Here is a 56,172-nt window from a genome sequence, read left to right as displayed (position 1 = left end):
GACCCAGACTGTCGATAGCCCAGGCATTGAACGCCTCGGCTAACTCAGTAAAGTTGAGACGCACCATGATCCGGCGCAAGGTGGACAGGCTGGGCAACCGCTCATGAGGCAACTCCATCACGCGCAATAGCTCTGCTTGATGACGTTGTACGAAAGTGGCCAAGGGGCGATAGCCATAGCACCCACTCATGGTCCCCATCACCACCAAGACTAAAATGATCCACAAGGGATACACCGGTTTAGTTCGATAGTCACGGACCTGCTGAAAGTGGCGAATTAAGCTCATGGAGAGAACACGGGGGCGATAGAGCACACCCCCATTATCTTTTTTCTACCACCGATAGATCAGCCCTGCCCCCTGGACGGGATAGGTGAGCAATGCCCACCCGACGGGCCATTAGCCGACTAACACTTCCATGCGTTCTGCGATCACGGCATAAAACGGATCGCTGCTGGCAAAGCCCATCATTTGCAAGAGCGGATTGGTCATGGGCGGTTGGTTGGCGATGACTTCTGGGGTGCTGAATCCTTTCACTGATTCAAAATAGCGTTTGACTAGGGCGATATGGCTGGCATCGCTGCTGTCACGCCAGGCTGCGATCGCCTTTTGATAAAACATGCGATTGGAAAAGCTAACAATGGCAATACCACCGGGTTTGAGGACACGATAGATTTCAGCAAAGATGGCTTCTGGATGTTGCAAATACTGCACAGATACAGTGTTGAGGACGGCATCAAAGGTGCGATCCTCATAGGGCAGTGTCTGGTTTTCGTTGAGATTTTGTACAAAATAGTGATCTAACCTGGGATTCTTTGCCATTTCATCGGCATTCATCCCGTGGCCTTCCACCCGAGCAAACTCCATATCGGCAGGCAGGTGGGATACCCAACTGCTCATCAGGTCTAGGATGCAGCTGTTGGGTTGGAGTCGTTCCTGATATAACTCAGTCAGCTGCTCAATAAACCGTTCATCGACATGGGTGACAAAACGGGGATGTTCATAGAACAAAGCATCGTTAGATTCGTCAAGTTTCTGACGCTGACTAGCGGCAAGCATAAATTGTGAAGTCGTATTTTGAACAGCGGACACACATCCACTCTGCATTTTTCTAGGAGAAGTCAGCGTTCTGGATGTGTAAGCAGGGTACATTTACGTTCTAACCTACTTCCGGGTTTCTATGGATTCTTTACCGCTACTGCTGCTGATCTTTGTCGTTGGTTTGGCCACGTTGGTTAAAGCCTCTGACTTTTTTACTGATGCTGCTGAAAAGCTGGGGCTAGCTGTGGGGCTACCACCATTCATTGTGGGAGTCACCATTGTGTCCATGGGGACGTCGCTACCGGAACTGCTGTCATCATTGTTTGGAATTTTTCAAGGGGCTGAGGAAGTCGTTGCCAGTAATGTGATTGGTTCTAACATTGCCAATATTTGTTTGGTAGTAGGCACGGCGGCAATTCTGAGCACCAAGATTCTACGGGTGATGTACAACCTGATCAGTGTTGATCTGCCCTTGTTTGTAGGTTCGGCTTTTCTATTTGCGCTGATGGCGTCATCGGATCAGCGTTTTAGTCGAGGAGAATCTTTAATTCTACTGATTGGCTATATTGTCTATCTGTTTTATATCCTGAAAAGCAGTGATGAAGAGGATTCCAGCTCTGCTGAGGAGGCTGATATTGAATCTCTTCCCCAGACGTTGAGTGCCGCGCAAGCCACGCGAGAAAGCCTGGTGCTGCTGCTGAGTGGAATTTTTATATTTCTGGGAGCTAACTATACGATTGACTCGCTGATTCAAATTTCTGAGCGGCTCAACATTGGCAAAGATATTATTGCCATCAGTGCTGTTGCGCTGGGAACATCCTTGCCGGAGCTAATGGTGACTATCAATGCGGCACTCAAGGGTAAGGCTGAGTTGGCCGTTGGCAATGTGATTGGTTCTAATATTTTTAATATCTTTGTGGTGGTTGGGATTCCAGGTTTAATTCAGCCGTTGCCGGTTTCTGATTCGATCTTGACTCATAGTGTGCCAACGTTGCTAGCGGCTTCACTACTCATGTTTTTTATCGTTCAAGATAACAAGATTACGATCTGGGAAGGGTGGCTGTTTATCATGCTGTATGTCTGGTTCATTGCGACTACGTTTCAAGTGGTTTAGCAAACAGATGAGTCCGTTTGCTCGCGGCTGGCAGATTTGAACTTGGTCTGAGTTGAGAAACGTTTGTTTAAGATAGAGTGATATCTCTCCGACGTATCTTGAGCTGCTATGGCGACTGTGCAAGACCGGCCCATTCTACGAAAAGCGACTGGCGTCTATTGGCCTTGGGTGCTAATTGCGATCGCACTCCTCCTCAGTCTGGATATCCTTACCTACTTTGTTGCAGAGGGGTTGTGGTTTCGCTCAGTGGACTATCTGGGGGTTTTCTGGCTCAGGTTACGGACCCAGATGGGTTTGGGCATAGTGGCAGTGCTGTGTAGCTTACTGTTCGCTGGTATTAACCTGCGCCTGGCCTGGCAGCTGAGCTTTGATGATTATTGCATTGTGCCCAATGCTGAGAATCGACGGCGGGGGATTGGTTTGGGACGGCTGTTACCCCTGGTTACCGGGTTAGCACTGCTGCTGTCAGTCTTATTGCTATACAGTGGTCAGCTGGCCCTGACTCGCTGGCATGCTAGCGCGGCTGACCCGCTACCGACATTGCCCCTGTGGCTGAGTATAGATAAAGGGGGGCAGATTGTTCAGCAAATAATCGCTCAGCCCTGGCAGGCCGGGCTGCTGCTGGTTATCACCCTGGGGGTGTTGCTGTATCCAGAGGTAGGAAGTGCGATCGCAACCGTACTGCTCAGCCTGAGCTTTGGTCTGGTCATCTCCTCTCAATGGTCGCGGATCTTACCCGCCCTCAACCCCACCAGTTTTGACCATATCGATCCCCTGTTTAAGCAAGACATTAGCTTTTATATCTTTCGGTTGCCCGTTTTAGAGCTAGCCGAGTTTTGGCTGTCCGGATTATTTCTGTATACGTTAATTGTCGTTGCTCTAGTCTATTTACTGGCAGGCAAAAGTCTCAGCCAGGGGCGGTTTTTAGGGTTTTCAGCCCCACAAAAGCGACATCTCTACTTGCTGGCAGGCATGCTCCTATTGACCACCAGCGTGAGCCATTGGCTCAATCGGTATGAGTTACTGTATTCCAGGCAGGGCGTTACCTACGGGGCTAGCTACACCGATGTGCTGGTGGATTTACCTGTGCAGACAGCCTTGAGCATTATCACGCTGACGTTGGTCGTTGTTGCCTTAGGACGTGCTCTGTTTGGGTTTAGCAAACATCAATCAAGGCTGAGACTGCCCGCTTTTATTATTCTCATTGCCACATATATGACCGTGGCCCTGATTGGTGAGACTCTGGCTCCCTGGCTGGTGCAACGGTTGATGGTACAACCCAACGAATTTCAACGAGAGCGCCCCTACATTGAACGCTCGATTGCCTTTACCCGTGATGCCTTTAACCTGACCGATATCCAAGAAGAGAGTTTTGACCCCCAAAGCAACCTGACGGCAGAAAAGTTAAACAATAACGATCTGACGGTGCGTAATATTCGCGTCTGGGATACACGACCGCTGCTGGAAAGTAATCGACAGCTGCAACAGATTCGTTTGTATTATGAATTTGTAGATGCCGATGTTGACCGCTATACCCTGATCAAAAGTGACGGCACCATTGAGCGGCGTCAGGTACTGATTTCGGCCCGTGAACTTAACTATGAGCGGCTGGAGGATACGGCTCAAACCTGGGTCAACAAACACCTGAGCTATACCCATGGCTATGGCTTTACCATGAGCCCGGTGAATACGGCGGCTATTGGTGGTCTGCCCGATTATTTCATCAAAGACATTGCCCATGTCCCTAGCAATGAAGATGTGGCTCGCAGTATTCCCATTGGACAGCCCCGTATTTATTTTGGAGAGCTGACCGACAACTACGTGATGACGGGAACACGGGTGCTCGAACTAGACTACCCAGGAGAAGAGGATAACGTGTATACCACCTACGCTGGGGAGGATGGGGTTAGTCTAGGAGCACTGTGGCGACGACTGATATATGCTAAACATCTCGGCGATTGGCAAATGTTGTTTACCAATGACTTTACCGCTGAGACAAAACTGTTGTTTCGCCGCAATATTCAAGACCGAGTTAAACAAATTGCGCCATTTCTGCAGTTTGACGGCGATCCTTATTTAGTGGTGGCCGATGCGAATGCTCAAGCTGCTTCTGATGTGTCTAACCCCATTGATCCCGAGGGTAGCTATCTCTACTGGATAATCGATGCCTATACCACTAGCGATCGCTACCCTTACTCAGACCCAGGGGGACAGCCGTTTAACTATATTCGCAACTCCGTTAAGGTGGTGGTCGATGCTTATCATGGCTCAGTCTCATTTTATATAGCTGATGCCACTGACCCCATCATTCAAACCTGGGCTCGACTGTTTCCTAAGCTTTTTCAGCCGCTAGAAGCGATGCCTCCTGCTCTGGCTGCCCATATTCGCTATCCCGAAGATTATTTTCTGGTGCAGTCAAATCAGCTGTTGGTCTATCACATGACCGACCCACGTATTTTCTATAACCGAGAAGATACATGGCGAGCTCCCAATGAAATTTACGCTAACGAGTCTCAGGTGGTAGAGCCCTATTATTTGATTATGAGACTGCCGGAGGAAGCAGAGGAAGAATTTGTTCTCCTGCGTCCGTTTACCCCCTCTCAGCGGAATAATCTGATCGCCTGGTTAGCGGCACGTTCAGATGGTAATCAATATGGTCGTAAATTGCTCTATCGCTTCCCCAAGCAAGAACTGGTCTATGGTCCGGAACAAATTGAAGCCCGGATTAATCAAGACCCGGAGATCTCACAGCGTATTTCTTTGTGGAATACCCAGGGGTCGCGGGCTAACCAGGGAAATCTGCTGGTGATACCCATTGAAGAATCACTGCTTTATGTGGAACCGCTATACCTGGAAGCAGAACAAAATCGGCTACCAATTTTGGCGCGTGTGATCGTGGCGTATCAAAATCGGATTGCTATGGGAGAAACTCTGGAACAATCTCTAAAGGCCATTTTTAACCCGCAGCAGTCGAATGGTTCAACCATTTTGCGAGACTTGGAGGCGGAAATATTGAATGAATAGTTAGGGGAGACCCTACCCATGTGCCTACTTTAAGGCGGTTGTTATTGGTGTGGCGACGGTTTGCGAACGAGTGAGCCGGAGTTGAATAATTCAGTATCTCAATCAACTGTGTCTGCAAATATTTGTTCCCTGGTTTCAGCAAGAATATGATACAGCCGCTGGGATCTGGCCTGCTCTGAAGGGTTTACAGAGTATCTGGGAACTCGTGGGCGGCAGCGGTGTGACGCTCGGGGCAAAACGGATAGTGTTACTGCTAGGGGATATGTCAGATGTTGATGGCTTTGAGCTCCCTCAAGCATGGGTTGACATTCCAGCTTGGGCTGTCGATTACTATTTGGCGATTCAGATTGACCCAGAGAATCAGTGATTTAGGGTTTGGGGATATACAACCCATCAATATCTCAAACAAAATGCTGATTATGATTGTTGCGATCGCACCTACTGTTACACCATCATCAGCTACAGCACGATCTCAACGCCTTTTGGACCATATGCCAGCACTGTCCAGACGCCATGACGCAAGCTGCGATCGCGCCACTGTCCACCTGATCCAACACGCAACTACAGCACGCGATGCATCACCTCAGCCAACCTGATGTCGTTTTGCCCAGACTAGCCCCGCCATTTGAGCAATGGGCTCAAACCCTTTTCGCAGACGAATGGCAGCCCCTGGAATCCTGGGCAACTCAATATCCGGCTGTAGTCTATAACATCAGACAGACCAAGCCGGCTAAAGGATTTTGTGCCCTCTGTGTTAAATTCATTACCTTAAATGCTAGATCCGCTCCTCAGACGATAGCCTTATTACTGGTACTCAATTCAGGTGTGGACGGTCGTATGGGTGTGCGAGTGCAGGTGCATTCTGCCATGGAGGATCACTATGTGCCCGCAGGTCTGATCCTCTCTATTTATTCAAATAATGATAAGGCTCTGCAGCCCGTTCAAGCTCGTGATTATGAAGACTATATGCGATTGCCCTATTTTCGGTGTTTACCAGGTGCTCAATTTCGACTACAGATTACTCTAGATGATGATGCCTTTAGCGAAACCTTTTCGGTATGACTGTTGTCTGAGCTGTTCCCATGAACCCACTTGTCGTCTTAAATTTAGGTCCAGGAAACTGTCAACAGGGATTAGCTAACGTTGATGCTCAGCTGTGGTTAGAGGATAATCAGATACCCGTCAAATATCGCGGTAGCCTACCCCCTGCAGCACATTTGCCTGAGCTTTATCAGCAATGGAAAGTCCGCTATGAAGCCCTAAATAATCCATTTGGGTATCGTGCATCGTTAACGGATGATATCGAATTTGATCCCGAACCGGTGACCAATGTTTCCAGTGCAGAGTTTAGGGGATTGTGTGGACAGCTAAAAACTGAAATAGATGACTGGCTAAACTCAGCTGGTTTTCGTAATATTGACCAGCAACTCAGGACGAAACTGAACGCTGGGGAAAATATTCGAGTCATTATTGAAACTGAAGATCCTTTTCTGCAAAAACTACCCTGGCATCTTTGGCGATTTTTTGAGCATTATCCTAAGGCTGAGATGGCCCTGAGCCTTCAGGAATATGAGCGGGTCCCGGCATCGCTGGCTAGAAAGAATCGGCCCATGCGGATCTTGGTGGTGTTGGGGCATAGCGATGGCATTAATATTCAGCCAGACCGCTTGATGTTCGAGAATGCAGATGCTGAAACCTTTGTTCTCAAAGAACCTAAACGTTCAGAACTCAATGAATGTTTATGGGATGAAAACGGTTGGGATATTCTCTTTTTTGCTGGCCACAGCACAAGTCAGGCATTAGACCCAACCGGAAAGCCGACAGGACAGATTTTTCTAAATCCCGAAGAACAGCTGTCAGTGGAGCAGTTGAGAAATGCACTCAAGGCATCGATTAGTTATGGCTTAAAGCTAGCAATTTTTAATTCATGCGATGGCATGGAATTGGCTCGATCCTTGGCCGATCTGAATCTGCCGCAGATGATTGTGATGCGAGAGCCGGTCATTGATCCGGTGGCGCATACCTTTTTGCAAAATTTTTTACGGTTGTTTTCCCAGGGCGAGGCCTTTTATACGGCAGTTCGACAGGCGAGAGAGCAATTACAGGGCCTAGAGGGAGAATATCCGGGGGCTACCTGGCTGCCGGTAATTTTTCAAAATCCAACTCAAACTCCTCTCATTTGGCCCGTTCAGCCGTCCAGACGATTTGTCAGGCAATCGATAAAACCACTGCAGCCGCCTGAGCCAGTGAGTATCAGACCGACAAACTCGATTAATGGGCGCAAGCTGGCTATTGCCAGTCTGGCGATGACTGTGTCTGTTGCACTGATTAGAGCCGTAGGGCTGTTACAATCCCTAGAGCTGTCGGCGTATGATCACTTAATGCGTGCCCGTTCGGCGGGATTTAGACAGCCGATTGATTCGCGTCTGCTAGTGGTAGAAATTCGTGAAGATGACACGGATAAATATGGTTATCCTATCACCGATGAAAAACTGGCCACAGCCATAGAAGAACTGCAACAGTTCCAGCCCAGGGTGATTGGTGTGGATATGCATCGCTATCAGGTCAATGAGCCTGGACGAGAAGATTTATTGGCTCAGTTTGACCAATTTCCTAATCTTGTTACGGTTTGTTCTTTTGGCCAAAAAGATCGAGAGATTATGGGACATCCTCCTGAGTTATCTTCTGCGCAAGGAAGAGTTCAGGTAGGGTTTAGTGATTTAGAAATTGATGATATCTATCAGCGTGGTCATTCTGTAGTACGGCGTCAGCTGCTATCCTATGACCCCAGGTTAGGCCCTGTTTCCCCTGTGTGCTCTACTCCCTATAGTTTGAGTCTAAACCTGGCGCTGAGATATCTGCAGGCAGAAGGTGTGCAGCCATTAGAGGTTAATGAGTCGCAAAATTGGCAGTTGGGGCCAGTGGTATTGGAGCGACTGGCTCAGCGAACGGTTGGCTATCAACGGTTGGATGGTCAGAGTAGCCAAATTTTGTTGAACTATCGATTGAACCCGAGACCCGCACGCCGAATTAGTCTCACCGACCTGTTGGCAGGGACAATAGATGAGGATCTAATTCGCGATCGCGTTGTGCTTATTGGCATGACCGATCCTGTCGGTCATGATTATCGTCAGACACCCTATGGTGAACTACCGGGGGTTTGGGTCCATGGCCACAGTGTGAGCCAAATACTGGCGGCTGTCTTGGATGAACGTCCGCTAATCTGGGCATTGCCTCAATGGGGACAGTGGCAGTGGGGCGATATGCTCTGGATTTGGGGTTGGGCCATCATCGGTGGTGTGTTAGTCTGGCGGGCCAGTTCAATCCTTATCCTGTCGGGGGCTGGAGTGGTGGTAATTCTGGGTTTGCGTCAAGCCTGCTTATTGCTGTTGGTTCAGGGGGGATGGGTTCCTCTCGTACCAGCACTATTAGCCTTAGGTAGTACTGCTGGAGTTTTGTTAGCGTATAAGCATGGCTATTTACGAGCTATTACGGAACCATTATTAAACAAGTCTATTAAGTAAAGTCTATTCAGTTAAGTCGGCCTGAAAACGTTCTTTTTGAGGAATTGATCAATGCGATCGCGAAATCATTCAGCTCTCATCAGTTTTACGTTGACAGCACTGTTGAGTCAGTTAGGTTCCATACCTGTTGCATCAGCTATCCCCACCCATCCGATTGATCATGATCATGATCAAAAATCTGACGACCTACCCAACCCTCCGACGACGCCGATTCCTGATGGCAATCGCACCCCTGGAGGCAGCTTAAGCGGCGATCAAGCTGTATGTCCGCCCAGAGCACAACAGCTGACGGCGATTACGCCCATCAGTGCGCAAGGTAAAACCCTGTCAGGACATCCCACGTTTTGGTTCTATGTCCCCTACACGGCAGCTGAAGTGCAAGAGGGTGAGTTTTCGATACTGACCCAAAATGAAGATGAGCGGATTTATAAAACCTTGTTCCAACTGCCTGCCGAACCTGGTTTTGTTAGCATTACGTTACCTATGGATGAGGTGTCGAGCTTACAAGAGGGCCAATACTATCACTGGTATTTGAATTTATCCTGTGCATCAACGGTGGAGGCCCAAACTGACTTGAATATTGATGGTTGGGTCCAGCGGGTGGCCTCGACATCCGAGGTAGACGCTCAGGCCAGTGATGCTTCGTCCGATATCTGGTATGACCTGGTTGATAATTTAGCGGCGCAACTGCAAGCTGTGTCTGGCAATAACGTTGAGTTAGAACAATCCTGGGTTGAGCTTTTAGAAGCCGTTGAGTTAGAGGCTCTGACTCAAGAACCTGTAATCGGCCCAGTCAAGTTGATAGATAGATAATGTGGTTTGATCGAGTCCGGATGGGGCAGGGTATGGCAGCTGTGTCGTTTCTACAACCAGTTGCCGACCAGTACATAAGTTGCCCAAATATGGGGGGCTCTGTACCGCTCAATAAGTGATAATTGAGCCTTCCGCAAAGCCTGGGCTCGACTAGCCCCCGGTTGCTGCAGTTCTTTATAGAACTGGATCATCAGCTCAGTATTGGGTTCGTCTCGGGCTTCCCAGAGCGTAGAGACGGCACTGTGTGCGCCTGCTCGCACTGCGATCCCGGCTAGTCCTAATACGGCCCGGTTATCTCCAGTTGCCGTTGAACAGGAACTCAACACCAGCAGCTCAACGGGAGTATCTCCTTGCAAGCTTGCGGTTTGAATTAGCTCACCCAGCTCCTGACCGCGAATCAGTTCTTCATAGGCCACGATAAAGGTTTCTTCTGGGTCTGAGCTAAAGAGACCATGGGTTTTGATGTGGATAGCAGAATATTCGCCTGTACTGAGTTTTTCCTGGAGGGTTTCTCGCTGAAATTCCTCGTCAATTAAGGGGGGCGGGGTGTTGGTCAATCGACTGATTTCATCGAGTTCTGCTGTGAGTTTTTCGATTGCAGAGAAGGTTCGACCCTCTACTTCTTGAGGTTTACCAACACCTCCAGTAAATGCCCTCAGCGCCTTGGGCAGTGGGCTGGGGGTAAATAATTCGAGTTGAGGGGCAACTGCGATCGCATATTTCTTAATCAGATAGTCTTCCCCATCATGTAAGGCCGCCATCGGAATATTCCGCAGAGAGCCGTCCAAAACAAAAACCAAAGTATCAATCTGACCCTGTTGCTGCAGTGCCGGTTCCAAAGGCGCAATCAACCATTGATAAACCTCTTTAGCCGCAGTAATAACTTCAGGTGTGCGACTAGGCGCATTACTCAGATCTTGTCGGAACTGTCGCAGCGTCTGCTCCACATCTGCCCTGGGCATAGAGACTGCCGAAAAAACCTTTTTCTCCGACAGCTGTAAGATGACAGTTAGACGATCGTCTAAGATCATCGGGTACAGAATAGCTGTATTTGAATCAATCTTAAATTGACTAATCGATGTTGTTTGAGTTAAATCACAACGCAGAAAATTTTCCAGCTCGCTTAGCTGTAGACTATCAATCTGTTGAATAGCCTGGTCTAAATCCTCCTGGCTAGGCTCAATCCCATCGTCGGTATTCAGTAACAGTTCAACCAGTTCACGATACACAGGTTCGACATTATCTCGAAATGAAAACTGCACTTCCGCATCAATGAAAAGCAGATTTTTCCGCACCTGTTCTAAAGTTTTAACGGCAGCACCATAGGCTTTAATTGCTTTGTCGCGTTTGCCTTGTGCTTTGAGTAATCGACCTTGTTGCCATTCCCAACGATAGCGACCATCTAGATATTGGGGCACATTGGTTAGCCAGAGCGCTTCTTGAGTAAACGCTTCCGCTTTTGACCATTGCTGAATGACTTCATACAGCTCCCCGCGTTGCCCAACTCCATAGGACTGTGCAATCGGATCATCTAGCGCCTGTGCCTGCTCGACTGCCCTGATTAAAATCGCATCGATGTCTTGCCATGTAGGCACTTGGTTGAGGCGATTCTGGAATTCATTGGAGACCCGTAAGATATTAACTAAACTCTTGGCAAAGTTAAGTTGAGCATAGATGGCAGTACGACTGGGTGGTAACTGCGTCACTGCCGCTCGTAAGTTGGGCCAAAGAGCTTGAACCGCAGACCATTCTTTAAGATCTACCAAAAAACTGAGCTGATTGAGATTAGCCTGCACCTGATTGATGGAGATGGGGAGAGAACTAGCCACCTCTTGATAGGCGTCGAGAGCAGCCTGTTTATGAGCTAAAGCTTCATCTCGTTTACCGATTGCACTCGTACTATTACTCAGTGCCTGCTCAGTATTGCCTAAGTCCAGCAGCACTGCAGGGCGTAACCTTTCTAGTTGATATGTTTGGGTAATGGCCAGGCTTTGTTGTAAGTGTATCTGAGATGCTTGCAGATCACCCACTTGTCTTTGTGCATTTCCCAGATTCCAAAACCCTATAGCTTTTAGAGTTGGATCAAGTTGTTCATTCTGAAGGATGTGCTCAATGTCCTCTTCTAAAATCTTCCTTGATTTCTCATGGAAGCCCAATGCTTGTAGGGCTTTAGCTTGATTGATCAAGCTGAGTAATACACCTCTTTCATGGCCTGCCTGACGATATGTCGCTGTTGCTTCACGCCAGGTGGTAAGAGCCGCTTCCATATTGCCTTGGCCCCAATACAAACGCCCTTGGGTGTTTAGCGCTTTTGCCAGGGTCTCCAAGTATGCCTCATCTCTCGATGTATTTGGTGTAGCTGCAAGTATGGCGAAACTTTGAGAGATATTCTCTGTTGCTTGAGCCCACTGGCCCAAATGTTGATAGGCCAGGGAGAGATTACTGAATAATAATGCCTGGTCCAGAGTCTCTAACGTATCCTCATGGGGTTGTAAGGCTCGGTTCCAGCTATCAATCGCTGCTGCAAACTGCCCTGCTTCATAAAGCTGTATGCCTGTTTGTAAAAGCTCAGTTTTACCCTGGGCTAGGGAACTAGACCCAGGTTGCATCGATGGATGTGCGATAGTAGCTGCAGTTACCCGTTGGGTATGGAGAGCAGGAAAACTAACGGTTATGAGAAAACTAACTATCGCCAATAGTAAACAATATAGGTGGCGACGTCCTACTGCTTGTGGAAATAGAGATCTCATCTCAAAATGCTCCTGACACAGTTCTCTGGCAGTCACTATGAGCGGCTGAACTCTCTGCAAGCAGTACAACAGTTCCCTGGGTGTTTCTTCCCCATCCTTGAGCTTCAATCAGACTTTGTTCGTCAGATATGCTAGCCATTTCCGAAGTTGAACGCGATTCTGTTGGCTGTGTTAATCCCTGACCTACCGGATAGATATCGTCTTGAATTCCATCACTGCTGAGGGGCTCATATGGACTGGCAGTTAATCCTCCCCGTCCTGTAGCAACAAATTGTCCATTGCTGCTGGTCTGACATCCCTGACCAATTTCCGGAACAGCCAGGCGATTCGGTAATGGATCAATACCTTCATCAGGATCAACCTGTAGGGTTTCAATGATGACTTCACCATCAATCCCAGCTTCCGAACTGGCATCAATATTGTTGGTCATATTGCCATCAATAGCCCGACTTTCTTCAATCCCAAAGAGCGTATTGGCTTGAATCGTAATCCGTCCACCGTCGCCATCAATGGCGCTGGCTTGAATATCGTTGCCATTAGGACCATCGGGAGATAAGGCAATAATAAACGGTGTGATGATATCAACGTTGCCGCCATTGGCATCATTAAACGCTTCAGCCGAGATCAGACTATCGTCTCTCAAAATCAGAGCATCTTCGATCTCAAGGAGAATATTTCCATCATTGCCTTCCTGTACCGAAGCGAGTAATTGGCCATTCTCAAGCACAACCAGATCGCTAATAACCTTAAGCATACCGCTGTTACCGGAGCCTTCCCCACTCACCTCGATCTGAGCCCCATCTTCCACTGCGAGGCGTTCACTGGTTCGGAGTGTGATATCTCCGGCTGGCCCTGATCCCGTAGACCGAGCAGATATACCCGCTTCGTTTTCTGCGACCAGTTGTTGGGCTTCAATATCAATGTCTCCGCCATTGCCAGCAGCATTAGTTTCGGTGGAGATGATGCTATCAGAAATGGATATCGCTTGAGCATCTCTGATAAATATGCTACCAGCATCACCTTCTCCATTGGTACTGGAGATAATTTGAGCATTATCACTCAACGTCAGGTGCTCAATGTCTAGATCGATCTTACCGGCTGCACTGGTCGCTTCTGTATTAGCAGAGGCGAATATACCAGCAGAGTCTTGAATAATTAAGTTGTTTGTGGTGATTTCTATATTGCTGGCATCTCTTTGGCCAAACGTGCCGCTAGTAATAACACTACTATCTGCTAGAGAGACTGTGTCGGCAGCATTAATGTCTATAAGACCTGATGCTTGGACATCTACTGCATTACCATTGGTAAGAGCCGTTATTGTGGCTGCATTGGTTAATGAAAGAGTATTGGTTATAATCTGGATCTCACCAGGATTACCCGCAGTGCCTGAGACTTCTCCAAGTGCCTCACTCGTAATAAAAACGTTATTATTGAGTGATACTGTTTCAGCGTCTATGGAAATCTCGCCAGCGTCACCTAGAGCAAATGTGCTGACTATTAAACCAGAGCCGTCATTTAATGCAAAACGTTTCGCTATGATTTCTATATTACCCCCTGAGCCAGAACCAAACGTCAGGCTTGAAAGACTGCTGTTATTCTCTATTACAACAGAATTATCGGCTCGTATAAAGATATCTCCAGAGTCATCCTGGCTCAATGTTTCACTGGTAACAGAGCTGCCGTTTGCCAACGTAACATCGCTGGCATTGATTGTAATGCTACCAGCTTCATTCCCAATTAGACTAGATATGTTTAATTGAGAACTATTGAGAGAGATGTCAGCCAGTTCTGTACCTTCTTCATAGCTTAAGCTTAAGCTGTTTCCATTGCTTATTAGGTCAACTACACTTGGCCCTACCACTCCTCCCAACTCGATTTGCCCACCAAAGGCGGTTAGGAGTCCTCCAAAAGAGTTATTAGATGAAGGTTCTAGAACAATGTTACCACCCAACAGTAGTAAGCTCTTGCCCTCTCGAATACTTAGTCCACCAGTAATAAAAGGGAGGGAGGGATTGGCTGCAAGAGATTGATTGATAATAGGCTGTGTCGTGTCCTGATTAAATAAAAACGCTGATGGATTAACTGTTAATAATGTGAGGTTGTTGTCAGTGTCAAAGGCGCTAAAAGCACCCTGGTCATCAAACTGAATAGCATCTGCTGTTGTAGCAACAAATGAACCTCCAATATCCAGGGCCCCATTGGGACCAAAAAAAATACCGTTGGGGTTTAGCAAAAACAGATTAGCGTTACTCGTAATATTAGTGCGAATTATGCCATCAACTTCGGATCTATTGCCTCCAGTGACTCGAGTAAGTATGTTCTGGATGGCAGGATTATGGTCAAAAACAACGGTGCCACCTGTAGGCACTGAAAACTCCGTAAAGCTATGGAATAAATTCGTCCCCGTCAGATCTGGTGTACCCCCAATTATGGTACAACCGCCCTCACACGACCCAGGATTAGGAGTTAATGTAGTGCCATCGGGTATCACTTGACTCTGAGCAGGTCTAGATAGCAGTAAGCAGCAGCAAACTGCTACCTTACTCACTATCAAGTACCTTAGACCATGATTTTTGATGAACACGATACTGCTTTAGTGTTTATATAAAGTGTTTCGTTAATAGAATACATCCTAGAAACCTTTGCGGCAGCACAAATATACACGAAACCACAACTAATTTCAGACTTAAAAGCTGCTAGATTGCTCTAGCAGCTCCCAACTAGAAGAGTTTGACATGCTTTACTTTATGTCAGAACCCTTCAATTAGATTAAATGACTTCAGGGATAACAGGCTAACAAACTCTCTCGTGAGAAAGTACACAACATTCGCTAAGTTACCTTATAGGTTACTTTGAACGTACCGTAATTGCAAAAGCTGTTGTAAACTTTAGTGCCTGATGTCGGATTAGTGCCAATTATTCCATTACCCATATGAGCTAACTGGCCGTCGATGTAAAGATAAAGCTTACCAGCCCCAGAGGACCAAGTTAACGTTGCGCCACCTCCAGGAAAAGTGTACGAGGGGCCCTTCGGCACGCTATAAGGTGGTGAACCTACACCACCACCTAAAAAGCGGTATTCTGTAGATACAGTGTTAGGACAAGTCGGAGAGGGGATAATATCAACCTTGATCAGGGTAAGCGTTGCCATTACAGATAATCTCTCTGTTAATTAAGGAGCTATTTCGAGTGAGTAGAGGAGAAGAGTTTTGCTAAGATTACTGAGTAAAATCAGCCTCTTTTCGATTCATAAACTCTCTTCTTGACGATTTCTTAATCACATAATGCTTTCCTCGGTATCTCTTGAGCTAGTACCCCACGGGGTACTTTTTATACTGGGTATCTTAGTTTCCAATAAAGGCAACATAGGTATTGCCCTTGAGCACCAGCGTGAATGCTGTTCAAGAAAGGGTATAGGAGCTAATGAGTGAAGCAATAGACCTTTCTGGTAAACAGTCTGCAGAAGCTTTACTGATTTCTTAAGATAAAACCCTAGCTTGCAAGCGTGGCAGGGTAAGACTCTTTTAGCATGCTAACTAGATGTTGTTTAGCGTAGGTATTCTTCATGTGTTTTTTGACGGTATTTAGCGCAATGTGTAGTTCTGCCGCGATTTCTTGGTATGTGTAACCAAGCCGGTGAAGAGTCCATACATCTGCCTCTCGCGGGCTTAAGTCGTATCGGATTGTCTCGGTGACTGCCAGGTTATGGTTAGAGTATCCCTGATCTTCCAAGATCACCAGAATGTGGGGATCAGCCTGGTGACTGAGCTGGAACCACCGAACCCGAATGCGAATATGGTCGTGGGATTGTTTGAGTTTGAGTTCTGACTCAGCAATGATCAGATGGTTCGGAAAGTCTTTTCGGCTTTCAATCAGGACCTGGCAAGTCTTCCAGATTTCTTCAGGTAATTGATTGATGCAAGGATAATCTTGGGCGATGCGATCGCAAATACTGCGTGCAAGGCTATTACTTTCCACACATTGACCATCCTCAGTCAACATGAGAATGCCATCAATCCAGTTAGCCAGAATTGAATTCACAAAACTATTGGACTGATTTGGAGCCATAGGTAGCAGTGGTGAAGGCTGAGGATGAGCGAGTGCATTCAGGGAACTTTGAGGTTTCATGGTCCTCTCGGGATAGTCAAACTTAGGACAAGAAGTCGAGCGATCCGAGGCCTATTAAGGGGCTAACTTTCGCAGTAGATGCCAGATATTACTAGTTAATATGGTGATGACCTCAAAACTATGCACATTTCTGTCAATCCCACTGTCGCTTTCTGCCTTGCTATGTCTTAGTCAGCAAGAACTCCTACCTCGTTAAACCATTTGTGGTGGAGCTGCTGCAAAAAGCCCTGTTGCTGATATTCCAAAATGAGCTGATCAACCGCTTCTAACAAATTGGCGTCGTTTTCCCGCACAGCAATGCCGTAGCCTTCGTTGGTGAGTAAATCACCCGCCAGCTCAAAATAGCCAGGATTCAGATTGATAAAGTGACGTAATGCTGGCGCATCCTGTACCAGTCCCTTAATTTCCCCATTTTCCAGGGCCGCAACGGCAGCTTCAAAGGTTGGATAGGTGATCAACTTTACAGGCTGACTTTGCAGAAAAATTTCTCCCGTAGTACCCTCAAGGGCACCCACTGATTGACCACCGAGGGCTTCTAAATTTAGTTGGTTTTCGCTGAGCTGATGCACTGTGAGTGAAGCAATAAAGTCCGCCACAATAAAAAAGCTCAGCCCCATCCACAGGGTGGCAATAAAACGACCCGTAAATTTTGTCGGGGTAACGTCACCATAACCAAATGTTCCTAAGGTGACGATCGCAAACCAGATCCCCTGGCTCACGCCGCGGATCGGATTGCCTGAAAAATGTTCGTTGTGTTTATGTTCGACTAGCCATATTAATCCGCCCACAAGGGTGCTACTAGCAAATATTAAAAAGATAGGGCGTAGGTTATGCCAATTCAGCATACTGCTAGTCAGAGTTATGGCTGTAGTCTCCGGTTTTGGGACCATCAGCTGCAGGCCAGATTGGTAAAACGGATAGGAAAAATCAAACCCTGCAGCTTCACGTTGAGCGGTGATTGAAATGCCGGCAATGGCCACATCAACTTCGCCATTTTCTAGCCCTGTCAATAGGTCACTAACGGATGGATAGGTAACCCATTCCGTTTGCAGAGCAAGATCGTCAGCGATGGTTTGCCAGAGGTCGGCACTGTAACCATAGGGAGATGCGGATGGCTCTATGGAAATAAATGGAGGGAGCTCTTTGGTACCTACGCGAATTGCTAGCTCCGGTTGAGTTTGTCTGACAGGTAAGGCATCCCATGTCTGCGTTGATTGACCCAGGGCAGATGAAGGCGTCAACCATAGCCCTACTGTCGTTGCTATCAGTGCGCCAAGGTGTCTGATCATGCTTTACGAGGTTTGAGCGGTTTTGCAGTGTCGTGCTGACCTGAAATCAGGGCTTAGCCTGGATGCAAACGTTTGAACGCTATAGGAGGTATCGAAAGTCTTGCTCGTGTTCAGCAAAGTTTCGGACACGTTTAGATTTGTATTATGCTACCGCTGCTTTTTGATAGCGTAAACTGCTCTAGCTCAAGGCACTGCGGCAGATGTTACTAAAAAGGGTATCGGTGGTGATATCAATTGGGGTGGTTAATAGGTAAGGGTATTTGACATCGCCCAGGCGTTTGCCCTGGTGGTAGTGATACTGCATCAGTCGTTGGGGCATATCGGGAGCGTCATAAACCTGGGCTGGCTGCAGTTGCCCCAAAAGACGTGCCTGGCGGTAGTGAAAGCTATTGCATAGTAATTGCTCTAAGGCTGTAGCGAGTTGAGGTGGGCCAGCCTGGTCAAGCAATAAGCTGTACTGAGGCTGGGGGTATAGGCTGGGAACAAGGCATTTGAATGTGTGGCTGGGAAGGTTTAGCTGATGGAATATCTGTCTGACAAAGTCTAGGGTGAGTTTTTCGCCGACCATATCGCTGGTGCTATGGCTGCGACCTAAAAATTGTAGGCAAGGGGTGGCCTGGTAGTAATGGGTAGGTCGGATGCGATCGCCCATCCGATACCGATATAACCCACCCTTTTGGGAAATAATCACACTGTAGATTTTGCCAAGCTCCAGCTCATGGAGCTGATAAATTTGACCAGCATCATCCTCAAATTCAAAAAACACCTCCGTTATCAAAGGCACACAGCCCTTTGCGGCGATGAGCGGTACTGTCATCGGTGCTTCTGTTGCTAGCAAGCCTTTACCCTGGATGAGCGTCTGAGGAAACTGGGATTTCAGGCTGCTGACCTGGTCAGCTGCGATCGCACTGTCCCAACAAGAAATCAGCTTAAGCTGAGGCCATAAAGCCTCCCAGTCAATTTTGTCAGCACTGAGGAAGCGCGATCGCTCCGGTGACAGCTGACCCTTGAGTTGTGACTGCAACGTTTGCCGATGGGTTTGAATGTAGTCCAACTGCACCCTGAGAAAGCTAGGACTCCAAATAGAAATGGTCTCCAGGTTTTCTGCTCGCAGCAGGGCTGTACATAAATTGGCTTGGAATACTTCTGGCCGTTGCGGTCTGTGGGCATTAGCTGGCCCTACTAGAAACCGGCTAAGCAACCACCGTAACCATGGGTCCAGATATTCAGAATCGTCCTGCAGGCCTGTATGGCTTTCTCCCGGTGCCAGTAGCTTAGGCGAAATACACATATATAGTTTGCCGGTCTTAAACTGAGGTCCATGGGTAATTAGATCATGGGCCCAGAGGCAAAATAAGGTGTTAAACGACTTTCGTAATGAACGTGTGTAGGGGATGCGCTTGGCAGGACCGCTGCTGCCGGATGTTTGTTCATAAAACAGAATAGGCTCTGGGGTGAGGGATTTTTGAGCGGCGATCCAGGACTGTAGCTCCTCATAGGTAACGATCGGTAGCTTGTGCCAATCTTCAACAGAGGTAATGCCCAAGGATTGTCCATAGTCGCACTGGGTCAACCGTCGCACCAGTGATCGTTGTAAGGTTTGCTGGGCCACCTGGGGCTGGGATAATGCTTGGCGAAAGCGTCGAGCGGTGGGTGCTAACAGGGCGTTAAAGCCTTGAATTAACCACCCCATGGCTGCTCTCCTTGGTTAACTTCCTGGGGTGCCCCAATGGCCTCATTGGGATAAATCTCGCTACCTGCGGTCAAAAAGCTACCAGCTGCTACAGTCGCACCAGGGCCAATGTATGAGCCAGCGCCAATAAAGCTACCCTCGCCAATGGTGATGGGTTTCAAATACAGCATCAGGTTGTGCCGACGCGGTTTAATCACGTGGCTATACAGACCCACCTGATGTCCAAAGACGACACCATCGCCAATGGTCAATAGACCTCGGTCGGCAATTTCTAACGCGGGTGTCCAGTACACTTGTTTGCCAACTTGGGCTCCCCACAGCCGTAGCCACACCGAGAATAAACCGGGAACTAATCTTAAGCAGGTTTCTAAGGCTGGAAAAGCGATATAGATCAGTTGAAACTGATGGCTGCCCCACCAGGGAGAATAGTTGCTGCCCTGGAGATAGCTAACGCCACTGTTGAGGGGATAAATTTGGCTGTGCAGGCGATAGGAAAGAACGGGCAATCCATAGAGAAAAAATAAACCGAGTATCAGGCTCCCCAGGCTGTGTTCCCAGATGCCATGGGCCATGGCAAGCGCTGCTAACCCGAGGGTGAGAATTGGAAAAAAAGATAAAAATTTACTGAGCAGAGTCATTGCTAGCGTTGCGACCGGGGCCTATCCAGATGGCAGCACCCGTAACTAAAGGAATCAGAGCAAAGATGCCGCCAAATAACAGCGGATAGGTTTTCGCTGCAGGAACGGTCAAAACGATGGCAAATACCAGACCGCAGTAGAGTAATGCAGCAAATGGAATAGCGCAGATAATCAAAATCATCAGGCGCTCGTTGAATTCTATGGATGACATGGGTTAGAACCACCATAAATTAGCAGGATTTCAGTCTAGCGAATGGGGCTGCAGCAATACTGGGCGGGGATAGATAAGTTTGCGCCATAGGGGTAAACGACTGGTTTCACCCAAGGTTGTTGGCCACTGACTAGATTCATACCTGGTGCCATGGAGATGATCCCAGAGCTTAAAGTTTGCGCCATAGTTGCAGGCATTGGTGGCGCTGTGGTGATGCCAGCTGTGATCTTGAGGCAAAATTAGCCATCGTGATAGACAGCCATGGAGCCAACTGCCGGGCTGTGGGCCAAACTGACTGTGTCGCCATAGATCGAGGGCTGCGGTCAAGCTGACTCCTAAAAGGTAGGCTGTGGGGCTATCCAATAGATAAATAAACAGTCCGTGAACCCATAAATACACAATTAAAAAGCTACTCCATAGGGTGTTACGGGATGTGCCCAATACATCCAACGTGGTGACCGTGTGATGAATCTGATGGGCAAACCATCCCCAGGGGCTGTGGAGAAAGCGATGATTCCAGTAGTAGAGGTAGTCAACCGCTATAAAACTGACAGCAAAGGCAAACAGCGGGTGCCAGGACAGACTCTGGTGCCAAAGGGGAAATAGTTGCTGATACAACCTCTGCAGCAGGCTGAGCTGCAGTAAGGGGATAAGCAGTCCCTGCATCCATAGACCAGCGCTGTCTAGAATCCAGTCACTCAGGGGTTTTTGTCTTAGCGCTGACCAACTATGCCAGGCGGTGAGGCTGACTAAGAGAACAAAGGTACCAAAAATGACCATGGCTATACCCAAAAGTTGATGTCAGCGGACTGGTCAGGCAGGGTGCGGGGGTCTTTGCCTGCCGCGATCGCATCGCGGATCGATTCCACAAATACATGGATGGTGTCGGCGGGCGTATGGTGAAACTGGGTGCCGTACTTTGCGATCGCATCCCCCTGCACCTTCAATGCCACAATGTCTTGATTAATAATTCTCTGCGCTGTCCACCACACCAACGGTTTTGTCAGCTGATTCCAAACGCCGTAGTTAAAGGTGACATCGGTATACACCAGAGTGGAATTCTCCGTTTCTGGAATTGACTGGCTGGTAATCAAACAGCGACGGTGCGGCCCCATGGTGTACGCCACACTAGTCACGTTGGGCATATAAAAAGAGTCCCGGTGATAAATTTTGTGCCCCTGGGGATTTAGAAACCAGCGAGCCCAGCCCAGGTTATTGGTTTCATTACCATAGGTGGCCGTGACTGTGCCCTGATGTCGTTTGACTGTCATGGTTAGCGGCTGCTGCCGCGCCGTCCGAAAGATGCCAGGATGTACCGAGACCGTGTGAGGAATATCGATAAAGTTCTCAGCACAGTTAGTGACAGTATTGGCAAAACGATTAACCACCCGCACTGTTTCCCAGCCAGGTTCTTTATAGTGAGGCATTGCAAAGGGCTGAGTGTTTAAGGCCCCCCGCAGTCGCACATAGATATAGCCATCCTGTTCGCAGGTGTCATAGGCTTTTGCACAGCGAGTGGGTGTGGGAGTAAATTGCTCTCCTTCTGCGGGAACATCCGTTACCTGTCCTCTCTGGTCGTACTGCCAGCCGTGGTAGGGACATTGCAGTTGCCCCTGATGGACCTTGCCTCCAGACAGTCGGGTGTTGCGATGGAGGCAGCGATCTCTTAAAGCTACCGGCTGACCGTCAGCACCGCGAAAAATCACCAGCCATTCATCTAGGACAGTGCGTTGCAAAACGGTGGTTGACTGTAGCTGTTTGCTGAGGGCAACAACATACCAAAAGTCTTCAAACTGAATTGGAATTGTGATCGGGGCTTCCATAGGGACAGATTTTCAGGTCGTGGGTGAGATCAAGCTGACAGGCCAGACGCGCATTGGGACAGTCCGGAGCCAGCACGTCTAAGAGTTCTTGTTCATCAGCATCAGGTGGAGGGGCTTCGCCTGTGACGGTGACTAAGCAGGTGCCGCAGATGCCAGTGCGGCAGCCGAAGAGGATAGGGGAGTTTTGGACGGTGAGTTCGTCGGCGAGTGGGGTGTGTGTGGTGAGAATCACGGGGGCGTGATCGGTGTTAGGGAAAGAGATTTTGCAAGACATGGCCCTCATCCCCTTCGACTACGCTCAGGTGGCGACCCGGCCCCTTCCCCCCGGGGAGAAGGAGAGAAAGAACTTACTTTTTTTTGCCCAGGTAATTTAGGGGGAACTGTCAAAGCCCCTCTCCCCAGGGAGACGGATTTAGGGAGAGGGGCCTGCGACCACCTGGACGGCTCCAAGCCATTCACATATCTCACATAGTGAGCAATCGGTGCATCGACCGGCAACAAGCGCTCAGTACTAAATCGAATATTGTCGTAAATCATGCCATCTTCACCACGCAGAGCATAGTAGCTCAGCCGTGTTAGCCACAGCAGCAGATGTGTAATCACCCACCCGAGTAATCCTGGACGTTTCTTCGTCACATAAATCGGCTGAATAAAGGTTTCTCTTGAACCTGTCTCTTCTGAACCTATCGGTCGATAGGCATAGATCATGTATAACTGCGGTATCCAGCGCACCTCTTTCATCATGGTGAGCAGCCCCAAACAGCCGTGGGCATAGCGCATGGAGTAGGCATAGCGCGGCCCTAAGATAGCCCGCCCTAAACGCTCTCGCCAGTTGGTGTTGAGGAACTCTCCGCTGAGGGTAAAGTCAATTTGTTCTCCCTCTTGCTGGAGCGACAGTTCTAGATCCACCGACAGATGGTGTACCGTTTGTAGGTGCTGCACATCAATGCCGTTGATCATGCAAATGTGATGGTGGCACTTGCGAGTGAGGGGCTGGTCGGCTACGACCGCTAGCTCCTGCCCCTTGAGTTCATCAAACTCTGCTACGATTGTAGGCGCAGCTCTATCTGGATAGATCCAAACAAAGCCGTATTTTTCTTCTGTGGCATAGGACGGGAGCGTGGCTCCAGGGGGAATGTGGTCCTGGCAGGGAATATCCTGGCATTGGCCTTCACCATCAAAGGCCCAGTGGTGGAAGAAGCAACGTACCTGGTTGCCGTGGACGCTACCAATGCCTAGATCGGTGCCCATATGGGGGCAATAGGCATCCAGGGCGCGAATTTTGCCATCTTCTCCGCGAAAGACAGCAACACGCTGACCACATAGGGTAAAGGATTGGACGCTGCCGCTGGGTAACGCCCGACTGGGACAGACGATGTACCAGCCCTTGGCAACAATCTCCGGGTTGTTAAAAATGGTGTGTGACATAGCAACGCTAAGACGATGACATATCCGATATTTGTTGACGGGCACTGTTTGCAGAGAGGATAAACCCTGCAATGAATAAAGTGATGGTGATCGGCCCGGCGATAAGCGGTGGGCGACCGGGGGTGTTGTGCATGATCGTGAGCCCAGCGTAATTTACGATCAAAATGGCGGGGATACCAATGGCGGGGATGGCCATACGAGCCCAAGTTTCCCGTCGCCTAAAGAGGATCCATAGGAGTACTGCCAGACACGCTGCCGTGGCCAAATATCCACCTCCGGCCACCTTCATTAAGGATAGAAACTGGGTTTGCAGCCCTAGGCCGAGGTCTGACCAATTGGTGCCAATGGTTGTCTGTTGATAGGGCAGAAGCTGGGGCGTGAATAGGTAGATTAGTGCCAACAGGGCCACGATCACAATCGCAGCCAGGTTGCAGCTCAGGGCCAGTTTGAATTTAGTCATCTCAGAGGGCTTCCTTGACTCTCAGAAAACGGGCCAATGCCCGCCGCTGGGTTGCTAAATAGGTCTCCACCGATGTGGCCGCCATCATTGACATCTGTCGATTGCTGGGCCAAATGTCAGCGAGAGGTTCGAGATAGGCCTGGTATGCGGCTGTTGCCTCACGGTGGGTTTGATAACACCTGTATACTCCCTCTGATTCCTGAGTAAAGCAGACGCGTATCATTTCTTTAGCATCGGCGTCATCCATGTCAAAGAGGTGCGATCGCAACAACTGATACACCTTGGGATACAGTGCCGGATCATGCCAAAAAATGCCATTCACGGCGACTGAAAATTGACGATGATCCTGCTGACAGCCCCGAATTCCTAGATTCGCCACGAGGGCTTCAAACCCCGTGGGTTTGGGTAAACACTGAATCACCTCATGGGAGAGCAGGGTGGAACTATTAAAGTGAAAACTCTCATCCATAAAGTGATAGAACGAGATTTTTGATGGAATGGGAGCATTCTCCTGATCGCTATGAGTTTGGTAATAGCGACTGAGCTGGTGCTGCACCAGCTTGCCATTTAGGGTGCGGAGTCCGCGAACTGTAAAGTACTGACAAGCAAGAAAACTGTTGCAGGCCGAAATTAGTCCAAATGCTTGCAGTTGCAGCTGCTTCCACCATCGTTTTAACTGATTAGTGTCGGCAAAAATCATCGTTTCCGTAAACGGTCCCCGCATGGGATAGCTAAACAGCCGCTTACCCAGTAAGGCCTGTTCCGTTTGTTCTGCCACAGCACGAAACGCACTGATGTGGGCCCGTTCCTGAGAAGACTCTAGATCCAGCATGTCGCAGATGCTACGAAACCCATCGTGGGCATACAGAGCCGCCGCACTCGTCTGGTTAAAAAAGATAGTGGCAATTTCAGCAGAGATAATTTGCGAGTAATAAGCCACCCAATAAAGCTGGTTCAAAACCATTTTCTGAGAGTCACTCGCCTGGTCCCACAGCGGCGTACCATATAGTAGCGAGAACGCTTCCGGATTCCAATAGCTATCCCTACATTCGTCATAGCTAAACGCCTGCCCCGCTTCATCCAGCAGCTGAGTATGGTCCTGTTTTTGATTGCGCCGATAGTTAATTTCTAATCGACGCTGTAGGGGCTCATTAAGGGCCGTGGCTGCAGGCGCTGTCTGTTTCGCTGGACCTACCTTGCTCAGCAATTGAGAATGACAATTTTTATCCATAACAGGCTGCTTCCTCTGCACTCAGAGGTGCAAATAAACCTTTCTCTTCTAGCTGGATCACAATGGTATTGCCAGTGCTAGCCATTAGTGATTTGAGTAGCTGCAACCGTTGATGACTGTGGCTAACGGTATCTAACTGTTGCAGAATTTGGATGTGCTGGGGGCGGGAGAGGTGGCCCTTTACGGTTGCGATCGCACCCACCACCCGCTGTGGCCCCACCCTGACCATTTGTAAAAATGCCGCCAGGCACTCCACAATCACATCCTTGCTACTGGGCGATATCTCAATCTGGTTAAACAAGGTCACTCCAGCCCCATGGTGTCGTGATTCCGCCTGCAAAAAACTCTGGAATACATCTCTGAGGGAACCATCGGTACATCCCTTTGCCAGGCTGCGGTAATGGGTCAGTCCCCATCCCTCTAACACCACTTGCAAAACAAACAGGAGAACACTTTTATCGGCACTCTCGACGATGTCAGACAGCAATTTAAAGAATGGATCGTCTAGTTCAGAGGGCCACATGTCTGATGAAACATAGGGTTGCAACTGCGCCAGGTGAGTTGTTTCATCTGCTGCGAATAGGCTGTAGAGCATCCGCTCCTGGGTGCTTTCGGCCATCAGCACCATCTTAGCCATATAGCCCACACCCGCCTGCTCAATGGCTACAGACTCTTGCAATAAGGCCTGATTGAGCTGCTGTAAAATCTGTTGCTGTTCCAGGTTGGTCGCTTCTTGAAAGATAGATACACGCTCCAAATCAAAATACCCTGCTTGCCAGTAGAGGGGAGGTTGATTTGGTTCAGACGACTCATTAATACCTCTTGCTCTCAGAGCAGAGGCCAACACACGGTTGAGTTTGTCATCGGATTCGAGGGCTGGCAGGTCAAAGCCAGCCACGTTAGGGTTGTTAGTTACTATCATGTCACGCTACTCCAATCTCCCCAGTTCAATGCCTTTTGGCGATTCACATGGTGGGCAAACTGTATGATGGACTGGTCCGCTTCGAGCGGTGTTTTAAAGTCAAACCGAATTCCCTGAAATACTTGAATATCACCCGTGGCAAAGTAAGCCGCTACCTGTTGAGTAATCCATAGGACAACTGGGTTAATTAGCCTCCCAGCCAACCGTTTTGGTGTGATTAAGATGGTCCAGCCTTCGGTTTTGCCCCTTGCTATGGGCCGCAGTGCAAACATAATGTGAAAGTGAAAAAAGTCTGGTCCAACGGTGACCGTGCCGGTGCTGCCATACCAGTAACACATCTTGTAGGTCACTTCATTTTTGTACAGAGGACGGATCAGTTTGACAAACTTTGATGCCTCACCCCCACGGGTTGTATTGTCTAGACAAAGGGCATTGTCATTAATTGCCCTGGCCTTAAACCTGACCTCCAGGGGTAGATTGTGAACAGAATTAAAGTGGTGGGCATCAATGGCATTGATCATCAACACATTGGGATGACAGTTGCGCTCAAAGCGATAGCTCAAAGCCGCATCGCAGGAGACACCTTCTAACTCAGGGATGTACGGGGGTGGATGCGTCGGGGTGTCACCAGTCCAAATCCAAATCATGCCGTAGTGTTCAGCCGTCGGCCAGACATGAAGTTGAGTATTGGCGATGACGTTATGGTGTTGGCCAAGGGCGGGAATCTCAACACAGTGCCCCCTATGGTCAAACCGCCAGTAGTGTAGGGGACAGCGAATGGTTGTGCCCTCGATCTTACCCTGGTCTAAGGCAGCTCCCATGTGAGGACAGTATCGATCTAAGGCGATCACGTCCCGAGCGCGTGTGCGATAAAGAACAAGTTCTTTGCCCATTAAAGAGATAGACTGACTCTGTCCAGGCTTTAGATCGCGGCAGGGCATAGCCCAATACCACCCCTGAATAAATCGATCGGAACGATTAAAAACGGGTTGTTGTTGACGTTTTAGTTCAGAATCAACAGAGGAGTATTGACTCTGGGAGATCGATTGACGCTTCATTGAATTACCCTAATTACGCCACCAGGACTTGATTACGGCTAAACCACATCCGTTGCCCAGCGGCTGTCAAGTTCTCAGCACAGATTTCTGTTAGACATACCAGCTCATCGCCTTGGCTGTGGTCTGGATTGGTCCGCTCAAAATATTGAATATGGGGATCGAGGCGGCGCTCTGGCGGTATTGTGCCCAAAATAGGAGATAGCCGTTGGGGTTGGGCAAACCGGACGATGCCTGTCTGACGGTCATAGGCTTGACCAAATTGTTGTTGAGCCAGATCATCCATCAGTTGTTGCATGGGTTCTGGTGTCGGCTGATCATATCGAGGATAGAAGGTCTGCCAAAATGTTGGCAGCAGGCGGTAAGTGCGAAAGCCTGAGGAAATCAGTAACCAAAAGAGACGTTGATTAGGGGGACGCAGCTGATTAATCGCCTGAATCCAGGCTCGCGGTAAGGTAGCACTGCTCCAAGCACTTGGATCGACAATCGTGTCGCCAGAGTAAACAACACTAAGAACCTCACCCTCGATGGTGAAATCATAAAGCCTTAGGGTAGAAAACCCTTTAAGCTGCCCGCTTTTGTGTTTTAGCAATAAAATCCAGTTTTTCTGGGCCAGGTCGGTAGCAAATGTGGTCGGGGTGACACCGCTAAAATGGTGCTTTAACAGACGATACATGGCGTCACGATCGTCAGCATTTAATTCACAAGTAGAAACCAGTTGGGAATGCATCATAGTTTGGAACTGTGTTGATTGCCTACTCCCATTGGTTATGGGAAAGAGAATTTGTTAAACCAATGGGACTCGCAAAATTCTGTCTAAGGAATCAGAATTTATTAATGTCCAGTTTTTTGGCCCACTCCGCGAGCAGCCGCTCAGGTGTCTACATCCTAAATCCTTCTCAGAGGAGAAGGACTTTGATCTGACTCCCCTTCTCCCCGCGGGAGAAGGGGGTGGGGGATGAGGGCTATCCGAACATCAGCAAAATCGACACTGTTTGCTCCCCATTCCTAATCAAAATTTTGCGCTATCTGATTGAATTTAGCCCGATCGCTTTGAGAATATGCAATGAGGCTAATGAATTAGTGACGTAGAATGCGTATCCCCACGAACCGAGGAGTAGTCAGGCGAAGTTTCAATGTTAGACAAACTTTATGCACTTATAACGGTGTCACTCAATCCGCAAAAATCCCCAGAGGATTAGCCTAAAACGACCTTTTCATAAAGGTTCCATAAATTCACCTACAGATACTTAGTGCTTTTTCGATCAAATCGCTAGTTTGGTAAGGCTGCTGTCCTTCCAAAGCTGATATGTACTCATTACAGTCTGTTCAGGCTCGTCAAAAGTCCAACAAAGCGATGGGCAAAATGATTCTGGTGGCGGTGTTCGGCACAATCATGACAGCAAGCACGTGGGTGATTTTGTTTACAACCGAGGTGATTACCCTGGGTGGAGTGCCCTATTCAGTGCTGATGAAAGTGTGGCAAGACCCGACGGCGCGTTCAGCCCTTTTGGGTGGAGATGAAACTGAGCTGCACGATCTGATGGGTGGCCTTGGCATTGAATACGATATCAAGGAATACTACCGTGACCGCATTGAAGATCCGGTCAAGCTGGATCAGCATATTCACCAAATTCTTTTTGACCGCACAGGTTATGTGGGCGAGGCCTACACCGTTAGGGGCCGTACCCTGGTGCTAAAAGATCCTGGCAAAATTGAAGAGCTGCGGAACTGTCCGAATTGTTAGTCTGAGCCTGACTATTTTCATCGTCTGAATAACTTTGCTCTTATCCGATTGATCAGCATTTTGGCTTCAGGGATACCTAAGGCCAGGGTCACGGCTGCAAATATGCCCAGACTGATTGCGCCAGATACGCATAGGACCGTCAGATTAATTAAAAATCCTTCGGTCCCCAGCCAGTTTTCTAGCCCTAGACGGCTGGCCCAGGCGGCTAGGCCTGACAGACCGCTGCTGAGTATTAACAAAATGAGTGGTCTGGCCCAGTCGAGCCAGGGTAGGCCATTGATTTTGTGTGATAACAGGATGAGTAGTGCCACCATGGACACCAGATTGACTCCTACGGTGGCAAGTACTAAGCCGGGGGCACCGTAACGGCTGATTAGAATAAAATCCAGTAGGGCGTTGAGGCCAATATTTAACACACTGATGCGAAAGGGGGTATCGCCATCGCCCAGGGCATAGAACACCCGCACTAAAACATCTCGCCCCAGATAGACAAACATGCCAACGCCATAGGCAATTAATACGGAGGTCACCAATTGAGATGCATCTCTGTCAAAGGCTCCGCGCTCATAAACCACCCGCACCATGGGTAGAGCTAAGGTGACGAATATGGCGCTGAGGGGCAGCATAGTTAAGGCTGTGAGCAATAATCCCTGGCGGATGCGCTGTTTTAGCTCGTCCCAGTGGATGGGGTCGGCTAACCGGGCAAAGATGGGTAAAAAGGGGACCAAAATGACATTAGAGATAATGCCCAGGGGGGTTTGCACCAATAGATTGGCATAGTCTAGAGCTGCGATGGTGCCAGGTAGGGCGGCGGCAAAAAATAGATCTACCTGGACATTGATCTGCATCATGCCCGATGAAAATGTGGCTGGGCCGAGGACGTTGAGGACGTCTTGGACAGCTGGATCTTTAGTGTTAAACCTGAGCCGCAGTCGGCCGAGACCTTGTTTCCAGAGAACTGGGACTTGGACCAACCACTGTAGAATCGCGCCGACCAGGGTGCCGATCGCTAAGGCGGCCCCACCGATGAGGGCATAACGGGGGTCGGCTATTTTGTCGCCCAGGGTGAAAAAGACGATGCCCAGGGAGACAATAACGGCGCTGCTGGAAAATAGGGGGCTAATGGAAGGTAGCCAGTAGTGGTCAGCTGCATTCAGGGTGCCAAAGCCAATGCCGATGAGGCCAGCGAACATGGCCATTGGGGCCATAATCCGTAGCTGCAAAATGGCAATATCGCGGGTGATGGCTCCGGCGGCGACATTTTCGTTCAGACGCTGGCCGAGGAGGCCAATAATGGCGGGGGCAAAGATGACGATGGCCAAGGTGCCAACCAGTAGACCCAGACCCACCAGGGTAGTAATGGTTTCTACTAGGGGTGCGATCGCATCTTTTTTTCGATTGGCCACACCGCGCACAATGGCGCTGTGAAAGGGACCATTGATGCCCCCCAACAGGACCAACAAAAAGCCAGGAATGGCATAGGCCAAACCATAGGCATCAGCGACCGGCCCGACGGCAAAGGTCGCCGCAATGGCTTGAGTCCGCACCAGACCAAAGACTTTACTAATTAGGGTTGCGATCGCAACAATACCGGCAATGCCAGCTAAAGAACGTTTGCTCACTGAGTCCTCAATACTGAATACTCAACTATGGCGTGTTGTGAAGCCAACCACAAACTAACAGATTACTTAGGAATGAGGTTCAATTAGGCCCTATCTTTTGCCGTACAGGCGTTCCATGGAACGCCTCTGCAGACAACATTTTTGGATCTTATAAAATCCGGATCCCTTAGCAATTGGGCGCTCTGGAATTAGACACCGCCGCTTCGATCAAAAGAATCACTCGGAGCAAGACTAACAAAAACGACAAATAGCGTTAGTCTCTCGATGATCACCTTTCAAGGGCTGTATAAAAAGATATTCAAATCCGTACAGAAGAACAAAACTGAACTAAAGGCAAAACCACCCTGCTCTGCTGCCAGTTTGCATTCCACAATTTCACAGGAATTAGAGACTATCAAGTTTTGCCCCACAGTTCAATACGTATTTTTGCGGTACTGATGGTTGGACACGGTACATTGGCTGAGTATGCCGATGGTTTATGGGGGCTCAAAGCTAGCCAAAATTGCTGTTAATCCGACCCAATGCCCCATAACCAGGACATTATGGGCCTTTTTGCCATCGTTTGGCCGCTGCAGGCAGCGTTGTTCCAACGTAGGTAATAACCCTGATGACATCTCTTCTCTCGATGCTTTGCTCTGTTCAAAATAATTTCCTATGCTGCCAACCCAGGTCCACACGTTTCCTCCATTGCTAGAAGGCACACTGATCAGACGCTATAAGCGCTTTATGGCCGATATTGAACTAGCATCCGGTGAAATTGTTACAGCCCATTGCCCTAATACAGGCTCCATGAGTGGTGTGTGCCATGTGGGCGGACGGGTAATGGTGTCTAAGAGTGATAATCCCAAACGCAAGCTGGCCTATACCTGGGAACTTTCGGAGGTGCATGATAATGAGCCGATTTGGGTCGGTGTAAATACGGCGTTACCCAACCGTGTGATTCAAACAGCCCTCCATCAACGAGTGTTTGAGCAACTGGAGCCCTATGACACCATCAAGCGAGAAGTGCCCTATGGCACTAAAAGCCGCATTGATTTTTTGCTGACCACTGATGAACGCCCTATCTATGTGGAGGTCAAAAACTCAACCTGGGCTCAAAAACGTCTTTGCCTGTTTCCAGACTCTGTCACCACCAGAGGCCAAAAACATCTGCGAGAGCTGACAGCGCTCCTGCCTGATGCTCGGGCGGTAATGCTGTATTTCATTAACCGGGGAGACTGTCACCAGTTTGCCCCAGGCGATAGTGCTGATCCTGAATACGGTCAGCTGCTGCGGGCTGCGATCGCAGCAGGCGTGGAGGTATTACCTTGCCGTTTTGAAATTTCCCCCACTGGTATCAACTACATCGGCTTAGCTGAACTGTTGGTGTAGCTCAGAACACATATTAATCATGATTGTATAGTTCGCATGAACTATTTTAGGGATTGCGCACTAGCTTTTTGGTACTTTTTTATACATTTATTCAGTAGCTTCAAATACCTTTTGGCAACAAAATTGATTCTTATTTTTCCCCATACTTTTCCCCACACAATCCACAAGGTTTCCACAGGGTGATAGGGGTTTTCCACAGGTTTTCCACAGGCTGGCACGAAGGATGAACCCATGGCCTACATTCTGGGGATAGTGACATGGCTCTGGGAAATATGAGAAAAGGCCGGATCTTAGTAAACTAATGTTACAGAAGTAGGGCTGAAATCCTATAATTACCGTTCGCTTAACTTTGTCAATAGCGGTACTAAAATCATATTGCCGTTGACAACGCCTCATCTCGTTAGCAGAATTATTTGACCACCCCTTGGGTTATGCCGGTTCCAGTGACAGTTGTCGATGGGATTGGTGATTCCTTGCTGCCCTGCTGCCGTTCTATTTCTCAAGTTCTCAGAACGGACGTGCTGCAACTATTGAGGTTTTCCCATCCATGAAAATTACTGTTAGTATTCTGGCGGAGATTCCTGAAGAGCTTCATGAATCCCTTAAAGGGTATTTAGAAAGTCATCCTGCATGGGATCAAGATCGGGTATTCTCGGCAGCGCTTTCATTGTTCCTTTTGCAAAATGGTGACAGCGATCGTCGAGCTTCTAGGGTTTATCTAGATACCTTGTTTAACTACGCTGCCTAAGATGTTGGGCTGCCTAAGCTGTTGGTTGGATGAATAGGTCCTATCTACGATTCATCTAACTTGGTCTTCAATCAGCTATCAGGCTAGACTTCCCCTTGCCTAGAAGGTATTTGGTAAAAAATACCGTCCAGGTGAGGGGAATCCTTGATAAGTTTCAACAATTAAAAATCAGAGGTATTAGACTATATATTTAAAGTCTCCTTTAACGGTTGCTCTAGGAGCTGCAGGCTTTTAGAGCCTTAGGCTTCAGGAGGCTTGGGTATATTAGTATCATGCAATAGTTTTAAGCTCTATCCATGGCTGAGCCCTCTGCCAATTCCGGTTCGCGTTATCCCACTAGTCAAGCTGCTCAAGAATTAAAAAACATTTTTCAGCAGATTACTGACCAAAGCTGCCCCCACTACTACAACTTTCATATGCATACCCATTGTTCTGATGGGAAGCTGAGCCCCGGCGACCTGATGGAACAAGCAATTAACTTGCAGCTAAAGGGATTTGCGATTACTGACCACCACACTATTCGAGGATATCAGCAGGCCTGTCGGTGGTTGGAAAACTGGCGCTGGCATCATCCATCGACCTGGTCTGCTAAGCAGTCCCAGTTTAAGTTGCCCAGGCTTTGGTGTGGCATCGAAATTACGGCCAACCTGCTAGAGGTGGATGTGCATATTTTGGGCTATGCGTTTAATCCGCAGCATGAAGCCTTTAGAGGCTATGTGCAAGGCGGTGCTCCCAGTGGTGATCAACGGCAGGCTCAAGCTGTGATCCAGGCTATTCAATCGGCTGGCGGTATAGCTGTTTTAGCCCATCCAGTCCGCTATCGTCGTTCTCCTGAAGAACTGATCCCAGCGGCAGCCGCCCTGGGTATTGATGGTGTCGAAACCTACTACGCCTATGATCATCCGGCGGAATGGCGACCAACACCCGAAAAAACTGAGCGGGTTGAAAAGTTGGCCAATGCCTATGAGCTACTCAGTACCTGTGGCACTGACAGCCATGGTCTGACCCTGACCCGACGGATTTAAGGTTCTTGAGGTGCTTGAGAGTCTTCTGCAGCCGCCTCTTGCTGGTTGGTGCGTACGGTTTCCAAAATCTCCTCAGCACTTTTACAGGTCTCGGCATCATAATTCACAATTACCTCAAATGGATAGCGTACAGCTGTTTCTGTTTCCGGAAATTCGCTATTCATTAAGGTGTCAATGGCGGCTTGATTTAGATACTCATAGCCTGTGCTGCGGAGAACGGTCGGATTACTGGGGGTACCATCTGGGGCTACTAAAACACCAACTTCTCCATTCATAGGTGGATTAGCCGCACAGAGATTAGACTTGGCTTCCAGGTTTAACTCTCCTATTTCCGCAATTGCGATAGTGAGTTCAGCCTCCTCTTCTTCTTCGGCAGGTGTCACCCATGCTTGATAGTTAGCTTCAACTTCTTCAGGAGTAGTGTTAGTCGGGTCGTAGTTAAATTTAGCCTGTAGTCTCTCCAGACGACTGGGTTGGCTGTCTGAGCCAGGGTTGGCTGCAATTTCTGGAGTCTCATCTTCAGGCTCTGATGGTTGTTCAGACTGCTCCGGTAGTTCGGGCAATCCCGCTGGAGTTTCAGGTGTCTCAGCTGCAGGAGGTTGCTGTTGGTCAGGCTCTAAATTACTGGCTGATTGCTCTGGATCGGTCTCTGGGTTGACGATCACGCTGGGAGGAGGAGCCGGGATATTGGTAATAGCTGCGGTGCGTCGATCGCTGCTTTGCTCTGATCTAGAGGGTGTATTCCTAATCGAAAGATTAGGCCTCGGAATATATGGATTACGGAATGGGCGATTACGGTTTAGTAGGCTGGGCCTACTAAAGGATGGAGTGGTGATCTGGCTGTTGGAGCGGTTAAAAATATTAGGGACATTAGGGCGATTGAGCGTACTGGCATTCGGCAGGCTGTTAATCGTGGGAGGACGTGAGCTAATGTCGGGAATTGCTGGCAGCTGTGGTCGATTGAAATCGGGGAGTCGTCCTTGTTCTGCAGGGGTAAGGGTGACGAGGGGGACTGTGCGCGGTTCAGCGGCTGCACTATCCTCACTAAAGGCGGCGAAGGAGGCGGATGAAAAGCGCGGCATGGCGGCAAACAGAATGCCGTGAAAACTGAGTGATGCGATCGCAGCCACACCGTAAGGGCTGGTTAACATCTCCCTGATTTTACGTAGGGCCTTGGTTGTCAGGGATGAACGCTTGGAAGCTAGCTCGGGATGGTTAGACATGACGCATTGAGAGCACTATTTCCAAGTGCAAGGGGCTACTTGGTTGATCAGTAAAGAAAACACAGGGAATCTAATCAATCTACCTAATCAATCTAAATATTGAGATCAGCATAGACAATTTGGGAAAAAGTTGTGACAGAGGAGCGATCGCACTCACGGCGTTGGCACACTATCGGAGGATTGATCCTGAGGTTTGGCTGGTTCTGCAGCGGTGCTGCCATCTGACTCAGCTACCGTTGGCCCAGGAGTTGGTTCCGTAGATGGTGGTAACGTATCCGTGACCAACCGACCAGTGCGTTTTCCCCCTGATAACCGTTTGAGCAGCTGCGGTGTCGGGTCATGCATCAAATAAGTCACTGTATCTCCCGGTTGCCAGGTAACTGGACCCAGAACCACATCCAGTTTGCCATTCCGCTTTAGGGTAATGGGTAACAGATCGCCGCTACCAATCAATTTATTCAGCTGCTCTCGCTGCTTATCAAATTCCTCGGACTGGAGCTGGGTTGTTTTTAGCTCAGCAGCATCATCTTTCAGATACGTATTCCAGGTTCTAATCGCGAGGGGAGTCGGCTTGACCTTACCCCCTTTGCCATTTGGTTTAGGCTCTGCCTCTTTATCACTACGGGGCAGCACTGCTAAAACCCGAGGTGGTTGAAATTCTTCGGCTGCCCGTTCAGCTACCACGGAGTTGACTTCGCCATTGGTGGTCAAAGCCAAAAAGGTGCCAATGGAACTCAGTCCAGCTTCATCCAATAATTCAGCATCCAATGCACTGCTCAAATACACCCGCAGTCCATCCTTTCTAGCCAATTCGCAGGCCTCTTCATCAGTGTCAAACATCACCACTGATTCACCCTGCTGGTTAAACAAACGACCCACTAATCGGCCTACGGGGTTGCAGCCAACGATCACTACTCCGGTCGCATCGGCCTGGCTAATTCCCAAAAACTTAGCCACGCTACGGGCCGTGAGTCCCTGGATAAACACCGTCATAATGATGGTCAAAAAGACCAGAGCTTTAATCGAGTCGCCCCCGTTAATGCCCCGCTCAGTGAGCAAAATGGCAAACAAGGATGCCACCGACGCTGACACGATGCCACGCGGCGCAATCCAGCTCAAAAATAGCTTCTGCCGCCAGTTGAGATCGCTATTGAGGGTACAGGCATAGATATTCAGCGGACGCACCACCAGCATTAGGGCTAGCACCGTAAACACAGAGCCCAGACCGAGGGCAAACACACTGTCAATGGACAGATCCGCCGCCAGCAAAATGAACAGTACTGAAACCGAGAATACCGTTAGCTGACCTTTAAACCGTCGCAGGAGTCGTTCGTCTGGCACAGAGAGTGCTCGCAACACCAGGCCAGCGGTGACAGTCGCCATCAACCCCGATTCGCCACGCACTTCCTGGGCCAGGCCAAACAGTCCCCAGACGCTAGCCAGAACCACCAAGTTACGCAGTTCCTCTGATAAAAAATCGGCCCGCTTTAAAAATTGCCCCAGCAAAGCACCGCCAACGCCACCAATCACCGCACCAATGCTCAACCGCTGGGCTAGCCCGCCGACAATAAAGCCAACGTCGGTATCGCCGTTGAGTAAGATATCCAGCACCACCACGGCTAAAATCGCCCCGACAGGGTCAATCAGCACACCCTCGCCTTCTAAAATAGTGGCGACTTTTTTCTCAACTTGTACCTGGCGTAGCAGTGGGGTAATCACTGTTGGTCCGGTGACGACTACCAGGGAGCCATAGAGAAATGCCAACGGCCAGGGAAATTCACCAAACCAGTGGGCCGCCATGCCACCACCGAGCAAAGTAATAAACGTGCCGATGGTAATCAGGTTGCGTAGGCTGCCAGATACTTGACCCAATGCCCTCAGTTCTAAGTTGAGACCGCCCTCAAATAAAATTAGGGCGACACATAGAGAGACGATGACTTCGAGCCCAGTGCCAAGCACTTTGGGCTCGATCACCCCTAGCATGTCAGGCCCTAACCCTACGCCTAAACTGAGTAGAAAAATAATGCTAGGTAACCGAAAATACTCAGCGACAACCTGGGCAGTGATACCGGCTAGGACCGCTAGTACGATTTGCAGAGTGATATCAAACGGGGTTGCCATCGACTAAGTTCTGGCGGCTGCCTCACAGGCAAAGCCTAGACAATATAAAGCTAATAGGGACGTGAGTGAAAGTCTGGAATAACGGTAATAGCTGGTATAAACCCTGAGTAGCATTCAAATCCTTAATCTAGCATCTAATGTGTGAAGGGGACGGATGAAGTATCGACGTCACCCCTTAACTCTGATCGGGGTTAAAAAAAAAGGGTGGATCAAATCCACCCAAATCACAGGAGTTATAAGGAGATACGACAATACGACCGCCGGTAGCTCACCAAGGTCGAATGCCATGTTGGGTAGCAAAGTCAAAACAGCAGAAATCGCAAAAAATTGCGTTAATCCAACGTTAAAACTAGCAACCCACGCATATATCTTACTGGGAGTTTTTTGAAAACGGTTAGTCTGTGGACGCAGCTATGGGATTTTTTTTTCAATAGATAGTATTGAAGTCAGACAACGTTACAACCTGTAACAACTCTAAAATCGATCTTAACAATTGCTCGCATTCACAAAAGTAGTCGCTACTTTGGAATGAGGGAGAAAATGTAACAGACCGTTTTCGCATCTAGCACTTGAATTTGCCGCTGCTGATTTAGAGGATGAACCGATCTGTTAGAAACGCCATATATCAGTATCTTGCAGATGAAATCATAGTTCGGCTCAGCAACGCCTGAATTTTACATATCTGGCCGCTCGGGGTGGTTTTGCCCAATGGTCTTACATTTCGCTCCAGTCCCTAACCCCCTCTCTTCAAGCAAGTGCTGCGCAACCGAAAATTTTTTAAGGACCGAGCCCTGCGCTCCCAAAAGCTGGTTCAAAAAATAGATTTGAGTGAAGTTTACCCCTGTCCGACGTGTCGCCATCGGGGCAAAATTCAGGGCATTACGCTGACTGAGGCATTTGGTTGCGATCGCTGTCAGCAAATTTATGTGATTCGAGATGGCGGGTTTGGCCTGGAGCAGCTATCAGGAGCCCATCCCTATCGACGGTTGTGGCGTTGGACTGGCCATCAATGGAAGCAATACAGCCATCTCCCCGCCTCTGGCTGGCTGGGGTTATTGATCGTGATCGCCATACTGCTAGCCATCTCCGGATTTTGGCTGCTCTTGTCAACGTCCTTGAGGATTTTAGCGGTATTAATCGCCGGGCTAGTCGGTGGTGCCATTCTGACGACCCGGCAATAGTTTACGCTCAGCCCCTAAGTAGTGGTCCCTAAGTTGATAGAGCCGCCTGCTGCATATCTTCCTGCTTGGGCAACTTGATCTTGGTTGCTAGCCCCAGCTTAGCCAGCAGCTGAATGGTGATCCAGGTGACATCAACTTCCCACCATTTCAAGCCATGGCGTGCAGAAAATTGAAATGCGTGGTGGTTATTGTGCCAACCTTCACCATAGGTAACTACAGCAACCCACCAACAATTGGTGGAGTAATCACCCGCGTCGTAGGTCCGGTAACCAAACTTATGGGTGGCGCTGTTAACAAACCAGGTGCAGTGGTAAACCGCCACCAGACGCACAAAAATGCCCCACAGGACAAATGGCCAACCACCAACGGCGTACAGCAATAAGCCCAGGGCAATTTGCATCAGCAGGAAATACCGTTCACAGAATAGATAGAACGGATCGTTGGCAATATCCTTCGTCAGACGGGGTACATCGCTATCAGCAGGTACTTCATGGAAAATCCACCCCATGTGGCTCCACCAGAAGCCCTTTGTGGAGCTGTGGTGATCGACAGGCTGGTCAGAAAACGCATGGTGGTGACGATGTAGACCAATCCATTCGATGGGACCGTGTTGGCAAGCTAGACTGCCGCAAAATACAAAAAAATATTCCACCCACTTGGGGGTTTTAAAGCTGCGATGGGCAACCAGACGGTGCCATCCCAGGGTAATCCCCAAACAGCCTGTAAGCCAATGTAAAAAAAGCGCCACAGCTAGGGCGCTCCAACTAAAATTTCCTGGTAAAAATGCTAGTAAGGCAATGCTGTGTACAGCAACCATAAAGATGGCTGTAGGCCAGTTAATAGGTGGTTTTGGAACGTTTGCAACAGTCATGTAAAAATCTCAGCGTTAACGTAGGGGCCAACTTGCGTCACAATTAAACCCGCGCAATTAGCCCAAGTGAGCGAGTGAATAGCCTGAAGACATTGCAGCCAACAGAACAAGCACTATTTTCGATTTTTTACGCAATTGACTCCCAGGTCAAGGTAAATGTTGCACGAGTATTGACGGCGTTTCGTGCACATAAAGTGGGAACGCATCATTTCTCCGGGGTTTCAGGATATGGACACGATGATTTAGGACGGCAAACCCTGGATCGAGTATTTGCGACCTTGGTTGAGGCTGAGGCGGCAGCCGTTAGGGTGCAATTTGTATCAGGTACCCATGCGATTACCTGTGCGTTATTTGGGGTGCTGCGGCCTGGGGACGAGCTGCTGGCTGTGACTGGAGCCCCCTATGACACCCTAGAGGAAGTGATTGGTGTGCGTGGTCATGGGCAAGGTTCGCTGAAGGAGTTTGGGGTCAGCTATCGTGAATTGCCCTTGACTCCAGCCGCCACTGTAGATTGGTCAGGCCTCTCCACTGCGATTCGCCCCAATACAAAAATGGTGCTGATCCAGCGCTCCTGTGGCTATAGCTGGCGAGCTAGTTTAACCATTGAGGACATTGGGCGAATTGTGCGCTCGGTAAAGGCTCAAAATCCGGACACGGTTTGCTTTGTTGATAACTGCTATGGCGAGTTTGTAGAAACTCAAGAACCCACGGCGGTGGGTGCCGATTTGATGGCGGGCTCGCTGATCAAAAATCCTGGAGGGACGATTGCGACTACTGGCGGCTATGTGGCCGGACGTGCCGATTTGGTGGAAGCGGCTACCTGCCGTCTGACTTCACCAGGGATTGGTAGTTCGGGCGGGGCGACGTTTAATCAAAGTCGGTTGCTATTCCAGGGGCTGTTCCTAGCTCCCCAGATGGTGGGTGAAGCTTTAAAGGGAAATTATTTGCTGGCCCATACGTTTGACCAGCTGGGCTATGGGGTGAATCCGGCAGTGGATGCTGGGCAACGGGATGTGATTCAGGCGATTCGGTTAGCAGATCCGGATAAGCTAGTGGCTTTTTGTCGCGCAATTCAGCAGCATTCGCCGATTGAAGCCTATGTTGATCCGGTGCCTGCTGGGATGCCTGGCTATGACAGTCAGTTGGTGATGGCGGGGGGAACCTTTATCGATGGCAGTACCTCAGAGCTGTCGGCAGATGGGCCATTGCGGGAGCCCTATGTGGTCTATTGTCAGGGCGGTACTCATTGGACCCATGTTGCGATCGCAGCTGAAGCCGCCGCTCAGGCCATTGGTCCGGCATGACATCGACCGTAGAGAATCCAGAACGACCGATGACGTTTGTTTGTTAAGTAAATTGTTAAGATAACTACAGACTTTATACCCTGCCGCCCCAAATGATTACCGTCGCACTACCTAAGGGCTCGTTGCTCAAAGATACGATCCGGATGCTACAGGGGGTCGGGTTAGACTTTAGTGGATTTTTAGATAGCAGTAACCGGCAGTTGCAAATTGTTGAAAGCAGCGGTCGGGCTAAGGGGCTGCTGGTTAGGGCCCAGGATGTGCCCGTTTATGTCGAATATGGTCAGGCCCAGCTGGGAGTGGTGGGCTACGATGTGCTCTACGAAAAAGAACCTAAGGTTGCCCAGCTAGCAGATTTAGGTTTTGGCGATTGCCGGTTCTCTGTGGCCGTTAGAAAAGATGGCCCCTACCGTTCTGCCCTCGATTTGCCTCCTCACTGCCGCGTCGCATCCAAATTTGTCAACAGCGCCCGTCGTTACTTTCAGAGTATTGATTTACCCGTTGAAATTATTCCCCTGTATGGTTCGGTTGAGTTAGGCCCCATTACCGGCATGTCCGAGGCAATTGTAGATTTAGTCTCCACTGGACGCACCTTAAAAGAAAACAACCTGATGGAGCTAGAAGTGTTGTTTGAAAGCACAGCGCGATTAGTAGCCCATCCGCTCAGCTACCGGCTCAATGTTGATAATCTGAGTGAGTATGTCGACTTGATTCGTCAGCAGGCTATGGTGGCGGCCTAGGCTATCGTGTCTTTAATGAATTAATTAGGTGGAGATAGTCTGTCGATTGAAGGAGTTGACAATCGCTTTTTCCCCTGACTAAGGGGGCAGTAGCCTGGTCAAGTGTTGAGATGCCTCTGCCTACAGTACCTCCCCTTCTAGAGGTTACGGTATACACACAAGTGATTGGACATGGCATTTACGGTTGTATTACCCCCCTTAGTCAGGGGGTAACTTCAGTCCCCCTGACTAAGGGAGAGTTAAAGGAGGTAATTCAGGATTTTGCACCTCAATTTGAGATGTGTATGCTCAGCAGCTCCTGTTAAAGGGGAAAAGCAACTGTGAAATAATTTCGCTACTACAATTTTGTTACCGTTTGGCCTCCTAAAACTTCTCTGCATTTGTGCTCAGCTAACATAACGATATTTTTTCAATCATCAAACATCCTCCCCCATACCTCCTCCGCTCTAAAAGACCCATCAATCCCTTATGGCTTCTTCTTCAGTATCTACCGTTCAAAAAGGCGCTAATTACGACTGGCAGCTGTTTCAGCGTCTGCTTCCCTACATTCTTCGCGAGAAAAGAAATCTCGTTTTACCGCTGCTGCTGCTAGTGCCCCTGGCCTTTGCCCAGTCATTGCAACCTGTTCTGATTGGTCAGGCGATCTCGCTGATTAATCAAGAGACTGGTGCCTGGGATTTTTTGGTGGCGCGACCTTTACAGGATGGTTTAAACATTCTGATTATGTTGCTGTTGCTATGCATTGGGACTCGGCTAGCGTTAGACGGCTGGCAGAGTTTTTTAGTGCAGAAGGTGGGACAGGATATTACGCGCAACATTCGTAATGACATGTTTCACCATGTATTAGCGCTATCGATGCGATTTTTTGATCGCACGCCTGTGGGTCGATTAATTACGCGTTTGACCAGCGATGTCAATGCTTTAGGCGATGTGTTTTCCACCGGGGCTATCGGCATTTTTAGCGACATGTTTTCGATTTTAGTGTCGGTGGTGATCATGTTGTTGATCGACTGGCGCTTGGCCCTGAGCCTGATATTTTTGTTGGTGCCAGTAACGGCAGTTATTGTTTATTTTCAGCAGCAATATCGTAAGGCCAATTATCAGGCCCGAGAAGAACTATCGGCGCTGAATGCTAATCTGCAGGAGAATATTGCCGGAATTGAAGTGGTGCAGCTGTTCCGGCGAGAGAATTTTAATGCCAATCTGTTTCGTTCGACTAACCAGCGCTATATGCAAGCAGTTGATCGTACGATCTTTTATGATTCGGCAGTGTCGGCTACGTTAGAGTGGATTGCCCTGGTTGCGATCGCAATCGTTCTAGGTATTGGTGGCTGGCTAGTGCTCGGTGAAAACATGGAAATCGGCACCCTCACCACCTTTATCCTCTTTGCCCAGCGTCTCTTCGAACCACTACGCCAGTTTGCCGACAAATTCACTGCCATTCAAGCCGGATTTACCGCCGTCGAGCGGTTAAATGACCTCCTAGATGAACCCATCGAAATCAAAGACATTGATGATCCAGCAATCCTCCCCGAACCCATTGACCAACGCGGCAATGTACTCCCTGGTGAGATTCGGTTTAATCATGTCTCCTTTGGCTATAAAACCGATGAATACGTTCTACGAGATTTAGACTTCACCATTCGTCCCGGCGAGAAAGTTGCATTAGTTGGACCCACGGGGGCTGGGAAAAGCTCCATTATTCGCCTACTCTGTCGCCTTTATGAAGTCAGCAAAGGACAGATTTTGCTAGATGGCGTTGATATTCGCGATTTGGCCCAAGAAGACCTGCGCACACGCATGGCGATTATCCTGCAAGATGGATTTCTCTTTTCAGGCGATGTCAGCAGCAACATCACCCTGGGTGAAGAGTATACCCCTGCCCAAATCCGCCATGCAGCCGAGTCGACCAACGTTGCGGGCTTTATCGAAAAGCTGCCCCAGGGCTATGACACCATGCTGCGGGAGCGGGGGACCAATCTCTCTGGTGGTGAAAAACAGCTGTTAGCCTTTGCCCGTGCAGCCATCCGCAATCCTGGCATTCTAGTTTTGGATGAGGCCACCGCCAATTTAGATGTGGGTACTGAAGCACAAATTCAGTCCGCCTTGAATACGCTGCTAAAAGATCGCACAGCCATCATCATCGCTCACCGGCTATCGACCATTCGCAATGTGGACCGGATTTTGGTGCTGAAGCAAGGCCATCTAGTAGAACAGGGGAGCCACGATCAGCTGTTAGCAGCAGATGGGCTATATGCCAGTTTGTATAAGCTGCAGATGTTAGGGCAGTAGGCTGAGCATGGTCGAGGCTTTTATGCTTCACAGTTATCCACTAAAGCCGTTAATGAGTATTCGCCCCCTAAATAACCGTAAGTGCCAATATACCAGCGACCGCTGCTTAGCTCTGGTCGAGTTGGATCGTTGAGGATAACAGTCTCATTGCTGCCATTGAGCCAGGGCCGAAAGTCATAACTACTTAAAGATGGTTCTGCCTGTTGACGCACATAGAGATCGACATCGCTCCTATGATCTTCGTTGGCTGCCATCAGCTGGATTTCTACCTGAGTCGTTCCACTGGGAATATCAAAATAATACTGTCGCCATCCGCCGTTACTCACATTTTCTGTGATTGTTCGACAGCTTCTCAGGGGCGACGAGCCCAGACGTTGCTTAGGAATAAAAAAGTCTTTAATCACAGCCATATGCTGCATATTGGATGCATCGCTATCGTTACGGCGAATGGGTTCAACGTCTGACAGGGGAGAATAGACTCGACTGTCAAACACGAGACCGTGGGAAAATGTATTTTCCCCAATTTCAACCGGCACTTCATATTCCTGCAAGTCAATATCAGCAAATACCCAATCATAGGGACGACTGCGACTAGCGTTAGTATCGATGTCACCGTCCTGGTCGATTGGATAGGGTGGCCGAGTATTCACCACATTGCCCAAAGTTTGCAACGCAGATTCTGTAATATTGCGAGTATTTAAGTCTCCGCCAATCACCAATAAGTCTTGATCAGGAACATGCGCTTGAACAAACTCAACCAGAGCATTGGCTTGAATATTGCGTGTATTATCACTACGGGTAAGAAAATGTACGCTGATGGCCCACAGATCCTGCTCACCAGGCAGATCAAGTTTAGCCCAGGCAAAATCGCGATTGCTGACGGCAGGATCGTCCCATTCACCTGATTCTAAGATGGGATAGCGGCTGATGATACCGTTGGGAATTTGGGCATCGTATTCGCGATAGTAGACAAACTCTTCTCCAAAGGTGGTGTCAATCCACGCCTCAATGTCGTTCTCAGAGTTGTCACCGATATTGAATTCTTGGATGAGAACAATATCCGGTGTGAGACCCTGAAAGATACGAGTACCTTCGCCTGGGTCGTAGGATTGGAAATTACCACTTGTGGTATTGGCGGCCATGATGCGCAGAGTGGTTTGGGCGGCAGTGGGTGGTGAAATCGCCACCCAAACAGAAATAACGGCCAATAACCAGACAGGCGACACACGCTGGATTAGGGAACACACCATGATAATTTCCTCAAGGAGGCATACTTTTGTTGTAACTAGCCTGTAAGCATTGTGGCGTAAGACGGTCACCTTTATTTGTAATTGTGGGCATTTTGCAATGACTCTATGGATTCCGGATGTGTATATCAAAGCCTGGAATTTTGCGGCAGATGCCCATCGCCCACTGCCCACTGCCCACTGGACCCACTGGTACTCAGCCACCACTGGTACTCAGCCTCTGACTGAGTACCAGTGGTGGCTCCAGCCCATCCGGCGGGGAGTTATCCTATTGAGATTCGTTAATGAATGGTAGCTTCGCGTCAGTGATGGCTTAGCTTAAAATTACTTGCCTACTATAAATTTTCCAGTCAAGCTAACTTAAATTGGTCGTTTTTATGAACGCTACCTACAAAATTTCTGCCATTGCTCTTGGAGGGATGGCCTGTACTGTTCTGGCAAGTTTGCCAGCTACTGCCATTACGTTTGTCTCTGATCGGTCAGCACTGCAGGGGACTGATAGTCTGGATTGGTCAAGTTTGGGTAGAGTGTTTACTGGTGTGCCTGATCCTAACGTGTTTTTAGGTGATTCGTTTACTGCAACAACAGAATCAGGCCTAGGGTTGACAGTGGAAATTCCGGCAACAACTAACCCAGCGATTTTGCCCCCATTTGTTTTTCAGACCCTTAGTGGCGGAATTGAAACCAACTTTGCGGATGGAGATTTTATTCTCTTTACAGGCTTGTTGCCTGCACCCCCACCGGCTCCTGGTAATCCGGGGCCAGTCACACTGATTTTTGACCAACCTGTTGCGGCAGTTGGCAGTCAGATTGCTGTGGATGATATTTTCTCATTTACTGGTTTTATTTCTGCCTTTGACATTGATGGCAATCTTCTAGATACGTTCTCAGCGCCGGGGTCATCGTCCTTAGCCTTAGATAATTCTGCTGCCTTTTTTGGGGTAGCTAGCGACGAGGCCAATATTGCCAGGGTTGCATTTAGCAGTTCAGTGTCTACCAGTGCAATTGGGATTAATGCTCTGAGTCTTGTGCCTGGGACAACAACATCCGTTCCTGAACCTGCAACAACAGTTGCCTTACTGTTGGGGTGTGGGTTGATGGTGGGTTATCGCAAAACGCTAGCCTAATTGTTGCCTATTGATTTCCTTTTGGGAGGAGAAATATCTCCTAAAAGGAAATTTAGTTCACTGGTTTGAATGTTTAGCGCTATCAGTTTCTGACACTCATCACTCACTACCTATGAACCTATGGACTCCAGATGCATACACAAAGGCGTGGAATTTTGCGGCGGATGCTCATTGGGGGCAACGAGTGCCAGGTACGGAGCGCCCCTACATTAATCACCTGGGTAATGTGGCAATGGAGGTGATGCGAGCGATTGCGGCGACACCGACAGTGCAGCAGCCAGATTTGGCGGTGCAGTGTGCGCTGTTACACGACACGATTGAGGATACTGCCGTGACTTATGAGCGGGTGGCGTCGGAGTTTGGGTCGGAGGTGGCGGCTGGGGTGTTGGCGTTGAGTAAGGATCTGGGGCTGCCGAAGGAAGAGCGGATGGCGGATAGTTTGGAGCGGATTCGGCAGCAGCCTGGGGAGGTGTGGATGGTGAAGCTGGCGGATCGGATTAGTAATTTGCAGGAGCCGCCGAGGCATTGGCGGCAGGAGAAGATTCGGCGGTATAGGGCGGAAGCGGAGATGATTTTAGAGGCGTTGGGGGAGGCGAATGAGTGGTTGGCGGGGCGGTTGAGGGATAAGATTGTTGCCTATGAGGTTTATGGTGAGACATGAGGGGATGCCATCTTCTTAGGAGCGTTGCATGCAACGCTCCTACGGTGTACCAGAATGGAGCCTTTGGCTCTGGCTTTTGGCAGTTGCTAGAGGCAAGAGTTGCGTGCCCAGCGAGACGCTGGGTACGAGGGGCGAGGAGGTGTCTACAAGCGTCTGACTAGCATGCTGATTACTTCGTCTGGCTCTGGTCTTAAAATTAGCCGATTATTGGGCACTTCGATCAGGGGGCTCCACTGGCTGGTTTCCATATAGCGCAGATTGTGGAGCAGGTGAATGGTCTGACGAATATGGCTGGGATGGCCGAGCAGTATATGGCGAATGGAGCTGCCTGGGGGCAGGCTGCTGGAAAAGTCGGCAGGTAGACTGGGCGGCACCTGGGGTGCCTGGTTTGAGAAGGTCATAGGGGCGTTTTCCTTTGGTTAATGGGTGGTTTTAACCACGAAACGACAGGGAGGAAATGCCCCCAAAAAGTTAGCCACCCTGCAACTAAAATCAGGGTGGCTGTAAAATGCTCACAGCTCACCAACTGGTAGTAGCAGTTGGAGGGTTAGCGGGGTGTTGGTGTTGGTAGCACCATCATCTCGCGCAGCTAATTTTTTGGGTGCGAAAAACAACTGAGGTCAGTTGCTTATTGTGTAGGCTATCAGCCCCAGATCGCTGAGTCAAGCATAGGGTGGGCAGGCTATAATGTCTGTCCAATTAATGGTAGCTCAGCCTCAATCCACGCTTTTCCTGAAGAGTCGAATGCCGGAGTAGGGCCAATTCTCAGGATTTTGCACAAGGCCATATTTCACCGGACTGTGATGAATATACTCAATATGCCGAGATCTTAGATGATGGGATCTTTAAAAACTCTTTTGATCCATACGCTGTTGTAAGCCTACCTGAGATTGAACTAATAATATTCCGAGAGCAGTCTAAAAATATCTGATATTCTTTATCTTCAATTCCTGCTTTACGCTTGCCGTGAGCAATATCATTCCTCACATTAAGTAGTCTAGTCAAAGGTGAATAAATACTCTTTAAGTCCTCATATTCAAGACCAACTTGGAACAAGAGTTTTTCTAAAACCTCCTTGCCAACATTATTATTAGTGTCTATAAAACTTTCAGGAATTGATATTGGATGGCTGTAAAAGCCTCCGATATTCTCAACAAATTCTATATCCCTTGAAAAACGACGTAGATATTTATCATCTGAAGATGAATTCTTAAGAAGCTTGCTTCTCATATCTATATTTCTAAGTGCATTAAATTCCTTATGCAAGGCAGCGGCAGCAATAGCAGGTTTAACATCAGAACAAACAAGATTCTCTTTGTTGATTTCATCAACATAAAGTGAGAAGGCAAATTGAACAAAACCTTCAATATGAGCATAGATAAGACACAAAATAGCTCGACGCATCAACTTTCTATCGTTGTCATTGCTTAAAGCCCTTTGATTATTATCTAAAAAGCGGATTTCAGATTCTCTCCACTCGCGCTCTGTTTCCAATTGAGCCTGAAAATTCTCTAAATTCATATATTTATTTCAGATAATTTATTGGTGGCTATTTCAACCCTTCGCTTGAGTGGTCCTGGTGAGTTTTTACCACCTCCTGTCGTAGCCGCAATAAAGTCCTTATCCGCTTTGAGCACTTTAAGCTTATTTTTCACTTGTTCAATATGGGAATCATTGTCAACATCTATTTTTTGTAAAACTGCCTGTATTCCTGTGCAAATTGCTTCAAAGTGATAAACAGAGAAATTTGATTGAATTTTATCTTTGCCATGCCTACCAAATGCTTTGTTGCCCAAAGCCCTACTTAGAACAGAAAACGTCTTGTCAAAAATTTTTTCTTCTGATGAATAATCAAAAATAATTTCTTTATCATCAGGATCTGATATTTTCTCCATATATTCAGTAAGAAAATCAGCAACGTCATGCACAAAGTTTTGCCTATGATTCTTGAAGGCAAGAAAACGCAAGACAAGCTCCTGATCAAAGGCATTTAGGCTTTGAGTATAGGAAATATTTTCAATACATTTTTGATACTTTTTGTTTTTGCTTAGGCCTATGACAAAGTCTATAAATTTTGAGTCTAGCATTCGTATGGTGCAGTTTCGGAGCTGTTGTTGACTTAATGGTTCTCCTCCAGTATTTAACCTTTTAAACATATGATATCTAAATCTATTGTCACTACCCTTTCGAACAACTTCAACACGTACAAAAGCTCGCTTTAGTCTGATTTTTAGCGAAGTAGGAAGAGTTTCAAAGGTAAAACCATTTAAGTCTGTCACAATATCGCATTCTTGCAGTTCTAGAAACTCACCTTTTTTTACGGGAGGGCTTAAGTGATTGGCTTCAAGTGCACCACGTAAATGTAAGTATGATGAAAACCTTTGTAGACCGTCAATAAGCTGATAGGAACCAACTTCTGACTCAACAACATATATTGGTGGAACAGGCATTTCAAGTAATAAAGATTCGATAAATCTCGATCTAGCTCCGGGAGTCCACCTAAAAAGCCTCTGATAATCTGGATTTATATCCAATTCTTTGTCACTATACATGGCAAAGAGCTCATTAAAGGATAAGTCCAGACTTTGGGTGTGAACCTTATCTACCTTCTTTTCTAGAGATAGAATCAAGTCTTCTTTAGTCATATCAACCTCCTTTTCTAAAGCACAAAACTGCTTCTGAAACGGACGTATTTTTACGATAGGTTTTTCCTTTTAAATTAACATTTGCCATATTCTGCTTGTTCTCAAATTCTGAATGCGTTACTAGCCTTAGGTTATTTTTCTCTGCCATATCTATAACTATTCCTGGTAAATCACAATACACATCTTTATAAAAAGAGCCTTGCACTACACAAACAAACTTTCCCATATATTTAAGAACCCTATTGATCTCCTGGATTGATTTATCCAAAGATATAAAATATTGAGTGAAATTTTTGTAATAGTAAGATTTAGATGCTTTTGATGGATGAGCTTTAACCATATGGAGAAAACTCAAACACTTTTCTCCAATTGCATTGGTTATGCATTGCGGTTTTTTAGGTACTGTTGTGGTTCCCATTAGGCTTCTTCGAATTAACTGAATCTCACTGATTCCACCTGTTGATAAAAGAGCTAACTCAGGAAGTGTAGCTACTCCATAATCTATTCTTGTGCAGTAGGGAGGTGAGGTTAGAACAAAGTCAATAGAACTATTTTTTGATGGAATATCTAATGATGATCCAATAATGAATTGGCTAGGTTTATAAGGCCATTTTTTGCTTTTGGTTTTTAAACCATTGTAAATTTCATCTAAGATTTTTAGGTACGTTTCCTTAATATCTTTTGGTCGAATTTCTAGTTTGTCTGAATCAGTTTTTGGCTTTTTTATCCATGTTGGATTAGATGGAATAAAAGGCTTTAGATAATATCGAAGAGTCTTAAATAATGCTGTATATAGTAAGCATTTTTTAGTGTTTAAGGAGTTGACAGCTTGATTGGTTGATTTTTTCTTTGTATTTGCTAATATTGCAGTTTCTATTCTTCTTATACTATTGATTGTTGTCCTTGAAAACCATATTCCTAAAGGATCGGAGATGGTGTCTTGAACGGATATTCGTGGAGAGAGAAAAAGATCTCTTATGTCAAGTCCTTCGATATCATTTGGAGTTGCTTGCTTTGCCTTTGCAATGATTTTCATGACTGGATTGAGGTCTATCCCGATCGATGAATATCCGGCAATTGATGCCATAAGTGTAGTTGTTCCAGATCCATTCCATGGATCTAAAATGACTGAGGTGCTATGGAGATTGCTTGATTCGATAATCCTTCTGGTAAATACGTGGGAGTAGCCAGCATAGTAGTCATACCAATGTGGTTTAGTAGTTATCGATTCATTTGATCGTTTAGGATTGGTGATTAGCAAATTAGTGTCTGGATAATCTGTACTGGCGATAGCTCATATATTAAGCCCAGACTGTGTATCTAGTTAATATATGACTCCGCTTAGCCCTCGGGGGCGGATTGGCTGATAATGGCAGATTTTGACTTTGCTCAGTCCTCAGGTGAATATCTGGGGGAGCAAAGCCGAATCCAGCGGCACGGCCTACCAGCCCCATGTCATCATCTCTGTAAACAAAACTATCCGTTTGCAACAAAGACGCAGAAATTACAAACAAAACTTTAGCTAGTGAACACAATGGGAAATAGGCACTCGCACAATCGGAGGTCACCCCATGGTCGTCCAAGGTACACCCACCACACCCACCGCTGCGCCTGCCTACGAAACCGCCACCCAAATCATCGCTAAAGAGCTGCTTGCCCAGACCAAAGAACACCATGGCTGGCTGGGGCAAATTCGCGATCGCATCCAACTTCACGATCAGCTCCTCGCCTTCGCCATGGCCAACCCCGGCCTGCGCGTCCAGCTCTTCCGCCTGATCGACTGCCTTCCCGGGCTCTCCGACAAAACCGAAATCGCCCGCCACATTCGCGACTATCTAAGCCAAGACATCGTTGAGCTACCCGTTCCCCTTAAAGCACTGCTCAACTTTACCCAACCCGACTCAGTCCCCGGTCACCTGGCCGCCACCACCTTTTCCACCACCGTCGCTATCCTTGCCAAAAAATACATCGCAGGGGAAACCATCGACCAGGTATTCAAAACCCTAAACCACCTCAAAAAACAAAATCTCACCTTTACCCTAGATCTCTTGGGTGAAGCCGTCGTCACCGAAACAGAAGCCGAAGACTATCTCAACCGCTATCTGTTGTTAATGGAACAACTGGCGGCTTGGTTCCCTAGCCAACAAACGTCCCCTTCGACTACGCTTAGGGAACGTCTACCTAATGCTCAAGTTTCAGTCAAATTAACCGCCTTTTATTCCCAGTTTGATCCCTTAGACCCGATTGGTACTCAAGCCAAAGTCAGTGAGCGCGTCCGCAAATTGTTGCGTAAAGCCGAAGAGCTAGGCATCGCCGTCCATTTTGACATGGAACAATATGTCTATAAAGATCTCACCTTGGCAATTTTGAAAGAGGTGCTGATGGAACCTGAATTTCGTCAGCGTAGCGATATTGGCATCACCCAACAGGCCTACTTGCGAGACAGCTATCAAGACTTAAAAGAGATTATTCGGTGGCTCACTGAGCGCGGTACCCCCCTCACCGTCAGGCTGGTTAAAGGAGCCTATTGGGACCAGGAGATGATTAAGGCGATTCAGCACGGCTGGGCACCGCCGGTTTATCGCCATAAGGTTTCCACCGATGCCAACTTTGAACGGATGACTCGGCTGCTGTTGGAAAACTATAGCGTGGTCTATGCCGCCATTGGTAGCCATAATGTGAGATCGCAAGCCCATGCCCTCGCTATTGCCAATGCTTTCCACGTTCCTGATCGGCACCTTGAGCTACAGGTACTCTACGGCATGGCCGACAAACTAGCGGGTGCTCTGGTGAATCGCGGCCATCGCGTCCGCGTCTATTGTCCCTATGGCAACCTGATTCCAGGCATGGCCTACCTTATCCGTCGCCTGCTAGAGAATACCGCCAACACCTCATTCCTGCGCCAAAGGCTAGAAGCTACACCCACAGCCGATCTCTTAGCCAAACCAGAATTCACCGACATCGACACCCAGCCTGCCGAGCCAGTAGCCCTTAACCAGTTTGCAAATGCCCCCGATACCGACTATGCCCAGACCCAAGCAAGACAGGTAGCCCAGCAGGCATTAGCCCAGGTGCGCAAGCAACTGGGTCAAACCTATTGGCCTTGGGTCAATGGCCAGTACTTGCAAACAGAAACCCTGGTGCCGTCCGTCAATCCCTCCAGCCCCAACGAAATCGTTGGTCATATTGGTTTACTGGACGCTGCCCAAGCCGATGAAGCTGTTGCCGCTGCCAAAGCGGCTTTTACCACCTGGCGACATACCCCAGCTTCAGACCGAGTTGCCTGCCTGCGCCGAGCGGGTGAATTAATGGCCGCTCGCCAGGCAGAACTGGCCACCTGGGTTGTTCTAGAGGTGGGTAAACCCCTGCGGGAAGCCGATGCGGAGGTTTCAGAAGCGATCGATTTTTGTCGTTACTATGCTGACGAGATGGAGCGTTTGGATCGAGGTAGGGCTGCCGATCTGCCTGGAGAGACCAATCGGTATCGCTATTTTCCTCGCGGGATTGCGTTGGTGATAGCACCGTGGAATTTTCCGATTGCGATCGCAACTGGTATGACCGTCGCCGCCCTCGTCACTGGCAACTGCACCCTGCTCAAACCTGCCGAGAACTCTGCTGTCGTTGCCGCTAAGCTAGCCGAAATCCTGATCGAAGCTGGTTTCCCTCCTGGCGTCTTTCAGCTAATCTTCGCCCAAGGCTCCACCGTGGGAGCCCATCTCGTCAAGCATCCCGATATTCACCTGATCGCTTTCACAGGTTCCAGAGACGTTGGCTGTCGCATCTATGCCGATGCCGCCCAGCTTAGCCCCGGCCAAAACCATCTGAAGCGAGTGATTGCTGAAATGGGAGGCAAAAACGCCATCATCATTGATGCCAGTGCGGATCTCGATCAGGCCGTGCAAGGTGTGGTGCAATCCGCCTTTGGCTACAGTGGGCAAAAGTGTTCCGCCTGCTCACGGGTGATTGTTCTAGAAGACATTCACGATACGTTTGTGCAACGACTGATCGAGGCAACCCGTTCCCTTAATATCGGTGCTGCTGATTCTCCTGGAACTAAGGTTGGTCCAGTGATTGATGCCACGTCTCAGCAGCGGATTCAAGAATTTATCAAGCGTGGAAAACAGGAGGGAGAGATGGCTCTCTCCATGGAACCCCCAACTACTGGCTACTTCATCGGTCCAACTATCTTTACCCAAGTTTCTCCTGATGCCCAAATCGCTCAGCAAGAAATCTTTGGTCCTGTGGTCGCTGTTATCGCAGCAAAGACTTTTGAAGAAGCGCTTACTGTTGCCAACAATACTGACTATGCTCTCACAGGTGGACTCTACTCCCGCACTCCTGAACATATAGAACAAGCCCAAACCGCCTTTGAAGTTGGCAACCTCTACATCAACCGAGGCATCACCGGTGCCATTGTCGCTCGCCAACCCTTCGGCGGCTTCAAACTCTCCGGCGTTGGCTCAAAAGCTGGGGGTGCCGACTATCTCCTCCAGTTTATGGAACCCCGCGTAGTCACTGAAAACATCCAACGCCAAGGATTTGCTCCCATTGAAGGCTTTGATTAACAGAATAGTTTTGTAAGATATAGCAACGTGAAGGTTTTACCCCCTAATCCATAAGCCCATGGTCAAACCCCTAACCCGATGGACGGTTGCCGACTATCACCATATGATTGCCACTGGTCTGTTGGCGGGGCGATCGGTAGAACTTATCAATCTTAAGTTTGCTCTACGCCATCGCCTTTTGAAATCCTTTGTGTAGTAGCGTTATTGACTGAAGTCGTAAACGCCCTACTGCAATGACAACCAACTGGTCTAGTCTGCTACAGCAGCTCATTGATAAGCAGTCCCTCTCAGTCGAACAAGCTGAATCGCTGATGCAGGGCTGGTTGACGGAAGCGATTGATCCCATTATGTCCGGAGCGATCCTGGCGGCCTTACAGTCAAAAGGCTTCTCCGCAGATGAGCTAGCAGGTATGGCCCGAGTCTTACAGGGCCAGTCCTTGGGTGGCATGCAGGCTGATGACTCATTACCTACACCCCGTATTGATACCTGTGGCACGGGGGGTGATGGTGCCTCTACGTTTAATATCTCCACCGCTGTGACGTTTGTAGCTGCCGCCGCAGGCATTCCCGTAGTCAAGCATGGTAACCGTTCAGCATCAAGCAAAGTGGGTTCTGCTGATGTGCTGGAAGGGTTAGGTGTGGACCTGAGTGCGCCTCCTGAAAAAGCTAAGGCAGCCGTTAAAGAAGTCGGTGTGACATTCCTGTTTGCCCGCGGGTGGCATCCAGCGATGAAGGCGGTGGCTCCCATTCGCGGCACGTTAAAAATTCGGACGGTCTTTAACCTACTGGGGCCTTTGGTAAATCCCTTGCGGCCTACCAGTCAGGTAATTGGTGTGTTTGACCCATCGGTTATTTCTACCATGGCCGCAGCGTTGAACCAGCTGGGCATGGGGCAAGCCATGGTACTCCATGGCCGTGAAGGGCTGGATGAAGCTGGTTTGGGAGATGCAACAGATGTGGCTGTATTAGCCAATGGTCAAGTGTCAGCCCAGGTGCTTGACCCGCAAAAGCTAGGTTTGGCGAAGGCTGACGTAGCGGACCTACGTGGTGGCGAGCTAGAGGAAAATATGACCATTCTACGCAATGTGCTTCAGGGTAAGGGTACCCAAGCTCAGCAAGATGCCGTAGCTCTAAATGCGTCCCTGGCCTTGCAGGTAGGGGGTGCCGTACCAGGCGATACCTTTGAGGCGGCCTGTGCTCAGGGTGTGACAAAGGCCAAAGAGATTATTGCGAGCGGCGCAGCATGGGACAAGTTGGAACAGTTAGTGGCTTTCCTGAAAGGGAGACACAACGGCTAAAGCGTATCTAGGACAGCTTCTATAGCTCTTAACCCTCGTAAATGATACTCAATTTTGTTTCGGTCGAGTCTCATCAAAGCCTGAACTTGTTTGTGGCAACGGTGCCAAAAAGGAACCCAGCGATAAGCGGTTAATCCGACATGAAAAGCACTGTGTCGCTTTTGGTTAAGGCCTTGAGTTTCGGGTCTAGCAATATACTTTTGCAACGCCTTCTGTTTAAGCCGCTGTCCCTGAGTGGTCGCACAAGTATAGGCAATGGCGATTAAGAGCACCATGGTCATAAATCGCCTGCCCTCAACTCGCGTTTTTTCGAGGCAGTAGCCCCCTAATTTTAGGTCACGAAACAGTTCCTCTATGGAGAACCTCTTCTGATATCCTGAGATCGCCGCATCCAGGCTATCGAAGTTGGTGAGAATATACCAAGGTTCGTCAGGTGCAAAGCCCTGGTAACGTCGCTTCCATTTTCCCGCGACCTGAACCGGTCCAAACCCTTTGCTTTCGGTGACCGTAATTTGATTGAAAAAACAGCTCATTCCTGGTGTGAGTTCAAGCTCAGAGAGGGCTATCCAGTCATCATTATTGGACTGAATGTGGGTTGATTTCTTCTGCCGCAGACAAAAGTAACACTGCTGCTCACCCAGCCAACAGGCCAAGTCTACCGAGCAAAACTCTCGGTCACCGAGTACCACTACCTTGTAGTCTGAGAGTCTCGATAAGGCTACTCGCAGTACTTTACGCTGAGTCCTGAGGTTGCTATTACCCAGATTCTTTAGCCGTTGCCAATAGAGCGGAATGGCTCGGTTTCGCCAGATCAAACTCACCATCAACAAATTGATCTGCCCCCAACTTGTGCGGTCGATAGCCACGTACACGGTGCTACCTCTAGTCACCTGCTGATGCCTTAGGAAAACGGTGAATAGGCCCAGCCAGAGACGATTTACATCCATGGCACCCAGCATAAGGAACCGTTGTACTTTTTTCGCCGACTTTCAAATAGAATCGGCAGCGGCAGGGCCTCAGCTATGGTCTCTAGTCGCACATCACGGATCGTGTGCACGACCGTGACTAACAATGACAGTAACAACGACTGACGGGCACTGAGCTTCTTCTCTAGATAGCTTTGGTAGATTGACGGTATCATAGGTCGTGATAGGTCGTGTTCGTAAAACTAGCCTATCTTTTTTTATCTACCCATTCTTAACCACTGAAGTTATAGGCCTTTCAGCAGTTGTGTAACCCCGTCAG

At 48.6% G+C, this 56,172-nt stretch carries 52 protein-coding genes; 21 read left to right on the top strand and 31 right to left on the bottom strand.

The annotated features are described in order from the left end of the window. Together N836_RS57620 and N836_RS57615 are read right to left on the bottom strand one after the other, a co-directional pair. Positions 1-286, bottom strand: a 286-nt coding sequence (locus N836_RS57620) for a transposase family protein (RefSeq protein ID WP_023070614.1), incomplete at its 3' end; no start/stop codon positions are given. A 111-nt stretch (positions 287-397) separates the two neighbouring features. Continuing rightward, positions 398-1,090, bottom strand: coding sequence for a class I SAM-dependent methyltransferase (locus N836_RS57615; RefSeq protein ID WP_327058715.1), 693 nt, complete (start codon positions 1,088-1,090; stop codon positions 398-400). Between the two features lie 88 nt (positions 1,091-1,178). On the opposite strand from N836_RS57615, the gene N836_RS57610 reads away from it, so the two are divergent. From N836_RS57610 to N836_RS57590, 7 genes are all read left to right on the top strand, one after another. Next, the gene (locus N836_RS57610) at positions 1,179-2,153 is read left to right on the top strand and encodes a calcium/sodium antiporter (protein ID WP_023073939.1); all 975 of its coding nucleotides are present in this window, start codon (positions 1,179-1,181) and stop codon (positions 2,151-2,153) included. A 108-nt stretch (positions 2,154-2,261) separates the two neighbouring features. Continuing rightward, the gene (locus tag N836_RS57605; protein WP_023073938.1) at positions 2,262-5,177 is read left to right on the top strand and encodes a UPF0182 family protein; all 2,916 of its coding nucleotides are present in this window, start codon (positions 2,262-2,264) and stop codon (positions 5,175-5,177) included. Positions 5,178-5,262: 85 nt separating this feature from the next. Further along, positions 5,263-5,544, top strand: a complete 282-nt coding sequence (locus tag N836_RS78205) for a DUF1822 family protein (RefSeq protein ID WP_081716910.1) — start codon at positions 5,263-5,265, stop codon at positions 5,542-5,544. Continuing rightward, the gene (locus tag N836_RS75965; protein ID WP_152532191.1) at positions 5,453-5,773 is read left to right on the top strand and encodes a hypothetical protein; all 321 of its coding nucleotides are present in this window, start codon (positions 5,453-5,455) and stop codon (positions 5,771-5,773) included. The genes N836_RS78205 and N836_RS75965 overlap by 92 nt, the downstream gene beginning before the upstream one ends. After that, on the top strand, positions 5,751-6,239 hold the full coding sequence (locus N836_RS73525; RefSeq protein WP_023073936.1) for a DUF1822 family protein: 489 nt from the start codon (positions 5,751-5,753) through the stop codon (positions 6,237-6,239). The genes N836_RS75965 and N836_RS73525 overlap by 23 nt, the downstream gene beginning before the upstream one ends. Before the next feature lie 20 nt (positions 6,240-6,259). Beyond that, positions 6,260-8,701 carry a CHASE2 domain-containing protein gene (locus N836_RS57595; protein WP_023073935.1) on the top strand — a complete coding sequence of 814 codons (2,442 nt, stop codon included), beginning with the start codon at positions 6,260-6,262 and terminating at the stop codon, positions 8,699-8,701. Between the two features lie 51 nt (positions 8,702-8,752). Next, positions 8,753-9,514: a DUF928 domain-containing protein gene (locus N836_RS57590; protein ID WP_023073934.1), complete on the top strand. Its 762-nt coding sequence runs from the start codon at positions 8,753-8,755 to the stop codon at positions 9,512-9,514. A 50-nt stretch (positions 9,515-9,564) separates the two neighbouring features. Here N836_RS57590 and N836_RS57585 read toward each other — a convergent pair whose 3' ends face one another. The 17 genes from N836_RS57585 to N836_RS57510 form a co-directional block, all read right to left on the bottom strand. Continuing rightward, entirely contained in the window at positions 9,565-12,264 is a 2,700-nt protein-coding gene (locus N836_RS57585) for a CHAT domain-containing protein (RefSeq protein WP_031293232.1), read from the bottom strand. A gap of 1 nt (position 12,265) precedes the next feature. Further along, the gene (locus N836_RS57580; RefSeq protein ID WP_071789071.1) at positions 12,266-14,812 is read right to left on the bottom strand and encodes a two-partner secretion domain-containing protein; all 2,547 of its coding nucleotides are present in this window, start codon (positions 14,810-14,812) and stop codon (positions 12,266-12,268) included. A gap of 282 nt (positions 14,813-15,094) precedes the next feature. Continuing rightward, positions 15,095-15,415, bottom strand: a complete 321-nt coding sequence (locus N836_RS76600; RefSeq protein WP_161634991.1) for a hypothetical protein — start codon at positions 15,413-15,415, stop codon at positions 15,095-15,097. Between the two features lie 341 nt (positions 15,416-15,756). Continuing rightward, complete coding sequence (locus tag N836_RS57575) at positions 15,757-16,392, bottom strand: helix-turn-helix transcriptional regulator (protein ID WP_023073931.1); 636 nt, start codon at positions 16,390-16,392, stop codon at positions 15,757-15,759. Positions 16,393-16,559: 167 nt separating this feature from the next. Then, the gene (locus N836_RS57570) at positions 16,560-17,681 is read right to left on the bottom strand and encodes a transporter substrate-binding domain-containing protein (RefSeq protein WP_023073930.1); all 1,122 of its coding nucleotides are present in this window, start codon (positions 17,679-17,681) and stop codon (positions 16,560-16,562) included. A gap of 178 nt (positions 17,682-17,859) precedes the next feature. Then, positions 17,860-19,374 (bottom strand): GH3 family domain-containing protein, encoded by a 1,515-nt coding sequence (locus N836_RS57565; protein WP_023073929.1) that lies wholly within the window; start codon positions 19,372-19,374, stop codon positions 17,860-17,862. After that, positions 19,362-20,012, bottom strand: a complete 651-nt coding sequence (locus N836_RS57560) for a maltose O-acetyltransferase (protein ID WP_023073928.1) — start codon at positions 20,010-20,012, stop codon at positions 19,362-19,364. Before N836_RS57560 ends, N836_RS57565 begins: the two co-directional genes overlap by 13 nt. Continuing rightward, positions 19,996-20,223 carry a hypothetical protein gene (locus N836_RS57555; RefSeq protein WP_023073927.1) on the bottom strand — a complete coding sequence of 76 codons (228 nt, stop codon included), beginning with the start codon at positions 20,221-20,223 and terminating at the stop codon, positions 19,996-19,998. Before N836_RS57555 ends, N836_RS57560 begins: the two co-directional genes overlap by 17 nt. 30 nt (positions 20,224-20,253) lie before the next feature. After that, positions 20,254-21,003 (bottom strand): sterol desaturase family protein, encoded by a 750-nt coding sequence (locus N836_RS57550; RefSeq protein WP_023073926.1) that lies wholly within the window; start codon positions 21,001-21,003, stop codon positions 20,254-20,256. 2 nt (positions 21,004-21,005) lie between these two features. Next, a complete protein-coding gene (locus N836_RS57545; RefSeq protein ID WP_023073925.1) occupies positions 21,006-22,046 on the bottom strand; it encodes an aromatic ring-hydroxylating dioxygenase subunit alpha in 1,041 nt (346 codons plus the stop codon). Continuing rightward, a complete protein-coding gene (locus tag N836_RS57540) occupies positions 22,012-22,320 on the bottom strand; it encodes a 2Fe-2S iron-sulfur cluster-binding protein (RefSeq protein ID WP_023073924.1) in 309 nt (102 codons plus the stop codon). The genes N836_RS57545 and N836_RS57540 overlap by 35 nt, the downstream gene beginning before the upstream one ends. 5 nt (positions 22,321-22,325) lie before the next feature. Beyond that, on the bottom strand, positions 22,326-23,474 hold the full coding sequence (locus N836_RS57535; protein WP_023073923.1) for an aromatic ring-hydroxylating oxygenase subunit alpha: 1,149 nt from the start codon (positions 23,472-23,474) through the stop codon (positions 22,326-22,328). A 7-nt stretch (positions 23,475-23,481) separates the two neighbouring features. After that, the gene (locus N836_RS57530) at positions 23,482-23,934 is read right to left on the bottom strand and encodes a hypothetical protein (protein WP_023073922.1); all 453 of its coding nucleotides are present in this window, start codon (positions 23,932-23,934) and stop codon (positions 23,482-23,484) included. Between the two features lies 1 nt (position 23,935). Continuing rightward, positions 23,936-25,165 carry a hypothetical protein gene (locus N836_RS57525; protein WP_023073921.1) on the bottom strand — a complete coding sequence of 410 codons (1,230 nt, stop codon included), beginning with the start codon at positions 25,163-25,165 and terminating at the stop codon, positions 23,936-23,938. Beyond that, positions 25,158-26,087, bottom strand: coding sequence for a hypothetical protein (locus N836_RS57520; RefSeq protein ID WP_023073920.1), 930 nt, complete (start codon positions 26,085-26,087; stop codon positions 25,158-25,160). Before N836_RS57520 ends, N836_RS57525 begins: the two co-directional genes overlap by 8 nt. Then, on the bottom strand, positions 26,084-27,145 hold the full coding sequence (locus N836_RS57515; protein ID WP_023073919.1) for an aromatic ring-hydroxylating dioxygenase subunit alpha: 1,062 nt from the start codon (positions 27,143-27,145) through the stop codon (positions 26,084-26,086). The genes N836_RS57520 and N836_RS57515 overlap by 4 nt, the downstream gene beginning before the upstream one ends. A gap of 13 nt (positions 27,146-27,158) precedes the next feature. Beyond that, a complete protein-coding gene (locus N836_RS57510) occupies positions 27,159-27,875 on the bottom strand; it encodes a hypothetical protein (RefSeq protein ID WP_031293223.1) in 717 nt (238 codons plus the stop codon). Positions 27,876-28,538: 663 nt separating this feature from the next. On the opposite strand from N836_RS57510, the gene N836_RS0138540 reads away from it, so the two are divergent. Beyond that, the gene (locus N836_RS0138540; RefSeq protein WP_235071122.1) at positions 28,539-28,889 is read left to right on the top strand and encodes a hypothetical protein; all 351 of its coding nucleotides are present in this window, start codon (positions 28,539-28,541) and stop codon (positions 28,887-28,889) included. 17 nt (positions 28,890-28,906) lie between these two features. Here the strand turns inward: N836_RS0138540 and murJ are convergent, their stop codons facing one another. Beyond that, positions 28,907-30,511: a murein biosynthesis integral membrane protein MurJ gene (gene murJ, locus N836_RS57505; RefSeq protein ID WP_023073916.1), complete on the bottom strand. Its 1,605-nt coding sequence runs from the start codon at positions 30,509-30,511 to the stop codon at positions 28,907-28,909. Between the two features lie 476 nt (positions 30,512-30,987). Next, a complete protein-coding gene (locus N836_RS76595) occupies positions 30,988-31,125 on the bottom strand; it encodes a hypothetical protein (RefSeq protein WP_023073915.1) in 138 nt (45 codons plus the stop codon). Positions 31,126-31,165: 40 nt separating this feature from the next. Between N836_RS76595 and sfsA the strand changes: the two genes are divergently transcribed. The 3 genes from sfsA (at position 31,166) to N836_RS57490 (ending at position 33,655) form a co-directional block, all read left to right on the top strand. After that, positions 31,166-31,882 carry a DNA/RNA nuclease SfsA gene (gene sfsA, locus N836_RS57500; RefSeq protein ID WP_023073914.1) on the top strand — a complete coding sequence of 239 codons (717 nt, stop codon included), beginning with the start codon at positions 31,166-31,168 and terminating at the stop codon, positions 31,880-31,882. 547 nt (positions 31,883-32,429) lie between these two features. Continuing rightward, complete coding sequence (locus N836_RS57495) at positions 32,430-32,630, top strand: DUF2811 domain-containing protein (protein WP_023073913.1); 201 nt, start codon at positions 32,430-32,432, stop codon at positions 32,628-32,630. A 296-nt stretch (positions 32,631-32,926) separates the two neighbouring features. Continuing rightward, positions 32,927-33,655 (top strand): PHP domain-containing protein, encoded by a 729-nt coding sequence (locus tag N836_RS57490; protein WP_023073912.1) that lies wholly within the window; start codon positions 32,927-32,929, stop codon positions 33,653-33,655. On the opposite strand, the gene N836_RS57485 is transcribed toward N836_RS57490, so the two are convergent. Beyond that, on the bottom strand, positions 33,652-34,878 hold the full coding sequence (locus N836_RS57485) for an energy transducer TonB (protein WP_023073911.1): 1,227 nt from the start codon (positions 34,876-34,878) through the stop codon (positions 33,652-33,654). The genes N836_RS57490 and N836_RS57485 overlap by 4 nt on opposite strands. A 153-nt stretch (positions 34,879-35,031) precedes the next feature. Beyond that, positions 35,032-36,999 carry a cation:proton antiporter gene (locus N836_RS57480; RefSeq protein WP_023073910.1) on the bottom strand — a complete coding sequence of 656 codons (1,968 nt, stop codon included), beginning with the start codon at positions 36,997-36,999 and terminating at the stop codon, positions 35,032-35,034. 755 nt (positions 37,000-37,754) lie between these two features. Between N836_RS57480 and N836_RS57475 the strand changes: the two genes are divergently transcribed. Continuing rightward, entirely contained in the window at positions 37,755-38,180 is a 426-nt protein-coding gene (locus N836_RS57475) for a hypothetical protein (protein WP_023073909.1), read from the top strand. Between the two features lie 28 nt (positions 38,181-38,208). On the opposite strand, the gene N836_RS57470 is transcribed toward N836_RS57475, so the two are convergent. Further along, positions 38,209-39,051, bottom strand: a complete 843-nt coding sequence (locus N836_RS57470; protein ID WP_023073908.1) for an acyl-CoA desaturase — start codon at positions 39,049-39,051, stop codon at positions 38,209-38,211. Between the two features lie 74 nt (positions 39,052-39,125). Here N836_RS57470 and N836_RS57465 point away from each other — a divergent pair, with 74 nt between their 5' ends. The 3 genes from N836_RS57465 (at position 39,126) to N836_RS57455 (ending at position 43,384) form a co-directional block, all read left to right on the top strand. Further along, positions 39,126-40,355, top strand: coding sequence for a methionine gamma-lyase family protein (locus N836_RS57465; protein WP_023073907.1), 1,230 nt, complete (start codon positions 39,126-39,128; stop codon positions 40,353-40,355). A gap of 92 nt (positions 40,356-40,447) precedes the next feature. Next, a complete protein-coding gene (hisG, locus tag N836_RS57460) occupies positions 40,448-41,092 on the top strand; it encodes an ATP phosphoribosyltransferase (protein WP_023073906.1) in 645 nt (214 codons plus the stop codon). Between the two features lie 468 nt (positions 41,093-41,560). Beyond that, entirely contained in the window at positions 41,561-43,384 is a 1,824-nt protein-coding gene (locus N836_RS57455) for an ABC transporter ATP-binding protein (protein ID WP_023073905.1), read from the top strand. Positions 43,385-43,404: 20 nt separating this feature from the next. Here the strand turns inward: N836_RS57455 and N836_RS0138535 are convergent, their stop codons facing one another. Next, positions 43,405-44,634: a pre-peptidase C-terminal domain-containing protein gene (locus N836_RS0138535; protein ID WP_023073904.1), complete on the bottom strand. Its 1,230-nt coding sequence runs from the start codon at positions 44,632-44,634 to the stop codon at positions 43,405-43,407. Between the two features lie 97 nt (positions 44,635-44,731). On the opposite strand from N836_RS0138535, the gene N836_RS57450 reads away from it, so the two are divergent. The 3 genes from N836_RS57450 (at position 44,732) to N836_RS57440 (ending at position 46,419) form a co-directional block, all read left to right on the top strand. Next, on the top strand, positions 44,732-44,926 hold the full coding sequence (locus N836_RS57450) for a hypothetical protein (protein WP_023073903.1): 195 nt from the start codon (positions 44,732-44,734) through the stop codon (positions 44,924-44,926). Between the two features lie 82 nt (positions 44,927-45,008). Then, positions 45,009-45,758 carry a PEP-CTERM sorting domain-containing protein gene (locus tag N836_RS57445; RefSeq protein ID WP_023073902.1) on the top strand — a complete coding sequence of 250 codons (750 nt, stop codon included), beginning with the start codon at positions 45,009-45,011 and terminating at the stop codon, positions 45,756-45,758. A 112-nt stretch (positions 45,759-45,870) separates the two neighbouring features. Next, positions 45,871-46,419 carry an HD domain-containing protein gene (locus N836_RS57440; RefSeq protein ID WP_023073901.1) on the top strand — a complete coding sequence of 183 codons (549 nt, stop codon included), beginning with the start codon at positions 45,871-45,873 and terminating at the stop codon, positions 46,417-46,419. A gap of 143 nt (positions 46,420-46,562) precedes the next feature. Here N836_RS57440 and N836_RS57435 read toward each other — a convergent pair whose 3' ends face one another. The 4 genes from N836_RS57435 to N836_RS57420 all read right to left on the bottom strand — a co-directional run bounded on the left by N836_RS57435 (position 46,563) and on the right by N836_RS57420 (position 50,325). Continuing rightward, positions 46,563-46,820 carry a hypothetical protein gene (locus N836_RS57435; RefSeq protein WP_023073900.1) on the bottom strand — a complete coding sequence of 86 codons (258 nt, stop codon included), beginning with the start codon at positions 46,818-46,820 and terminating at the stop codon, positions 46,563-46,565. A 412-nt stretch (positions 46,821-47,232) separates the two neighbouring features. Next, on the bottom strand, positions 47,233-47,940 hold the full coding sequence (locus N836_RS57430; protein ID WP_023073899.1) for an MAE_28990/MAE_18760 family HEPN-like nuclease: 708 nt from the start codon (positions 47,938-47,940) through the stop codon (positions 47,233-47,235). Beyond that, positions 47,937-49,064 carry a GmrSD restriction endonuclease domain-containing protein gene (locus tag N836_RS57425; protein ID WP_023073898.1) on the bottom strand — a complete coding sequence of 376 codons (1,128 nt, stop codon included), beginning with the start codon at positions 49,062-49,064 and terminating at the stop codon, positions 47,937-47,939. The genes N836_RS57430 and N836_RS57425 overlap by 4 nt, the downstream gene beginning before the upstream one ends. A 1-nt stretch (position 49,065) precedes the next feature. Beyond that, on the bottom strand, positions 49,066-50,325 hold the full coding sequence (locus N836_RS57420; RefSeq protein WP_031293216.1) for a DNA methyltransferase: 1,260 nt from the start codon (positions 50,323-50,325) through the stop codon (positions 49,066-49,068). Positions 50,326-50,635: 310 nt separating this feature from the next. On the opposite strand from N836_RS57420, the gene pruA reads away from it, so the two are divergent. Genes pruA through trpD form a run of 3 tightly spaced genes read left to right on the top strand, consistent with a single transcriptional unit; the run spans position 50,636 to position 54,927 of the window. After that, positions 50,636-53,629, top strand: a complete 2,994-nt coding sequence (gene pruA, locus N836_RS57415; RefSeq protein ID WP_023073896.1) for an L-glutamate gamma-semialdehyde dehydrogenase — start codon at positions 50,636-50,638, stop codon at positions 53,627-53,629. A 58-nt stretch (positions 53,630-53,687) separates the two neighbouring features. Beyond that, entirely contained in the window at positions 53,688-53,825 is a 138-nt protein-coding gene (locus tag N836_RS75960; RefSeq protein WP_023073895.1) for a hypothetical protein, read from the top strand. 37 nt (positions 53,826-53,862) lie between these two features. Next, positions 53,863-54,927: an anthranilate phosphoribosyltransferase gene (trpD, locus tag N836_RS57410; RefSeq protein ID WP_023073894.1), complete on the top strand. Its 1,065-nt coding sequence runs from the start codon at positions 53,863-53,865 to the stop codon at positions 54,925-54,927. On the opposite strand, the gene N836_RS57405 is transcribed toward trpD, so the two are convergent. Both N836_RS57405 and N836_RS74750 read right to left on the bottom strand, forming a co-directional pair. Next, entirely contained in the window at positions 54,924-55,874 is a 951-nt protein-coding gene (locus tag N836_RS57405; protein WP_051394517.1) for an IS4 family transposase, read from the bottom strand. The genes trpD and N836_RS57405 overlap by 4 nt on opposite strands. Next, a complete protein-coding gene (locus tag N836_RS74750) occupies positions 55,865-56,068 on the bottom strand; it encodes a hypothetical protein (RefSeq protein ID WP_071789022.1) in 204 nt (67 codons plus the stop codon). The genes N836_RS57405 and N836_RS74750 overlap by 10 nt, the downstream gene beginning before the upstream one ends. Between the last annotated feature and the right edge of the window lie 104 nt (positions 56,069-56,172).

This window comes from Leptolyngbya sp. Heron Island J (assembly GCF_000482245.1).
GTDB lineage: Bacteria > Cyanobacteriota > Cyanobacteriia > Phormidesmidales > Phormidesmidaceae > Leptothoe.
Note: the sequence above shows the minus strand (reverse complement) of the source record. Positions and strands in the feature narration are given on the sequence as shown.

Coding starts and splice junctions, on each gene's coding strand:
- N836_RS57515 (WP_023073919.1), bottom strand. CDS start 27,145: ATGAAGCGTCAATCGATCTCCCAGAGTCAATACTCCTCTGTTGATTCT.
- N836_RS0138540 (WP_235071122.1), top strand. CDS start 28,539: ATGACAGCAAGCACGTGGGTGATTTTGTTTACAACCGAGGTGATTACC.
- N836_RS57455 (WP_023073905.1), top strand. CDS start 41,561: ATGGCTTCTTCTTCAGTATCTACCGTTCAAAAAGGCGCTAATTACGAC.
- N836_RS57595 (WP_023073935.1), top strand. CDS start 6,260: ATGAACCCACTTGTCGTCTTAAATTTAGGTCCAGGAAACTGTCAACAG.
- N836_RS76595 (WP_023073915.1), bottom strand. CDS start 31,125: ATGTCATCAGGGTTATTACCTACGTTGGAACAACGCTGCCTGCAGCGG.
- N836_RS57425 (WP_023073898.1), bottom strand. CDS start 49,064: ATGACTAAAGAAGACTTGATTCTATCTCTAGAAAAGAAGGTAGATAAG.
- N836_RS57445 (WP_023073902.1), top strand. CDS start 45,009: ATGAACGCTACCTACAAAATTTCTGCCATTGCTCTTGGAGGGATGGCC.
- N836_RS57565 (WP_023073929.1), bottom strand. CDS start 19,374: ATGGGGTGGTTAATTCAAGGCTTTAACGCCCTGTTAGCACCCACCGCT.
- N836_RS57550 (WP_023073926.1), bottom strand. CDS start 21,003: ATGGTCATTTTTGGTACCTTTGTTCTCTTAGTCAGCCTCACCGCCTGG.
- N836_RS57575 (WP_023073931.1), bottom strand. CDS start 16,392: ATGAAACCTCAAAGTTCCCTGAATGCACTCGCTCATCCTCAGCCTTCA.
- N836_RS57450 (WP_023073903.1), top strand. CDS start 44,732: ATGACTCTATGGATTCCGGATGTGTATATCAAAGCCTGGAATTTTGCG.
- N836_RS76600 (WP_161634991.1), bottom strand. CDS start 15,415: ATGGCAACGCTTACCCTGATCAAGGTTGATATTATCCCCTCTCCGACT.
- N836_RS57530 (WP_023073922.1), bottom strand. CDS start 23,934: ATGACTAAATTCAAACTGGCCCTGAGCTGCAACCTGGCTGCGATTGTG.
- N836_RS57570 (WP_023073930.1), bottom strand. CDS start 17,681: ATGATCAGACACCTTGGCGCACTGATAGCAACGACAGTAGGGCTATGG.
- sfsA (WP_023073914.1), top strand. CDS start 31,166: ATGCTGCCAACCCAGGTCCACACGTTTCCTCCATTGCTAGAAGGCACA.
- N836_RS57610 (WP_023073939.1), top strand. CDS start 1,179: ATGGATTCTTTACCGCTACTGCTGCTGATCTTTGTCGTTGGTTTGGCC.
- N836_RS0138535 (WP_023073904.1), bottom strand. CDS start 44,634: ATGGTGTGTTCCCTAATCCAGCGTGTGTCGCCTGTCTGGTTATTGGCC.
- N836_RS57560 (WP_023073928.1), bottom strand. CDS start 20,012: ATGACTCTGCTCAGTAAATTTTTATCTTTTTTTCCAATTCTCACCCTC.
- N836_RS75965 (WP_152532191.1), top strand. CDS start 5,453: ATGGCTTTGAGCTCCCTCAAGCATGGGTTGACATTCCAGCTTGGGCTG.
- N836_RS57430 (WP_023073899.1), bottom strand. CDS start 47,940: ATGAATTTAGAGAATTTTCAGGCTCAATTGGAAACAGAGCGCGAGTGG.
- N836_RS57510 (WP_031293223.1), bottom strand. CDS start 27,875: ATGATGCATTCCCAACTGGTTTCTACTTGTGAATTAAATGCTGACGAT.
- N836_RS57605 (WP_023073938.1), top strand. CDS start 2,262: ATGGCGACTGTGCAAGACCGGCCCATTCTACGAAAAGCGACTGGCGTC.
- N836_RS57495 (WP_023073913.1), top strand. CDS start 32,430: ATGAAAATTACTGTTAGTATTCTGGCGGAGATTCCTGAAGAGCTTCAT.
- hisG (WP_023073906.1), top strand. CDS start 40,448: ATGATTACCGTCGCACTACCTAAGGGCTCGTTGCTCAAAGATACGATC.
- N836_RS57535 (WP_023073923.1), bottom strand. CDS start 23,474: ATGTCACACACCATTTTTAACAACCCGGAGATTGTTGCCAAGGGCTGG.
- N836_RS57590 (WP_023073934.1), top strand. CDS start 8,753: ATGCGATCGCGAAATCATTCAGCTCTCATCAGTTTTACGTTGACAGCA.
- N836_RS57485 (WP_023073911.1), bottom strand. CDS start 34,878: ATGTCTAACCATCCCGAGCTAGCTTCCAAGCGTTCATCCCTGACAACC.
- N836_RS57405 (WP_051394517.1), bottom strand. CDS start 55,874: ATGGATGTAAATCGTCTCTGGCTGGGCCTATTCACCGTTTTCCTAAGG.
- N836_RS75960 (WP_023073895.1), top strand. CDS start 53,688: ATGGTCAAACCCCTAACCCGATGGACGGTTGCCGACTATCACCATATG.
- N836_RS57435 (WP_023073900.1), bottom strand. CDS start 46,820: ATGACCTTCTCAAACCAGGCACCCCAGGTGCCGCCCAGTCTACCTGCC.
- N836_RS57545 (WP_023073925.1), bottom strand. CDS start 22,046: ATGGAAGCCCCGATCACAATTCCAATTCAGTTTGAAGACTTTTGGTAT.
- pruA (WP_023073896.1), top strand. CDS start 50,636: ATGGTCGTCCAAGGTACACCCACCACACCCACCGCTGCGCCTGCCTAC.
- N836_RS57525 (WP_023073921.1), bottom strand. CDS start 25,165: ATGGATAAAAATTGTCATTCTCAATTGCTGAGCAAGGTAGGTCCAGCG.
- N836_RS74750 (WP_071789022.1), bottom strand. CDS start 56,068: ATGATACCGTCAATCTACCAAAGCTATCTAGAGAAGAAGCTCAGTGCC.
- N836_RS57555 (WP_023073927.1), bottom strand. CDS start 20,223: ATGTCATCCATAGAATTCAACGAGCGCCTGATGATTTTGATTATCTGC.
- N836_RS57440 (WP_023073901.1), top strand. CDS start 45,871: ATGAACCTATGGACTCCAGATGCATACACAAAGGCGTGGAATTTTGCG.
- N836_RS57520 (WP_023073920.1), bottom strand. CDS start 26,087: ATGATAGTAACTAACAACCCTAACGTGGCTGGCTTTGACCTGCCAGCC.
- trpD (WP_023073894.1), top strand. CDS start 53,863: ATGACAACCAACTGGTCTAGTCTGCTACAGCAGCTCATTGATAAGCAG.
- N836_RS57490 (WP_023073912.1), top strand. CDS start 32,927: ATGGCTGAGCCCTCTGCCAATTCCGGTTCGCGTTATCCCACTAGTCAA.
- N836_RS57540 (WP_023073924.1), bottom strand. CDS start 22,320: ATGTCTTGCAAAATCTCTTTCCCTAACACCGATCACGCCCCCGTGATT.
- N836_RS57585 (WP_031293232.1), bottom strand. CDS start 12,264: ATGAGATCTCTATTTCCACAAGCAGTAGGACGTCGCCACCTATATTGT.
- N836_RS73525 (WP_023073936.1), top strand. CDS start 5,751: ATGCATCACCTCAGCCAACCTGATGTCGTTTTGCCCAGACTAGCCCCG.
- N836_RS57480 (WP_023073910.1), bottom strand. CDS start 36,999: ATGGCAACCCCGTTTGATATCACTCTGCAAATCGTACTAGCGGTCCTA.
- N836_RS57470 (WP_023073908.1), bottom strand. CDS start 39,051: ATGACTGTTGCAAACGTTCCAAAACCACCTATTAACTGGCCTACAGCC.